Source organism: Crocinitomicaceae bacterium (assembly GCA_016708105.1).
GTDB lineage: Bacteria > Bacteroidota > Bacteroidia > Flavobacteriales_D > Crocinitomicaceae > JADJGJ01.
The window spans coordinates 2,422,205-2,479,875 of the sequence record JADJGJ010000001.1; the positions used below are offsets into that span (position 1 = coordinate 2,422,205).

Here is a 57,671-nt window from a genome sequence, read left to right on the forward strand (position 1 = left end):
TAGCAGTGTATGATGATGCAGCAGGTAATCCCGGTAATTTGTTAACACAAGGATCAGGAACCGTTGTAGCGGGCACCAATATTGTGGATGTTCCGGATGCAGTGTTACCTGCCGGCACCTATTACTTCATGGCGGTATTTGAATCTGTAGCAAGTCTTTCGTATACCGGTGCGTCAACAGCCGGTGTTTGGTATATCTCCCATACGTTCGCTAATCCGTTACCCGCATCATTTGGTGCACCACTTTTTTATACCGGGCAGGATTTTTCATATTATTTTATTGGCAGCACTTCAACTGTAACAGCAACAGATACACAAACTGCATGTAACTCATTGACATGGATTGATGGCAACACGTATACATCTGACAATAATACCGCAACCTTCAATATTGTTGGCGGTTCAGTTGGCGGCTGTGATAGTATAGTTACACTGGATTTAACTATTATAAATTCTTCAACAGGAACTGACGTTCAGACGGCGTGCAACACGTTCACCTGGATTGATGGGAACACCTATACCTCAGACAACAATACGGCAACATTCAATATTATTGGCGGTGCTGCAAATGGTTGCGACAGTCTTGTAACGCTTGATCTTACAATAAATAATGTATCTGATTTAACAACCACTACGGTTGGAACAATTATCATAGCTAACAATACAGCGGCCACTTACCAATGGTTAGATTGCGACAACGCATATGCTATGCTTGCGGGAGAAACGGGATCAACCTACACCGCAACAGTGAGTGGTAACTATGCCGTTCAATTATCTGAAAATGGTTGTGTTGATACAACTGCTTGCATAAACATGGATTTCAGTGGACTTTCTGATGAAGTTTTTGGAAGCCAATTTGATGTTTATCCAAATCCAACAGACGGAAATTTCTTTATCAATCTAGGAGAAAACTTTCAATCAGTAAAAATCTCAGTAACCGATTTGACCGGAAGAATAATTCAATCGTCAGAATTCAGCAATGCAAATATTTTAAACATTAACATTACTGAACCGGCTGGAATATATTTCTTGGTGATTCAATCTGATGAAAACACCGCCGTGGTTCGGTTAGTAAAACAATAAAGGCTTGAATAAAAATCTGCGGATTAAAAAAATTGCGCCTCTTGTAGGCTCAGGTCGCGACCTGAGCCTACGTGAGCGACCTGAGCCTACAAGAGCGACCTGAGCCTACAGGCGCGACCTGAGCCTACTTCAAAAAGATATCAAAACTATATCTGCCAATCATTAAGATTACAATCACCAAAAAAATTATCCGGATAAAACCATTGCCTTTTTTTATGGCCAAGTGGCTGCCGATAAAACTACCTATGATATTGAAAAAACCTACAAGAATAGCTAATTCAAGAATGTAATTTCCTTCACGGATAAAAACAAATAATGCTGAAACATTGGTGGCACAATTTACAATTTTAGTATAGGCAGTTGCCTGAAGAAATTCAAAACCAAGAATCAAAACAAAAGCCAGAACAAAAAAGCTGCCTGTTCCCGGTCCAAAAAAGCCATCATAAAAACCAATCACGCACGCTGCAATTGAACCGTAGATAATTTTTTTATTCCGGGATAGTGATTTAGTAGAGACAGCACCTAAATCTTTTTTAATCAAGGTAAAAACAGCAATAGCAATCAGAATGAATAAGATGATTGGCTTTAGGGCATCAACAGAAATATGGCTGACAATTTTTGCACCAAAATAAGCCGATACAAAAGCAAAAAAAGAAATTACAAACAAGAGTCTGAAATCAAATTTTACTTTGCGCGAATAGGAAACTGCCGCGATGGATGTTCCTGCCAGAGAACCAATTTTATTTGTTCCGAAAATCGCTAGTAAAGGAGTTTGAGGCAGATTGATTAACAGCGCCGGCAACTGAATTAATCCTCCACCTCCAACTATAGAATCAATAAATCCTGCCAAAAAAGAAAACCCGGCCAATAGTAAAATCGTTGCTGCCGAATAATCTGAAAATAAATCTGCAAACTGCATAGACAAAGATAAAATTATCAATACGAACGATCAGGTCCTTCAAAATATTTCTAATTTACCTTAGTGAGAATGCAATGTGTTACTATGTTTTTCATGTTGTACGTTAAGGCGAATGCAATTCGCCCCTGCATCATTTTATTTTTACCTATGCCCTATGCCCCAAAACCTATTCCCTACCCCCCATGCCCTAACGCCTAACGCTCTGGAAAAAAAACTACCTTTACAAACATGAAACCAATCATCGTCTTTTTATTCGTCCTTTTTTCAGCAGTCGGCTATACACAGATCACCGGAGACATTATCAGTGACGGTCGTAAAATTGAAACCGGAATAGAATACACCATGAAAGGTACGCAAGCCGGTATCATGGTATTCTCCATTTCAGTAAACATGGACGGAAAAGTCTCTGCATGCACCTTGATCAAAGAAGAATCAACCATTATCAGCACGCCCAGTATGATAAAAGCCAAGAACAGAATTCTTACCGGATTGACTTTTGAAAAAGGATATCATTTCCCTGAATTCCATGAAGGGAAGGTGACTATTGAGTTTGTGTTGTAGGTATTTTCATTTGTAATTTTTCAAAAACCCAGGTGAAAGAATTACTGAGAGATTCAATGGCAACTATACTTTTGAAATAATAGAAATTCTTTACCCATTCATTACAGGTTGATTTGAATCTTTTTGGAGAACAACCAAGCATTCAATCCAACTGGATAAATAGATTTTGAATAAAAAGATTATCTTTGATAGTATCAAATGATACTATCATAAATAGCATGAAGCCACCTTATAGGATAAGCGGAAAGATTTTAAAATTAGTTGCTTTAATTTCTGAGAAAATTGGTGAGGTGAACGCTGCACATTTAGCCAAACCACCACTCGAACTCAGGAAGAAAAACAGAATTCTAACTATTCATTCGTCTCTTGAAATTGAAGGAAACACATTAACCATCGAACAGATAACCGCACTAATTGAAAACAAAAAAGTAATTGGTCCTCAGAAAGATATTCAGGAAGTAAAAAATACTATTAGAGTGTATGATAATCTGGACAAATTTAATCCATACAAGTTTGATTCATTCCGCAAAGCTCACGCAATATTGATGAAAGGACTCATTGAATCTGCAGGCAAACTTAGAAGTAAATCGGTTGGTATTGTGAAGGGCTCACATGTTGCACACATTGCCCCCCCTAGTACAATGTTGAAACCATTAATGAATAATTTGTTTAACTATTTAAAAAATGACAATGAAATAATTTTAATTAAAAGTTGTGTATTCCACTATGAAATGGAATTTATTCATCCATTTATTGATGGAAATGGAAGAATGGGGAGATTGTGGCAAACACTGATTTTGAAAGATGTCTATCCTGTTTTTGAATATTTACCCATTGAGGCATTAATAAAAGAGCGGCAAAAAAAGTATTACAAATCACTTGAAAAGGCTGACAACACAGGAGAATCCACTGTATTCGTAGAATTTATACTTGAGATTATTTTTGAATCACTTCAAGACTTATTGAATACTCGGAACATCAGCTTGACAAATATTGATAGGATTAATTTATTCAAATCAATAGTGAAAAATCACTTCTTTACTCGAAAAGAATATTTGAAAAATTTCAGAGAAATCTCATCAGCAACAGCAAGTCGTGATTTGAAGTATGCCACTGAAAATGCATTAATTGAGAAGCATGGAGATAAAAACACGGCAAAATACCGATATATATAAACACCAATTCATTCCACTGCTCGATTATTAACGAATTATGCTATATTTGGTATGTTCTGAAAAGATATCTTTCCAACACAATTATATAGTAAGTGAAAAGATGATCATGATATAGAAAATCCAAAATCCAATAGATGAGAACTACATTTTTTATATTAGTTTTAATAGCTTCTAGAATGGTCTGGGCATCAAATCAACAAGACTCATTGCGTCCAAAATTTGGAATTGAATTGAACAGTTCTGCTTCACTGAGTTCGTTATGTATCACCCCTACATTTACGTACAGTTTTGGTGCAAAAAGTAAAATAACTTTTGGGATTGGTACAGGACTTTGGAATGCTTTCGAGTATAGCGGCGGGAAATTTTCCGGAATTGAATTTCAAGTCAACTACAAGTATTTTCCACACGGTGAAACTAATAGGGTGAATTTTTATTTTCAAGGAATTATGAAACATGCTTCTTTTCCCTATAAGAGCCCGCAAGGCTACAAGGAGATTAATCATGCAAATGAAATATTATTAGGCTATGGATTGGAAGTTCCAATCGGAAAAAAAATCTATATTTTAAATGACTTTGCCATTGGCGAAGTCATTTTTTTTGAGACCTATTCTAGCGGTATAAATTTTGGTGTAATAATTCCCAACATCTACGTTAAGTTCGGCGTTGGGTACAGATTCGGACTACAGTAAACCATTAGTTAAAAGAGCTAACATCTCACCCCCCTGTGCTTGCAGATTTAAAATAAATGTATTCTTATCCCCCCCCCTTTTTTAGCATTCCAACCCTCCCCTAATTTCTTAATAAAAGAAAAGCAACGTAAAATAGAAACTTGCGTCTCTGAAAAAAAATAATCATTCATGCTACGCACATTTTTATCACTGAGTCTTTTTGTTTCAATTGCGGCATCAGCCCAAATCACAAAAAAAGTTTGCTTTATTGGCAATAGTTATACTGCCACCAATGATTTGCCATCCATGGTTTCAAGTTTAGCTAACGCTGACGGAAACACCTTGGTAAAAGATGAGAATGCACCGGGTGGATACACCTTTGAATTGCATAGTACCAACGCTACTTCTCTCTCAAAAATTTCATCCAATACTTGGGATTATGTTGTGTTGCAAGAACAGAGTCAGCTCCCGTCATTTCCTTGGACACAAGTGACAACTGATGTTCTGCCTTTTGCTACAATTCTTTGTGATTCTATACGCAGCGCTAACCCTTGCGCCATTCCGCTGTTCTTTGATACCTGGGGTCGCCAGTTTGGTGACGATCAATGGGATTCCATTGACACGTTTACTGAAATGAATCAACGTCTCTATAACGCATACGAATACATGGCTGATGATAACAGCGGTATGCTTGCGCCTATAGGTATTGCGTTTGAACATATCAATAATGATATTGCGGCTGTGGTGCCATTTGCAAGTTTATATTCCGGTGATGGCAGCCACCCTTCTACCTATGGAACCTATTTAGCTGCTTGCATTTTTTATGAAACTATTTTTGGTGTTGACCCCAATGGCAATACCTATTATCCGGTAAGTATCACCGGTACACAAGCAGCCTATTTGCAAAGTGTAGCTCACCATGTTTTACATGATGTTGACTCCATTTCTCTTGATTTTACCCAACCTCTTGCTGATTTTGATTACACCCTTTCAGGCACTGAAATAAATTTCACCAATTTGAGCGAGCATGCCATGGAATATGCGTGGGATTTTGGTGATGGTAATAATTCCTCTCTTGAAAATCCGGTTCATGATTTTGGTGCATACGGAACTTATACTGTAACGCTGATAGCAACGTACTGTGATCGCGCTGACACCACTGAAATTATGATCACTTTAGACCATCTGCAATTGAACGAAGAACAACAGCAATTTCAGGTATATCCTAATCCGGCGAATAGTAATGGATTTAATTTGAGTGGATATTTGGCAAATGAACCGGTTGAAATTTTCTCAACGGATGGGCGCAAAGTAAAAACGATATTACCTGAAGAAACTACATACCCAATTATTTTACCTGCCGGAACCTATATTCTGAAAACAAAAACGAGCAGTGTGGTACTGCTCGTCTTGGAATGATAGTTTATTTTCTAATCTTCATGATCAGTTGAAAATGCCTCTGTTTGCTCATGCGGCATATAGTAAATTTTAACTTGAGCAGTATCTTTCAGAAAATCAATTTTACCTATTTCTGCACGTTTGATTTTTAGTCCGGTGCGTGCTTGAAGATCATCCAACAAGGCTTGATAATTTTCAGGTTTGATGTTTTCAATTTTTTCATACACGATAGATTTTACCGCCTCTTGTCTCATCAACCACCAATATTCTAAACCAAGCACCACCAGGGTAACTGAGATGTTGATAAATAACAATTCACCTAAACTGATTTGTTTACCGGCCAGCGCATTGATTACAGATAATCCGATAGCAATAAAAAGATACGACATTTCACGGATGCGCACCGTGTCTGTGCGGTATCGTATTATACCAAAAATTGCAAAAAGCCCTAAGCCCATTCCGGTATTGATCTCCAATTTCTTCAACGCAAAACAAATCATGAATGAAACGATGGAGATAGAATAGTAGGTAAACAGATAATCTTTATTTGATGTTTTGCGGTAATAAATATAACGGATGAGGATGGTGATGAACAAGAAGTTGATACCGAATCTGAAAAGTAATTTCAGCATATCTTCTGAATCAAATAATACATCAAATAAATCGCCCGAGGTTTTTGGTTCCATAGTTTATTGGAGTTTGTCAATTAGTAGAAGTTTATCTTTAAAATTATTCGCCTTTAGTTGAGGGTTGAGCGTAATACCGCCTACGCAATATTTACTCATGCTGTTTGGTCTCACGCCGTTATTTTTCATCAGGGTGTAGAACAAACTATTTCTATTTACATTCTCTTGCTTCAATTCGGCCACCACAATATTATCAAATACACGTTTATTATCTTTCCATTCAAAAGTAAGATTCAAATCAAGTGTCAATCGCTCAATTTCTTTTGTATTCACTAAGGTGATACGTTGAAAAGAGTTCCATAGTTTCGGTACCAGACTCACTTCACGTCCAATGACCTTATTGATGTATGCAATAGAATTTTCTGAGAGTTCAAGTTCAAAATCTTTCACCTTAGTTCTTCTCTTATCAGTTCGTCCTTTGAATTTATTTTTTATTTCAAGATAAAAAAGATTGGACTCAACATAATTTCTGATGCGCACTTTAAATCGGTTGCCTCGTCCATTGTGATGATCCAGAAAAAGTTGGAATCTCTCAGTATCATAATATAAGGTACGATAACTGGATAATTTTTTTCCTTCAATTTCTAAAACCCGATATGAATCTGCCAGTTGAGGTAAGATAGAATTAAAAAAGGAGCGACTCAACACAAATTTTGTATCGGTCCGGTTCATGAGTTTAACTGCATCCATTTCTTTGAGAGAAATAGGTTGAAAACCTTGCAGAATGGCTTCTTCATTGTATTTAGCTGGATTACTCACAGATTAACAAATGTAAAAGAAAAATCGGTCATAACATCAATCTTTCTATTCTACGGCAACAAATTAAAGAGGTTCATCGTAGAAGCATCTGCATGAAAACTGAAAAGCAAATTCACATTTCGTATAAAATTTCAGATACCCCTAAAGATTTTTCTGAAGATCAACAAGCAATTATTCAGCTTGCAAAGGACATGGCCGCCAATGCGTATGCGCCTTATTCTAACTTTCATGTTACAGCTATCGCATTACTAAAAAGTGGCAAAGTAGTGAAAGGCACTAATGTTGAGAATGCATCTTACCCTGTTGGAATATGTGCTGAGCGCAATGTACTGTCACATTGCATTTCAAATTATCCTGAAGACAAGATAACCTGCTTAGCTATTTATGCTGATCAGGATTTGGGGCAACCGGTTCCTCCGTGCGGCCTTTGCAGACAAACATTGCTTGAGGCTGAACAGAGACAAAAAAATCCAATTGAATTATTACTCATTGCAAAAAACGGAACCATTTTTCAAATTAATTCTTGCGCTGATTTATTGCCTCTGAATTTTAACTCAGGCTTTTTGAAAAAGTAAATACAAGGAAGGGTACTATTCATCATCATCATCCGAATCATTATCCGGATCAGGCAAATCAGTATCTTTAAAAGATTTAGACAAACTCATCAAAGGCATTTGCACGTTAAAATATAATTCGCGGATAGGTTTTTTCCTGAATTTTCTCTGTCCACGTTTTACAAAAATCAACAAATCACATCCATTCATTAGTTCTTGCTGTTTCACATTTAAGCCCAAGTCACCTACAATCCGATACTCATCATCAACACTGATAACCACGTAGGCAGATTCCTGCGTTAAGCCATCACCACTGGCGTAAATCACATCTAAAAAGGCAAAATAATGTCTGCCATATAATTTAGCAGATGCAGTATCACCTGACTCTAAATAGGCCAAAATCAACTTCAAGGTCACTTCAATGTCTACCGGATTTTCTTGCAGAACTGCCTTGCCCTTCACAATGGCTGAATCATACTGCCCAACTTCATACGTATCTAAAAAATCTTTTTTGGCATGGCTATTTCCGTACGGATGATAAAAATCTTGAAACACACAACCATAATACAAATGTTTGTAATGCTTGTACACCAAGGTGGTATCATGATTTATAACACGTTGTTGCAGGGATGGATAATAATATTCAGACGTTGGATTTTCAATATTTTGTTTGATTTCTGTAAAATTAATTCTGCCGATATGCTGAGCCCGCAGCAAGCCGTCAAAAATCAGGCAAAACAAAGCAATAACAAGATATTTCAATGCGGTTAACATGGGTACAATATAATGACTTTGGCAATCAAAGGTTACGCCAAAAAATAAAAACTATCTCAAATGTTTGTTTTACAAGTGAAACAAGGTGAGGTAGAATACGTAGAAAGCAGTTCAGTACAACAACTGACAAAATATTGAATTATATTTGTACGTCTTAGAGACAGCTAAAGGAATTATGGCAACTAAAACAGCAGACAAGACAGGGAAAACTGCCCGTAAAAGCGGAGCAACCAAGTTTTCAAAAGAGACTTATGTAAAGTGGTATCGTGACATGCAACTCATTCGCAAGTTTGAAGAGCGCTGCTCACAACTTTATATTCAGCAAAAATTTGGTGGATTCCTGCACTTATACATCGGGCAAGAGGCAGTAGCAGTAGGAACAGCCTCTGCATGTAAAACGGGAGATAAACACATAACCGCTTATCGTGATCATGGGCATCCAATTGCCTTAGGTACTGATCCACGCGTATTAGCGGCAGAACTTTACGGAAAAATTACCGGCTGCTCTAAAGGAAAAGGCGGATCCATGCACTTCTTTGACGTGTCTAAAGGATTTTACGGAGGACATGGAATTGTTGGGGCTCAAATACCTATGGGTGCCGGAATTGCCTTTGCAGAAAAATATAACGGAACACAAAATGTATGCTTCTGTTCATTTGGTGATGGCGCGGCAAGACAAGGTGCTTTGCATGAAACTTTCAACATGGCCATGCTCTGGAAACTGCCTGTAATTTTTATCATTGAAAATAATAATTACGCTATGGGCACAGCCGTGGAACGCACCACAAATGTGCTAGACATGTCTAAAATTGGTTTGTCTTACGAAATGCCTTCATTTGCTGTTGATGGCATGAGACCAGAAGCCGTACATGAAGCAATTGAATTGGCGGCAGAACGCGCCCGCAGAGGTGATGGCCCTACGCTACTTGACATTCGCACATACCGCTACAAAGGACATTCCATGTCTGATCCTCAAAAATATCGCTCAAAAGAAGAAGTGGCAGAATGGCAAGAACAAGATCCGATTGAACATTGTTTGCGCATTATTCGTGAAAATAATTTTCTCACAGAAAAAGAAATTGAAGACATTGATGCTTGGGTAAAAAATGAAGTTGATGACTCAATTCGTTTTGCTGAAGAATCACCTCTACCACCGGCAGAAGAATTATACAAAGATGTCTATAAACAGGATGATTATCCTTACGTAAAAGAATATTTAGCTTAACCCTTATCCAAAAAAATTATGGCTGAAATTGTTCGCATGCCAAAACTATCTGATACCATGACCGAGGGAGTTGTTGCGGCATGGCATAAAAAAATTGGTGACCCTGTGAAGTCAGGTGAACTGCTTGCAGAAATTGAAACTGACAAAGCAACCATGGAATTTGAATCATTCTATGATGGTGTGCTGCTTCACATTGGAGTTGAAAAAGGAAAAGCCGCACCGGTAAATAGCGTGCTTGCAATAATTGGAAAAGCAGGAGAAGATTTTGCTGCACTACTTGCTTCTGCAGGTGAATCAGAACCTATTGCCGCATCAACAAAACCAGATCCAAGTCCTGTTAAAACGGAAACTCTTACGCAAACCGTACCTGTGACAGTGACGCAACCTGTTGTCGTTAGTCAGCCGGTTAGTACAATACAATCCGGCAACGGAAGAATTTTTGCATCTCCTCTTGCAAAAAAAATTGCTGAAGAAAAAGGAATTGACCTTGCTCAAGTAAATGGAAGCGGTGAAAATAATCGCATTACAAAAAAAGATATTGAGAATTATAAACCGCAGGCCGGCGGTCATAAAAGTATTCAGCCAATTTACGCTGCTGCAACCGGAACAGAATCTTTTACAGAAGAACCTGTTTCTCAAATGCGCAAAGTGATTGCTCAACGTCTTTCAGAAAGTAAATTCAGCGCACCACATTTTTATCTTACCATGGAAATTGACATGGATAATGCAATTGCGGCGCGCAAACAAATCAATAATGATCAGGTAAAAATTTCATTTAATGACATGGTGATTAAAGCGGTTGCCATGGCTTTGAGACAAAATCCAAAAGTAAATTCATCGTGGTTGGGTGATCGTATTCGCTATAACAATCATATTCATATTGGCGTAGCAGTTGCTGTGCCTGATGGTTTGCTGGTACCTGTTGTACGATTTGCTGATAGCAAAGGACTTGCTCAAATTGGTGATGAAGTGCGTGTGTTTGCTCAAAAAGCAAAAGATAAAAAACTTCAACCGCAAGATTGGGAAGGAAACACGTTTACGATTTCCAATCTCGGTATGTTTGGCATTGAAGAATTTACTGCAATTGTAAATCCACCGGATTCATGCATACTTGCCATTGGCGGAATCAAACAAACACCGGTTGTAAAAAACGGACAGGTTGTTGCCGGCAATGTAATGAAAGTGACCTTGTCTTGTGACCATCGCGTGGTTGATGGAGCAACGGGTTCAGCCTTTTTGCAAACTTTTAAAGAATATCTTGAATCACCCGTTAAAATGTTGGTTTAATAATCCGAATTTTACTACAAGATTATTACCTGTCAACAATGAACACAATTCATTATCTGTGAATGTTTTTCATCATGCGTACTGACATTTATTCTGTCACCATCTCTGCCATTCCTTTGGTCATATAAGTTTCAGTGCGGCCTTTGTCATTGGTAAAAATGAGATACACATCCAACTTGAGGGTGTGATTATTTTCAAGAAAACGAATTGCTTTTTCGGTTCCCATCACCATAAAAGCAGTAGCAAGTGCATCAGCTGTACCACAATCATCAGCCACCACCGTTGCACTCAATAAGGTATGTTGAACCGGATAACCGGTGAATGGATCAATGGTGTGCGAATATTTTATACCATCTTTCTCATAGAATTTTCTGTATGATCCAGAAGTAGCTACGCTGCGATTGTTCACCTGAATAATATCTTGAAATTCTCTGTTTTCTGCTGTGGAATTTTCAATTGGTTTATCAATGGCAACACGCCACAAAACACCATCTGAATTGAGTCCTTTCACTCTGATTTCCCCACCTATCTCTACAAAATAATTTTTTGCACCGCGCCGTTCTAGTTCTTCTGCTATCACATCAACCGCAAGACCTTGCGCTATTGCATTAAAATCTAATTTTGCCCTGCTGTTGTGTTTTATAATTTTTGACAGCGGCAATACATTTCCGGCGGTATCATTTTTTGTCATGAACGTAAAATTCACCCCATCAGAAAAACCTACTAAGGCACGCAGTGAATCAACCGTAGCCGAATCAGGAACAAATTCAACGTTTTTCATGAATCCCCATCCGTCAACCAAAGGATAAACCGTTGGGTCAAAACTGCGTTCTGAAATTTGCCACATTTCTTTTGACAAAAGATAACACCGGTTAAAGTACCCGAACGAATCAACATACGTGAATTCACCTGCAGACGCTTCATTGAGTTGTGTCAAAACAGAATTAGGAATATAGGCACTTAATGCAAGATCAAACTGATGCAGTATTTCCTCAATTTCAGCAGTTGTAATGTCAATTTTATCATTGCAGATGACAGAAAAAGTGGTGCCCTGCGTATTGCCATAGAACTCTAAACGCTGTGTGCTATCTTGCCCGCTGGATGTATTTTTTTGTTCCGCCTGATTTCCGGAACATGACCAGGCCAACAAACCAACAATAAAGTATAAAGAAAAATATTTCATGGTATAACATCTGACCGCGTAAAAAACTGCGGCAGGCAGCAAAGTTACAAGGAATTTGCCAAACGACAATTCCGCCGGCGCGAGCATCTTGCTTGTACTTTTTACCAACCATCCTGCTGGCGCGAGAATTCTACGATACCAAAGACCCGCTGGCGCGAGCATCTTGCTCGTGCCTTACAACCAAGGCAATTAATTTCTATTCAGCGTTGCGGCCTCTGTTTCATCTTGCCATTGGTATTCAGAAATCGGTTGTCCATCGCGAGAATAGGTGATAGTTCCGTAACGGGTTTGTACTTTTTCATAGTTATAACCGGTTCCGTTAATTACTACAATGCGGCGGACGATGTATTTAGACAATAATCCATTTTCATCATTAATGGCAAATACTTCTTCAGTTACCCCTTCAGGATATTTCTCACCCAATTCATTTTTCATAGGTGGATTATCTTTTACAGTCTCTTCGTGTTTTACTTCTTCAATATAATCTTCAGTAACCGCCACCTCTTCATTATTGCCATCAGAGATGGTTTTATTTTCTTCTACAATATCTTCCACTGCATCATTGGTTTCATCAGAATTCATGGTAGCTTTATTATCTGCCTGAGTATCAAAATTAGCTTTTTGATCAGTGAGTGTTTCCGTATTGTCTTTGGTGATGTGGCTATTATCTTCATTCAGTTCTGAAAGATTGTCTTTGTAATCTTGCAATTCAAGATCAATTTCAACCACATTCTCTTCGTAGTCTTGTCGTGGTTGATCATTGCCTGCGTTTTGTTCTTCAATCACAATTTCCAAATCATCTAATTTATCATCTGAAGTGTTCACCACATTATTTTGATCATTGGAATTATCACTGGTATTTTCTTCAATTAGCAATTCGGTATCTTCAACTTTTTCTTCTGTCTCTTGACGAGGGATGTCATTATCCATATTGTTCTGTTCAATATCAATAGACATTTTTTCTTCATAGGTTTTTGACTCAAAGGTTTCATCATACTGATCGTCCGCAATGTTGCGGTCAGAATTTTCTTTATCAACAGTATAATCACTAAGCTCTTCAGCAGACTCTTCTCTAGGAATATCATTATTTACATTTTCAGCAATGCGTTCGTCAATGAGAACTTCAGTATTTTCTTTAACGTCCATTACTTCATCTTCCTGGCTCCAACTGTTTTGATTATTTTCATTGATGAGCACTACGTTCAAATCTTCAACATACACCTCTGTATTTTTTCGCTCAACATCATTGTTCGGATCGTTGGTGATGTTTTCAATTTGCATTACCTCAACGTAATCTGTTCCTTCATGCACTTCATTAGTTTGATCATTGGTATTGCTGCGTTCTTCGTATTCGTTTTCAACTTTTATTCGTTCAACATCAGCGAGGTATTCTTCTCTTGGATGATCATCTTCATCATTGCGCTCTTCAATTTCAATATTCATATTAGTTACGCCCTGATTGGTGAGATGCATATCATTTTCATTGGTTCTTCCCCAATCATATTCTTCTTCTTCCAAGGTGATTTGCATATCAATTACTTCCAGATTAGCCTCGGTTCTGTGTACTTCAGCACTCCATTCCTTTTCTTCCAAATCCTGGTTAATTTTGTTTGCTTCGTTGGTAGTTTCAAATGATTCATTGGTTTGAATATCGGAATTAGCAGTGTTTTCATCTTCAGCAGAAACGCGTTGTTGCTCTACTTTTTGATTCACCATGAATTGTCGCTGATCTTCAGCCTCAAGCAATTGTGCTTCAATATCTACTTCAGTTGTATTTACCGGATCACCATAATCAGGCAGTGGATTAGAATCTTGCACGCAACGTTTTGGATCTATCAGACAAACCAATTCATCTAATTTCACTTTTGGATACGGATCAGACGGCTTCAATGAAAGCGCACGTTCGTATAATGATTTTGCCTTGGTGTAATTTTTTGCAGCAAAATACTCATCTGCTTTTTTGATAATTTTTTGATATTCTGCTTCAATTTCAGTTGTTGATTGTTGCTGCTGATTTTTATCAATGATGGCAATTTGATCACGGCAGTATTTATCATCTTTAATATCGAGCGCTTTTAGGTAATATTCTTTTGCTTCTTTCCATTGAGATTTTTCAAAATACGTATTGGCTTGTAAAACATATTTATCAAATTCACTTTGTGATTTTTGGTTATCCAGCAATTGATTTATTTCTGCAATGCGTTTCTGCACGTAAGTATCACCGGGCTTCATGGTGAGGGCGCGTTTATAATAATCAAGTGCTTTTAGGTAATCACCTTCATCAAATTTCTTTTGAGCTGCGGTAAGAATTTTTTGATATTCCTGTTCAGCTTCATCAACTGATTTTTCTTTTTCTCTGCGTTCCGCCTCTTGAATCTGATTGGTTGCATACGCATCATTTGGCTTTACACCTAATGCTTGCTGATACACCGGAATTGATTCAAGATATTTACCTTGATTGAAGAGTGCATCTGCCTGAGAAATATAATTGTTGTATTCGGTGTCTTGCTGTTGAACCTGATTCTGTTCATTCATTTTTGTATTGATCTCAGAGATGCGTCCTTGTGGATATGGTTCGCCCGGTTTTTTCAATAATGCTTCTTTATATTTTGCCAGTGCTACTGTCCAGTTTTGAGAATTGAATGCAATGTCTGCCTCTTTGATCAGCGCGTTATATTCATTCTCTAATTTCTGTTGCTCTTGTTGCGAGTTTTGTCTTTCTGTTTTGATGCGGTTAATCTCATCAATCATCTGTTTTGGATACGGGTCATATGCTTTAAGATTCAAGGCATTATTATAATAAACGAGTGCTTCATCCAAGCGATCTTCTTTTTTCAAATTGTCTGCTTTCTGAACAATTTTCTGATAATTGGCTTCTACCTCAGCATCAGTTTCAAGCTTCATTTGTTTTTCAATCTCAGTAATCTGATTAGTTGCGTAAGTATCATTTGGCTTAATCATCAACGCTTCACGATATAATTCTCTGGCCGATTCCCATGACTTAGCAGTAAACGCCGCATCAGCCTCTCCAATTTTTGATTTGTATCGTTGCTCTTGCTGTTCTTGTTCACTCTGTTGAGAAATCAATGTATTCAACTGCCCAATTTTTTGTGAAATGGAAGGATCAGGTTTGATCTTAATCGCTTCCTGATAACTTGCCAATGCCTTTTGGTAGTCTTTTGAATTATACGCTGCATCACCGGCAGCAACAAAATCTTTAAACTGCTGTTCTTTCTCTGCCTGTTCTTTCTGCGTTTGCAATTTTTGTTTTATCTCAGAAATTTTTTGTTGCGGATAGGTTTCAGAACTTTTAATTGCGCTTGCCTCTTCATACTTAGCAAGCGCTGCTTCTAAATTCCCGGCTTTATAAAGTGCATCAGCTTCTTTGATTGCGGCATCATATTTTGCTTGCAGTTGTTGCTCATTCTGCGTTTTTGAAATCAGGTCATCAATCTCTTTAATTTTTGTTTGTATGGCAGGGTCTTGTTTTAGCTCATACGCTTTTTGATAGTACATTTTTGCATTGGTATAATCTTTTGCATTGAAGTATTGATCAGCCTTTGCCATGTAATCTTTATACTGCTGTTCAAGCTGCGCCTGTTTTTGCTCTTCTTCCTGAATTTTTTTAATGTCGTTGATTTTTTGCGTAGCCGCCGAATCACCTGGTTTCAACGCCAATGCCTTAGTATACCTGTCAATGGCTGCCGTATAATCTTTGATGTTTTTCAAATCATCTCCTTCTTTCATGAAGGCTTGATAATCTTTTTCAAGTTGCTCAGCTTTCTGCTGATCTGCCAGAATTTTATCAATGGCAATGATTTGATTTTTTGGATCAGCCTGATCAGGTTTCACATCACTGGCTTGCTGATATTTTTGTTTTGCTTCAAGATATTTTTTCTGATCAAAGAGGGCTTTTGCCTCGGTCATGTATCGGTTATATTCTTCATTCTTCTGAGTTTCCAGACTTTGTTTTTCCAATTCTTTATTACAGATATCAATTTTAGCCAATGCGGTTGGATCATTTGGTTTGAGTACCAATGCGGCCTCAAATTTTTGTTTTGCACTGGCCCAATTTTTTTGTGTGATGAAGGTTTCTCCTTCGGTCATTAATTTTTTATAATCTGCTTCTAATTTTTGCGCAGCATCTTTTTCTTCTTGTTGTTTTTTGAGGATTTCATCAATTTTAGCAATTTGTGCAGTTGCTGTAGGATCGCCTTGTTTAACACCTAAAGCTTCAGTATATTTTTGTCTGGCAACAGTATAATTTTGTGTATTGAAAGCAGCATCAGCCTCTTTCATGAGGGTTTGATATTTGGCTTCTAATTCTTTTTCTTTAGCCTCAGCCTGCTCTTTTTCAAGTTTGAGTTTTTTAGCCTGATCTAATTTAGCTTGTACTGCAGGGTCCGCTTTAATTGCGAGTGCTGCAGTATACTTGGTAATTGCATCGTCATACAATTTTGAATTCATGGCGACATCACCTTCAGCCACCAATTTGTTGAATTGATCAGCTTGCTCTTTTTGTTTGTTGAGTTCTTGCTCAATCAGTGCAATCTGACCTTGAACGTAAGTATCGGTTGGTTTAATTGCAAGACATTCTTTATACAAGGCAAGAGCCTCTTCATATTTTTTGCCCGTGTAGGCAATTTTTGCTTGCTCTAATTTTGCCGCATACGCTTTGGCATCCGCATCTGCTTTCTCTTTGTCTGCTTTTTTCTTTTTGGCTTCATCTAATTTTGCTTGTGCTGTTGGATCACCCGGAATTACGCGCAGGGCTGACTCAAATTGCGTGATGGCGATGTCATATTTCTCTGTTGTCATCGCGTCATTCCCTGCCTTCATGTAGGCTGCATAATCTTCTTGACGCTTTTTCTCTTCTGCCTCTTTCTTTTCGTTTTCAAGGCGTTGTTGTTCCATTTGTTTCTTCAGAGCTTCAATTCTCTTGAGCATCTCATTGGAATAGGACGGATCATGATTGACATATCCGGCTTCATCTATGGTAAACTTAGCCATGGGCGTGGTTTCTAAAAAAGCAAAATCAACCCCGTCTACCTTTTTGAAGATAGACACTTCCATATCTCTGTAAAGATCTTTTGGCAAATCTTCAGGGTATTTGTAGGTCGCATCAATGTATACCTGCTTTGTAACAAATCCTTCTTTTTTAATATAAATTGTGTAGGTATGATTGATAGGAAGATCAACAATCGGGCACTTACCATTGGAAGCTGTTGTGGTTGTTTCAAATGCTCTCCCGTCTTGAAGAATTTCAATTGTTGCTCCGGCTAATTTTTTTCCAAGGTCATCATCATTTACAATAGCATAAAAATGAATCATGGGATCCTGCGCCTTCACAAGCCCTGACACCAATAGCAATATAAGCAGTAAAAACCGTTGCATTTAATCTATTATACCTTGTTCAACTAAAAAGGTTCATTTTATTTTTACTCATTACAAATCAACATCTTAACATTGTTGTGTTGCAAAATTTCAATGTCACCAAAGCAATAAGACATTGAATTCTGATACATTCGTTAATTGCAGTGTAATACACAAATATCTGAAAAAAAGCCGGACACTGTTGCGGTATAACACGAAAAGCAAGAAAAGTTAACGAAAATCAATCCCTGATTTCAACATGAAACCACCTGAAAAACGAATTACGGAATCAGAATCATCGTATAAAAATTTAGAAAAACTGAGTATTGGCGAGCTTTTGACCAATATTAACCGAGAAGATAAAACGGTTCCGTTGGCTGTTGAAAAAATATTGCCGGACATAGAACGCTTTGTTGTGATGGCATTACAAAGGATGAAAACCGGAGGACGACTTTTTTATATAGGAGCAGGCACCAGCGGACGCCTTGGAATTGTTGATGCATCTGAATGTCCACCCACATTTGGTGTTCCGCATGGATTGGTTATTGGCATAATTGCCGGCGGAGATCAAGCCATACGCAAAGCCGTTGAATTTGCTGAAGATGACAGGCAACAAGGCTGGAAAGATTTACAGGAACATAAAATTTCAGAAAATGATTGCCTGGTAGGTATTGCGGCTTCAGGCAGCACGCCTTATGTGTGCGGAGCCATTGAAACTGCTCGTGAAAAAGGAATTTTGACCGGTGCCATCACGTGTAATCCGGGCAGTGAATTAAGTCGCGTAGCAGAATATGCCATGGTACCTGTTGTAGGTCCCGAATTTGTCACCGGATCAACTCGCATGAAATCAGGCACCGCACAAAAATTAGTCCTCAACATGATTTCTACCAGCCTGATGATTGGTCTTGGCCGTGTTAAAGGAAACCGCATGGTGGATATGCAACTCAGCAATAATAAATTGGTTGATCGGGGAACACGCATGTTGATGGATGAATTACATATTGACTATGAAACCGCAAACCGTTTATTGCAAACACATGGAAACGTGCGCAAAGCAATTATTGCCTGGGAGAATAAGTTGAAAGGGTGATGAATTGTTTGCGATTTAAATCAAATTTATACCAATGATTTTTTACGTTACGGTTGTCAATGTAGGCGCAGGTCGCGACGTGCGCCTACATTAACAACGGGAGGTTTGAGTATTTTTTCATATATTTAATGTATCAATTTCAATAACCATGGCTACAATCACAATTACCTCAGATCAACTTGACAACAACAGGTTGGATGCCATTAAAGCATTTCTTGGAGCATTAAAAATTAAATACGAAATCTCTAACGATTACGATATTCCACAGGAACATAAAAACCTAGTTCAAGAGCGCATTAAAAAAAACAAAAAGCCGGTGAACTGGAAAGATGTAAAAGACAATTTTGATGGAATTTAAAATTGACCCTGCTGCGTTAGCAGATATACAGCAAGAGATTAATTATTACAATTCAAAACAAAAAGGACTTGGAAAAAAATACCATGCTGAAGTAAAAAAGTTCTTTTCGGCAATTCAGAAAATCCCTTTTACCAGACCCGATATGAAAATGTAAGGTGTCTACCGCTAAAAAAGTTCCCCGCCATGATTCATTTCACAGTTGATGAAAAAGCTGATGTTATAGTTGTGTGGGCTGTTCTTAATACTTACCTTGATCCTAAGAAGAATTGGAAGAAAAAGTGAAATTGATTTTCAAATAGTGACATAAATCAAGAGGCGCAAAGCAATTATTGCCTGGGAGAATAAGTTGAAATGGTGATGAATTGTTTGCGATTTAAATCAAATTTATACCAATGATTTTTTACGTTACGGTTGTTAATGTAGGCGCAGGTCGCGACCTGCGCCTACATTAACAACAAGAAAAACACACCCTTTTTCACCCTGCCACAACCTCTACCATGTGAGCACGGTCAAAATATTTTTTGGCAAGATTCATCAGATCATCTGACGTAATTTTATGAATAGCCTGAATGAAATCATTGTAATACGAAACATTCAGTTCATTGAACCAGATATTTTTAAAGCTGTCCATCATAGCTGCCGCACCGTCTGACTGACGAAGAAATTCACCGAGCATATAATTTTTTACTCGTTCCAATTCATCAGCAGGAATCGGCTCATTTTTCAGTCTATCTAATTCCACATAAATTTCATGAATAGTTGCCTCTGTCACTTCTTTTGCCACTTCAGTTGAAACAAAAAAGTAGGCCTGATCTTCTAATACCGCAACGGCTGAACCAATACCATAGGTGTATCCTTTATCTTCACGAATATTGGCCATGAGCCGTGAACCAAAATATCCACCGAGAATGGTGTCCAGCACCTGCAAACCAAAATAATCTTCATGTTTTTTATTCACTGCAATGCGCCCGATTCGAATAGCTGATTGTATTGCATCTTTCTTCTCAACATAGGTTCTTCCTGTTACTGAGTGTGCAGGTTTTTTTTCATACACGGGTTTTGTTTTTCCCAAATGTGAAGTCCAAGCACGAATTTCATCAATGAATTTTTCATCTACATCACCGACTAAAAACAGTACCGGTTTTGCATTGAGGTAAAACGACGTATAAAAGGCAAGTAAATCTTCTCTTGTCAAGGCATTGAAATCTGATAATTCAGCTGCTTGCCCGTATGGATTATCTGTACCAAAAAGACAAGCATTGAATTTGCGCTGACATAAAAATTTTACTTTTTCAGAATCAATTTTAAATCTTGACAAAGCAATATTTAATTCTTCATCAAACTCTTTTTGCGGGAATTCACAAGACAAAAACGCATCAGAAAAAACACGAAAAATAGCGCTGATATTTTCACGCAAACCATAAATGCTGATAGCTGCATGATCTTTGTCTGCCTCATCTTGAACAAAGCCGCCGTAAAAATCAATTTCTTCTGAAATAGTGCGCGCCGACTTAGTTGCATTACCACTCAGCAATAATTTATTGGTAAAACCTGCTACTAATTTTTTTGTCTGATATTTGGTGCCGGCGTACCACTCAATTTCTAATTTGACTGATTCATCTTTCACCTCTTTCATCCAAAAAAGCGTGACATCATTTTCAAGTTTTATTTCTTGTGGCAATACCAGATCTAACTGTTTTGCCTTTACAATTTCAGGTGCTGTATTACGGTTCATTTTTTGGCTGTAATCATTAAGGTGGATAAATTTTCTTTGCGGAAAACAGATTTACAAAAATGCTGTATTTCATCTGCCGTGATGGCATCATACTTATTCAGCTCATCATTGACCAGTTCTGCCTTGCCAAGTAATTCAAAAAATGCAATATTCATCACGCGGTTCATCAAACTTTGCTCAGAAAATACTTTGCTGGTTTTGAATTTATTTTTCACTTTGATGAGTTCATTTGCTTCTATTTTTTCATCTGCCATCATCATCAACTGATTCCAGATTTCTTCTTTTGCTGTTTCAAAACTTATTCCTTCATTCATATTACCTGAAACAAGGAATAATCCATCTTCCCACCCACCGGAAATATAAGCTGATATAGATGAAAATAATTTTTTCTCTGCAATGAGCGCATGATATAATCTTGATGACTTGCCACGCGATAAAATATCAGAAGCCAAATCACCCAAGTAATGTTCCTTTGTCATGCGATGCCCCATTCTGAACGCCATATAAATTGCTGAAGACGGCACTTCACGTTCAACTCGCAATTCACGCTCTTCATGCTGAGGAGGCTCAGGTGCAAGATTTCTTTTATTGTCACCGCGTGCAGGAATAGAACCAAACCATTTTTGCGCTAATTCTTTTACATGATCTAATGTTGTGTTTCCACCAACAACCAAAATTGCATTATCAGGTCCGTAATATTTAAAGAAGAAAGATTTTACATCTTCCATTACCGCTTGTTCAATATGGCTGATTTCTTTACCAATAGTTGCCCATTGATACGGGTGCTGTTTATAAATAAGCGGACGAAATAATAACCAAACATCGCCGTAAGGCTGATTCAAATAACGCTGTTTAAATTCTTCTATTACCACGTTGCGCTGCACTTCCAAACTTTTATCTGTAAACGCAAGTTCAAGCATCCGATCACTTTCTAACCAAAAAGCAGTTTCCAAATTTTGCACCGGAAGAATATCATAATAATTGGTGATATCATTATTGGTAAACGCATTACATTCACCACCGGCCAACTGCAAAGGATTATCAAAACTTTCAATATTTTTTGACCCGCCAAACATAAGATGCTCGAATAAATGTGCAAACCCGGTGCGATTTGGATCCTCATCTCGCGCACCGACATTGTACAAAATATTCACCACCGCCATAGGGGTTGTTTCATCCCGGTGAAAAATTACTTTCAATCCGTTTTCAAGTGTAAATCTTTCAAATGTGATCATGCAAAACGATAATTAGGTGAGCTGAGTGATTCAAGTGCAAGATGATATTCTGCCATGATATCTTCAATAATTTTTGCGGCCGGTTTAATATCACGAATGATGGATGAAATCTGCCCAATTTCTAATTCACCTTCCGTTAAATCACCTTCAAACATACCTTTCTTAGCACGACCTCTGCCAAGCAAAGCTTTTAATTCATCTATTGAAACACCATCAGCATACGCCTTTTGAACGCGCTGATAAAATTCATTCTTGATTAAACGCACCGGGGTAATTTCTTTTAAAGTCAGATGCGTTCCTCCATCCGGTGTTTGTATCACGGTATTTTTAAAATTTTCATGCGCTGATGATTCTGTTGATGCAACAAACCGGCTTCCCATTTGAACAGCATCTGCCCCTAAAACCATAGCCGCTAACATGCCTCTCCCGGTTGCAATTCCGCCTGCGGCAATCACCGGAATATTTAGAGCCTGACGCACAGCCGGAATCAAAGTTAAGGTAGTTGTTTCATCTGCACCATTATGCCCACCTGCTTCAAAACCTTCTGCTACCACCGCATCTACACCGGCTTCTTGCGCTTTTAATGCAAATTTTACACTGGCAATTACATGCACTACTTTTATGCCTTCAGCTTTTAATTGAGCAGTCCATGTTTTTGGATTTCCTGCAGAAGTAAAAACAATAGGCACCTGATGTTTTTTAATGAGCTCAACATGCCTGTCAATGTCAGGATAAATCATAGGCAAATTCACCGCAAAGGGTTTGTTGGTTGCCGCTTTGCATTTTTGAATATGCTGATCTAAAATTTCAGGATACATTGAACCTGAACCAATGATACCTAACCCACCGGCATTGCTCACAGCTGATGCCAGTTCATGTCCTGAACACCAGATCATGCCACCTTGAATGATTGGGTATTTTATACCTAAGAGTTTTGTTATTGCATTTTGACTCATCGTTGATAATGGTTATTTATTATTCAATTCCCTTTAACTACAAGCATCAGAAAGTTTTTTTACACCTCTGCTGCCTCCCCATCTTAAGGGCTTGCCAAGTTAGTAATAATTCAGGCTGAACCGTTTGTTTTTGGCGAATCACAATTTTTTAGTACTTTAGTGGTTTAGAATAGAAACTACTTAACCTTGATTGTGATAAGATGTTTGTTTTTCAGACGCTAAAAAATTGATCTGAAAGAGAAATGACAAGTCGCAAAAAATATAGAGAAACATGAAAAAATTACTGCTGTTACTTCTCATTGGAATTGCAAGTCAGTTTACCTTTGCGCAGCGCTACAACCTTGGCTTTGGCTGGCGCGCAGGTGTCACCAATTATTTAGGTGATATCGGAGGTGGAGAAGAATCCAGAAACTTTGTGTACAATCTTGAGATGAAAGACACCCGCTGGGCAACCGGACCCTTCATCAACTGGCGTTTTCACCCTATGTATGCTTTACAGGGTGGAATAACCTACGGTCGTTTACGCGGAGAGGATAACGAAGCAGAATGGCGCACCCGCAAAGGACGCAATCTCAATTTCAGAAACGATATTTTTGAACTCAACGCTAAATTTGAAGTATATCCACAATTCCTTGCCCTCTCTGATGTTGGTTACCGCGGACGTTATCGCATAGATTATCAAACCTACTTTTTTGCAGGCGTTGGCGCCGTTTACCATAGCCCAAGAGCCTATCAAATCGGAGATGAAAAAACTTATTACAAACTCCGTCCATTGATGACTGAAGGCGTAAAATATTCTCCAATCGTCATATCCGTTCCATTTGGCGGAGGATTCTTTTTCACGTACAAAAGACAACATCGTTTTGGTTTTGAATTCCAGTGGAGCTGGGTATTTACAGATTATTTAGATGATATTCACGATGTCTATGTTGATCCATCCCTGATGTCATCAGACCCGATGGCACCCATTTTAGCCAACCAATACATTGACCAGCCCGGCGTACCCGGAGCACAAAACTACGGTAACCCCGGCAACCTGCGCGGCGACCCAACAGACCGCGACAACTACATGTTCATGACCGTTTCATACAGCTTCCTGATCAGAACCCGCGGCGGCTTCTACCGCTCAAACTACTCATGGATGTACGGCCGCCACAGAAAGTGGGGAGGGACTAAGGCGAAGTTTTAGTAGGATGTGATTAAGATAAAATTCTTAAAGCCGAAATTCAATTTTCGGCTTTTTTATTTGTAAACAAACCGAGAAACTCAAGCTTGAATTTATTCCGGTGAAATTCTCTTTTTGCAAAGTCACTTATTTTTTTCTTTGTTTCAGTTTCAACACGGCCAAGCATGATATCTGCGTCAATATCTATTACGTACCCAAGTTTATTTTGTTCAACTAATTCAGTGTAATCACCCAGATTCAGTGTAATCAACACGCTCAATCCAGCTGATAAATATTCAGCAAATTTAACAGGCGATGATACTTTGTTCGTGATGATTTGATCGCGAACCAGAATTCCATAGTCACCCAATTTGAGATAAGCTGAAACTTCCTCGGGTTCTACCCATTTAATCACTACTTTGTCTTTAAATTGTTTTTTTAGATTAAGAAATTCGGTTGTTTCTTTAGTCAATAACAGAAGTTTTGTATTTTCTTTTGAAAGTTGCTTTTCAAGAAACTCCATGAGTAATTCTGATGATTGCCACCCACCAGTTCCACCTGAAAAAATCAAGACCACATCATTTTCATTAAAACCAAGGCACTCTCTTGAAACGTCTATGCTATTAATTGCATTATGATCAGATATAAGACAAGGTATCACAATATGATTTGCTTTAGAATACCCAAATTTTTCTCTCCAATAATCAACCAATTTATGTGAAACCGCTATCCTGAATTTTGAATTTAGCACCGCTGCTCTTTCCGCATTTTTTATTTCAACTACTAGATTTTTATCTAGAACCATCTCTGGAAATTCATCTAGTTCAGCACTCACCGCAGCCCTTCCATCATAAATCACCTCATTATTTAACATCAAAGCAATTGAACACGCCAACGGACCTCTTGCAATAATTCTCTCCTTCGTGATCCCAGGAATTAACCTTAATATTATCTTGTATATTTTCCAGTACTTTAATTTTATAGGGAGAGGCAATACTCTAATTCCGGGAAACCAACTTTGTAATATTTTTTTGTTGACGTTAAAATTTCTGACAGGAATTACTGCAATTAATTTGACTTTTTCTTGATTTAAAGTGTTCAGATACTTCACTGTCTCTATTACCTGACTATAATAGACACCACTTGGAGAATCGTTGAAAGTTAAATAGAACATCATTTTTCTTTTAGAATAGAAAAGATTCTTTCTGTAGCTTTTCCATCCCATAAGTCAGGTATGGTAGACTTTTTAAATGTGCCTGTTTCAATTTGGTGAATGAGCGTTGATACAGCTTCAAAGTTAAAATCCGCTAAAACATTAGAACCAATTTCTGTTGTGATGGGTCTTTCGGTAGAAGACCGGAGAGTAATGCAAGGCACCTTTCTGAATGTTGTTTCTTCTTGAATTCCGCCGCTGTCAGTAATGACACATTTAGCATCCTTTACTAGATTCTGAAACTCAAAATATCCCAAGGGACCTGGCGTGATTAGGTTTTTATTAGACTCTAGCACTTCACCAAAACCGTAAAGATGAATATTTTTAATTGTGCGTGGGTGAATGGGAAAGATTATTTGATATTTTACAGAAAGAAAATGAATAAGTTCAAATAACTTGACAAGATTTTCTTTTTTGTCTACATTATTAGGGCGATGCATAGTCATTAAAATATACTCATCTTGAATGCCCAATACATTTTTTATTGTTGAGTTTTCTATTTCTGTTTCAAACTCCACCAGGGTGTCTATCATAGTATTGCCAACAAAATAGCTTTCGCCTGGTTTATTTTCTGCTTTTAGGTTCTCAATTCCACTTTTCTCTGTAACGAAATAATAGTCGGACAACTCATCTGTAACAATACGATTAATTTCTTCTGGCATAAATCTATCAAATGATCTTAACCCTGCCTCTAAGTGTGCCAGCTTGATTCCCATTTTATTTGCAACCAAAGCAACAGCCAACGTTGAGTTCACATCTCCGGGAGTGATTATAATATCAGGTTGAAACTTATCCTTTATAAAACTTTCTAATTTGCTTAAAATATCACCAATTTGAATCAATGGTGAATCAGAACTGATGTGGAGAAAATAATCGGGTTGTAAATTAAACTGTCGAAAAAAAACATCAGACATATCTTCAGAATGGTGCTGACCGGTATGAACAATTTTAATTTCAAATCCACCTACAATTTCTGCTACTTTTTTAAACCGCGTCACCTTTATGAAATTTGGTCGCGTTCCCACGACAATCATGAGTTTTTTTAGCCTAGTTGATTCTTTCATATTGCATTAAAAATGTGATATTACCATGGATAAGATTAATAGCTAACTTATTTTTTCACAAATTCTATCTTAAAAACAGTTGATTATTTCCATATTATAAGATAAAATTAATCTAATTTAGATAAAACTTAACACGGGCATGAAAGAAGGAATACTCATCGTAAGTTACACTTTCCCCCCCAATCCTGCTATTGGGGGAAAGCGATGGTATAAATTTGCTCAAGAATTTTTTAATAAAGGATTTGACGTACATGTAATTTCATCTGAAAAATCTAACGTGCATTTCGCCAAAAATGATTCGGATATTCAAAATTTTAAAATGTATTATTTAAAAGACAATTACCCGGATTGGTTTTTTCAACGTCAAGAAAACTTATTGCAGAGAATCAGGTATAAATTATTTCAGTATTATCTATTAATAAAATCCAAAGGAACAATATTTGATAAGTCATTGTTCCTTCAACATGAAGCTCAACATATCGTACGTCAAGTAATCATCAAAAACAATATTCAGCTTGTAATCGTTACGTCACCCCCGTTTTATTTATCCTCATTCGTTTCTCAATTGAAAAGAGAAATTGATTTTAAGTTGATATGCGACTTAAGGGATCCGTGGACTTGGGGTGAAAGTTACGGCTATAAAAATTTATCAACTCAAAGATTATCACATGATAAAAATTTGGAACAGAATGTAGTTTTTAATTGTGATTACATAATTTCACCATCTCATTCAATTGTTCACCACCTTAAAAATTTTTATCCCGCTCACCAAAATAAAATCTTCCATATTCCGCACGGCGTGGATAATTCAATTGTTTCAAGGTCAGCGAGAAAAAATGACAAATTGAAAACTGGTTTGAAATTTATTTACGCGGGAACCCTATATGCGGAATATGACAAATTTTTAGAAATACTTTGCAAATCCGTCCGTGGTTTTTCAAAAGAGCGGCTTGAGCAATTCAGTTTTGATATCTATGCTTTAAACAGTAATGATCAGTATAAACAAATCGTGGATAAATGGATGTTAAATGAGAAAATTTGTTTTCATGAACCGATTTCCGAAAAACAATTAATCGAAAAGTTCAACGAGTATGACGGTTCTATAATTTTTTTTCCGACGAAATACAAAAACTTCCTGTCCACAAAATTTATTGAGTTGATTGCACTGCGTATCCCAATAGTGTATGTCGGAGAACATGGAGATGTGGCAACTTTTCTTGAATCAAAGAAATTAGGATTTCATCTTGAACTGAATGAATTGGAGACTGAATTGGAGCAAACAATATCGTGCATAATGGATAACTATAATGTCAACTTTGATATCTCCGATTTTCACTTCTCGGCGCTCACTGACAAAATTCTTGAAATGAGTAAAAGAGATATGAACCATGATTTTTAATTCATTAGATTTTGCCCTTTTTCTACCTGTCGTATTCGCGATTTATTGGCTCTTCGGAAGAATATTCAATTCTTCTGCCCAAAACATGGTTATCGTTGTTTCCAGCTATGTCTTTTATGGCTGGTGGGATTGGAGATTTTTAACATTAATTTTTTTCAGCTCAGTAGTAGATTACGTGATTGCCATGTTCATGGACAAAACTGAAAGAATTGCAAGAAGAAAATCACTCTTGATTACCAGTATGGTGATCAATCTTGGTCTTTTGATGTTTTTCAAATACTTTAATTTTTTTATTGATAATCTAAATAGTGCTTTTACTTTTTTCGGTAGTGAAATTCAGGTTGATACACTTAAAATAATATTACCTGTAGGTATCAGTTTCTATACATTTCAAACTATGAGTTATACAATTGACGTGTATAGAAAAAATCTTAAAGCATCAACAGATTTTTTCGCTTTTATTGCTTATGTAAGTTTTTTTCCTCAACTGGTGGCAGGTCCAATTGAAAGGGCAACAAATTTATTACCACAGTTTGAAAATAAACTGAAACGACATTTCAATTACGATTCTGCAAGACAAGGATTGCGTCAAATTTTATGGGGTCTTTTCAAAAAGATGGCAATTGCAGATAATTGCGCAGTTTTTGCCAATGAAATTTTTAATAATTATGACGATTTAAATGGAAGTACGCTGATTATTGGTGGATTATTTTTCACTTTTCAAATTTACGGTGACTTTTCTGGTTACTCTGATATTGCTATAGGAACCTCCAAACTATTTGGTTACAATTTGATGCGAAATTTTGCCTTCCCATACTTTTCGCGAGATATAGCCGAATTTTGGAGAAGATGGCATATTTCGCTTTCAACTTGGTTCAGAGATTATGTTTATATTCCATTGGGAGGTAGCAAAGCAAAACCAATCAGAAATACTTTTATAATTTTTCTCTTGAGTGGCTTTTGGCATGGCGCCAATTGGACTTTCATATTTTGGGGATTGATTAATGCGCTTTTTTTTCTTCCACTTTTATTAAGGGGCAAAAACAGAAAAAACCTGGATATCGTTGGAAAAAACGCACTATATCCCGGGGCAAAAGAAATTGCACTAATACTCAAAACATTTGCGCTAACTGTTATGGCTTGGATAATTTTCAGGGCTGAAAACATGACACAAGTTATTGGTTTTTTCAGTGAAATTTTCTCTCCTTCGACGCTTGAATTACCTCAAATAAAAAATTATATTGGTGCGCTGATCACCTTGGTGATGATTTGTGCTCTAATTTTTGTGGAGTGGATCGGCAGAAATGGAGATTATGCGTTAGATAACCTGCATCTTTCCTTAAATCGTAGAATGAGATGGATCATCTATTCACTAATAATATTCATCATTTCTATGTACGCCGCAACTGAAGAAACACCTTTCATCTATTTCCAATTCTAATATGAAGAAATTTATTCTGGACATATTAAAATTCTCAGTGCTTGCAATGACTGTTTATCTTGGAGGTATTTTTGTATGGGGTAAGTTTATTCCACAAAAATTGAAACCTAATTTACAATACATCCAGGGCGCTTATGGATTTATGAATACTCGGGCTAAAGAGGCTCAGGCTTCAGACCAGGTTGATTTACTAATTTTAGGTTCATCTCATGCATATCGAGGTTTTGATGTTCGTATTTTTGAGTCTTCAGGATACAAATCGTTTAATTTAGGTTCAAGTGCTCAGTCACCAATACAAACGTACCTCTTGCTAAAAAGATATTTGGATTTACTTAAACCAAAATTGGTGATATATGAAATTTATCCGGCAACTTTTTGCACGGACGGAGTGGAATCTGCGATTGACATTATCTCAAATGATAAAAACGACATACATTCACTGGTAATGACCCTGAAAACCAGAAACATTAAGACATTTAATACCTTAATGTATGCTTATATGAATGAGATCACATTAGGTGACGAGGATTTTGTTGAACAGCAAAGTTCAGATGAAGACCAGTACATCACAGGAGGCTACGTTGAGAAAAGGTTAAAATATTATACGCCTAAAAAACAAAAAACTAATACATGGCAAATAAAAAATCATCAACTAAACGCCTTCTATGACATCATAGACCTTTTGAAATCCAGAAATATTCAAACTATCTTAATGATGGCACCAGTTACCAAAGGCTTGTATGAATCGTATGAAAACATGGAGGAATTTGAAGATCTAATGAAAAAAACTGAGTTGGACTATATCAATTTCAATGGTATATTAAATCTGAGTGATTCATTTCATTTCTATGATGCGCATCACTTGAATCAACCTGGCGTAGAAATATTCAATGCAGCTTGTATTGACACACTCAGAAAAAGTGGAAAACTAAATTAAGAGAGCGTTTGCTTCAATCATGTTAAAGAAACTATTTTAAATGATATCCGTAATTGAACTAATGTGGAAAAACAGAACATCAAACGCTACCTGAACGTAACAAGATGAACCGACAAAACAATAAAAAAAATCCAGTCTTAGGTCAGGGAGTACGAAAACTTACTTTGCGTGATCAGGCGCCTGATTGTGAAATCCAAATAAATAAATCTGTATATGATCTTAAAGATATTTGTGCAGGTAAAAAAGTAGTTGACATTGGATGTGGTTACGGTAGGAATAAGGCACTTGTAGAAGCAGTTGGTGGCAAGTGGACAGGAGTAGAACCTTTTGAAGGCGGGGCCCATACAGTTATTGGAGATGCTGAAAATTTACCATTTGAAAGCAATACATTTGATGTAGCAATAATGGATGCCGTATTAGAACATATACCAGATGTTAGTAAAGCCTTTTCAGAAGTGGCAAGAGTATTAAAACCAGACGGGGTTTTTGTAGGGTATTCTGCTTTTATGGAGTGTTTTCATGAAATTTCATATTCTCATCTTTCATTCAAGGCGTTAGAACATTACGCTAAAATCAACGGGATGAAGCTTGAAAAAATAGCCGGTGGTTCAGCTTTTGGAATTGATTATCACATGAACATCATTATATCGCCCATACCGTTTAGACTGATTAGAAAATTCATTGCTTGGAAAATTAGAACTACATTTAAACTAAAATCAAAACTCGCTTATTTCGGATTGAGGTACAAACGAAAGATGAATAAAATCGAAGCAAAAGAGCTGGCACAACTGTATTTTAAAGTGGAGTGCTTGAGGCAGTCTAATGGGTTTTGTTTTGTTATTAGGAAGATCTGAAGAAAAAATGCACGTGAGCAACAAATACATTAAGGGATTTGATGGATTAAGAGGAATCTCAATAATCTTTGTTTTGATCACACATCTGGGATTATTTGAATACCTTGAGCTAAGTCAATATTCAGTCAAAAGGATTGTGCCTCTTGTAAGTGGAGGCACGGGTGTAACTATATTTTTTGTAATCAGTGGATTTCTAATTACAAAAATACTCCTATCAGAAAAAGAACTAAAAGGAAAGATAAGTTTTAGAAATTTCTTTGCACGTAGATTTCTTCGTTTGCTGCCACCTTTAGTTTTATACTTTTGGCGTTATTGATCTTGATGAAATTTGAAATCATTAAACCAAATTTTATCGGCCTTACATTTTCTGCCTTATATCTGTACAATTTTATTCCTAAAATGTACTATACTGGAGAGCTAGGACCAACTTGGTCATTGGCACTGGAAGAGCAATTTTATCTCATCTGGCCCATGGTGGTTTCATTTTTGAAAAAAAATGGGGCACTGATTTTATCAGTAATCCTATTAATAATGAGCGTATTGAGTTATTTTATTTATCCACTTTTTACAATTCAATTTAACAACAAGTTGTATGCACTAACCGATTTTTCACATACCCAAAGATGGTTTATTCCGGCTATATCTTCAATTTTAATTGGCGCATTAACGGCATATTTTTATAATTCAATTTGTACCTTTCCAATTTTTCGGAATAACAGAATATTTGCCTATTCAATTGCGCTGGTTTTAATTCTAAATACTCTTTATTTGCCTGAAAGTTTGTTACAGTTTTATACCTTTTTTTATGCAACCGGAATTTCAATATTATACCATAGCCCAAAAAAATTTTTTTAAAAAAGAAAAAAAAAAAATTTTGGGGAAAAAATTTTTTTTTTTGTGTTTTTGTTTTTTTTTTCCCCCCAAAACGCGGGGGGGGGGTTGTCCGATGGTGGGGTGGGGGTAAAGGTTTGGAAAAACTTTTTTTGGGTGGGCCCCAGTTTTTTGGGGGGGGGGGGGTGGTTTTGGGGGGGGAAAAGGGAAAAAAAAAAATACGGGGGGGAAGGGGGTTGACTCTTGTTAATATCAGACTATTCTATAATAGCTAATGGTATTAGTTGTTTTGCTAGTTACCGGTCAAGATTCATTATTGTCTTCGTTGTTAGAATTTTCTGTATTGCGATATATTGGCAAAATTTCATACGGAATTTACGTATATCACAGCATTTTTGTGAGGACTGCTCCAACCGGAACGGTATGGTTTCAAAAATTCCCAATAAATATCTTGTTAACGATAGCTATTGCTGTGCTATCCTACCACTTTTTTGAGAAAAAGATTTTAAAATATAAGCGAAATTTTGAATAGGATATCACTATTCTAGCTTATTGATGAATTCTGCAGTGTTCTTTTCAACATCAAAATGAACTTGAAAGTAACTATAAACTGCTTGTCTGAAATCATTTGTATTCAATTTTGAATTTCTAAAATTCACAATTCGAACAGCCAGTTCCTCTGGCGAAATATTTAATGGTAATAAAATTCCTGTTGACTCATTAATAATATCTTTAACTCCTCCAACACCACAAGCCATTGCGGGAATTCCGTATCTCTGAGCCTCAATAATAGCCATACACAATCCTTCACTTTCACTCAAGTGGAGAAATAAATTAATCTGATTATTTTCATAATACTGCTCTATTACTTGTTGATCAACGTGACCTGCCAAACGAACTGAAATGTTTTTTGGCAATACGTCAGCAAGCTTTTCTATCTCTTGACGTTGTGGACCATCACCAAAATGAATCCAGTTCAATTCGAAATCAACAAACCTCAACGCTTGTGCAATCAAATGAACTCGCTTTAACGAAATCAATCCTGAACATGAAACACATGTAAAAACATTATTTGATCTCAACAATTGCAAACTCTTGGATATCTTACCACCATAGTTTAAAAACATTTTTTCAACACTGAATCCTTTAGCTTGCATGTATTGGATGGAAAATTTAGAAAGACCTACCAAAAGTGTTGAGTGATCAAAAATAAAACGCCTGAAGAAAACATGACCTGAGGATTGCCGTTCGTCTTGAAAATCGTACCCATTAATTCGAAAGGTATATCCATCTATTATGTTTTCCGTTTTTAAAAAGGCAAGGCTGAGAGCTGAGGTATTTAACCATGTTGAATGAAAATATAGCTGATAATCACAACCAATTTTATTTAACTCCTGCCTAAGATAGTCGGCTCTATGAGAAGCGTACCTAACCATCGCATACAACATCCTTATTTTTTTTACATAAAGCCAAAATTTCTTTTCCCTCAAAATTTCGTAAATTAGAATACGGACGAATCGTTTCAATATACTAAAACTAATTTTTGGAGGATTTCCTTTCTCTGAAAAATAAATTACATTTTCGGGCGGATCAATTTCCAGATCAGTTGTTGGCGGTAACGAGAAAAAAATAACCAAATCAAATTTCTTAGTAAGTTCAAGCAAATGATCCTTCCAAGTTATTTCCTCACCTTTAAAAGGAAAAGAAACGGTTAATACTACCAATGCTCGTTTACCCATATTATCAAAATACCAGTGCTATTTAATTTACCAATAAACTGCAACAATATCTCATTTTTTAAATACGCTCCTAAGTTTCAACTTTACCCTATCAACATATGAAAGTCCTGAAAATGGAATGTAATATTTTTTTTTTCGAGTTCTTGGGTTTTGTATGAAATAATCATCAACCATCCTTTTTACGGTTGGATAAATTTGATATTGATCCAGTATCAACTGTCTTGCCTGTGACAAAGGCTCCAAATGATTCTCCCAATAATCAGAAATTAAAATTTGATTTAATTTATCCAAAGCCACTTCTTTATTTCGAATGTCCAATGAGATAAAAGAACCACGGGGAAAATAATCCTCAAAATTAGGACAGCCGAAGTAAATAGGAATAGTCCAGGAAAGCATGCAATCGATAGCCTTTTCTGTCCAATAATCTTTTGCTATGAAATTCTCAACTGCGATTGAATACTTATATCTGGCTAAACCATCATATTTATCGTCAATGGGCTTAAAGCCCCTCCCGAATAAATCAAATGAAAAATTCTTTTCTTGTAGATATTTAATAAAGTCAATTCTATCTTGATGACCCGCATAAAGATTGATATTACTTGTGATCCAAGAAATTTTATTTTCCTTTTCAATAGAATTATAATGTAATCCTTTTAGCTCATCATAGGTTTTATTGATATGCCACGGAAGGGCAGCCTGCGTTTGAATGTTATTCGGAACATTTTCGAAGCCACTAATGATAGAGTCGGCATATTTAAAATGTGACTTGAAAAATTTATTTCTGTCATATGGCGGTTCTTGAATGATGAGCCATTTACCATGCTTGTTAATTTTAATATTGATATCCTGAGCTGGCTGATTCAATATTAGTAGAAAGTCTGCTTCAGATATGTTCTCTTCAACAATTTGAATATTCTTCCAAATTCCAGTTTGATTAGGTGTTTGTCGTTTAAAATCAGGAAACTCGTAATTTCTACTTAGTCGGATGGTTATCATTGTTTTCTTTTGAGTTTTTTAGCCATTCTGTAACGAATGAATGATGTCTTGAATAATAAACTGTACCACATCAACTCCAACCAACCTATTCTATTTTGATCAATAAGTCGATAAACAACTCCCTTTAGCTTATGCTCGAGTAACTGATTCAATTCTTGCTCAGGAAATATTTTTTTAATTTTATTTTGAGTTTTAAGAAGATTGACATGACTTATATAATTCCTTAATGGAACGGTGAGTTGAACATTTTTAGCAATCTCATAGTGAACCTCAACATCATGTGAATTGGGTTCCATCCCAAGGTCCGATAAAACACGTACATAAAACTGCTTTAATGTCAAAGCCTTCAATTCAACTTGATGCTGATTGCTGTGTCGTTCTTGTACTCGGTAAAAATACAAGAACTCTGGTAATGAAGTGGTTAATGCATTATCCTTAATTCGATAAAACAAATCATAGTCTTCCATTAGCGGGTATTGATCAGAGTACCTAACATTTAACTCACTAAAAACTGAAGTTCTAAAAATTGAAGCTGCGTGACCAATGTTGTGCAAAAAAATGAGATTCGCCTTATTCATTTCTGGATGCTCCCCAGAAATAATTTTTTCAGTAAATGAGCCAAAGGTTTGAATGTTAGAACTGCATACCCCAATTTCAGGGTGTAGATCCATATAATTCACCAGTTTTTCGATTCTTTCAGGATGCATTAAATCATCTCCATCATGCCTAATTATATACTCCGTTTGAACAACATCTAATCCATCATTTAAAGCTGCCACAATGCCTCCATTTATTTTCCTTTCAATTAAAACAATACGTGGATCATTCCATTTTTTAATTATTTCAACACTGTTATCAGACGAAAAATCATCAATAATTATTAAAGAAAATTCCTGAAGTGATTGAGAAAAAATACTGTTTAAACAATCTTCAAGGTACGGCCCATTGTTATAATTGGGCATTAATATGCTGACTCTACTTTTCAAATGAACTAATTGGTTTTATGCGCAATTTCAATTGTTTCAATTCCATCGTAATCTGGATTCTTAAAGACTAATAAACCATCAAATGAATAGGTTTCTTCCATATTTGCTGAACATAATTCTAAGTAACCTTTATTTTTCAGATGGGAGTGACAAGCATTGTGTAATTCATTTGAATGAGTGGAGATAAAAATATAACCCACATTTCTTGAATTAATCAAATTTTCAGCTCCCTTCAACATTTTGAATTCATTTCCCTGAATGTCACTGTGCAGTATGTCAACAAAATTTATCCTTTGATCGTGAATAAAATTGTCTATTGAAATAATCTTTGAACCATCGTGGTGTATACCTGGTTTTTCATCAACGTAATATTGAAAAAAGTTTCCCTTTAATTTGTTGATTTTAAAATTCTTGATACCATGGCTTATTTCCCATGGTTCAATCATGAAATTTTTAGCACCACTTATTTTTTTTTGAAACCACATTGAATAAAAAGACCAGTAGGCTCCAAGTTCAATCATCGTACTACCAGATTTGATGCTTTTCAGTACCTCTTGAAATACGTACTCCTCTTGAGGTTCATGGATTCCCTTATTTTCAAGCAATAATTTTAGCATTGGGTAACCATAATAACTGAGTGGTAAAATTTTTAAACCGTTGTGCATTATCAAATAATCTCCTTCCAGAGTTCCTGCTTCAGGTATGACTTCAATTTTAATAGTATCCGGGCATGTTTTTGCTAATTTTATTCGTTCTGCCCAATCTGATTTTTCAGCATCACTGGCATCAATTAGAAGATTAGTACTTTCAATTCGTCTCTGTATCTCTTTTGTGATTTTTTTTTGATTGATATAATCCAAAAAAGTTTTAACCGTTTGCTTCAACATGAATATCTATTTATTGATTGGAGTAAGAATAAATGTGTCATTTTCACGAATGTAACTTAAAATATTGTCAGAATCTACAATTTGATTTTTAAGAGTAAAGATATTGTAACCAATTTCATTAAATAGACGCAGTAAATCGTCAATCTCAAAAGGATAGTTCTTGATATTCTTATCATTAATTTCAATGTAGATTATTGGTCGAAATTTTTCAATCAGCTGTCGTCCACCTTGAAGAATAAAAAACTCTGCTCCTTCAGTATCAATTTTAATAACATCACACCTAGAAAGGGTACTTTCATGATACCAATTATCTAAGGTGTCAGTCAAAACTTTGACTACTTTAGTTTTGCCGGCGCGTTTGGTGTCAACAAATCCGTCTCCGGATACATGTTCAGTTGAATGGACGTAGAAATCAACTGATCCTTTTGAGTTGCTTAAAGCCAAAGGATTCAAGCTTATTGTATCTGACAAATTATTTTCCTGAATAGTTTTTTGGAACAGGTTAAACTGATGTTTGCCTGGCTCAAATGCATAAATTTTAAGCGATTCAACTTGATTAAGACAATCTAAAGAAATCATCCCGATGTTCGCTCCGATATCAATAAATATTTTTTCACCATCTATTGATTTCAGTGAATGAACTAAATGACTCACAAACTCAGGCTCGTAATGCCCGTCTCGCTTAAAACGTTCCACAATTGAAGTGCCTTCGCTGTAAAAGAGTATATATTTCCCAAATGGTATATTAACAACCGTCTCTGATTTTTTAAAAAACCTACTTAATTTCATAGTTATTTTTTTACTTCTTTCCATTCAGGATTCAGAAATATTACTCCGCTTCTTTGCGGCAAACTTCTTTTCACAATGTTGGAGCCATCCTCTACAGAAAAATTAGCACAAAATCTTAATAAATCAATATGTTGTGAAGAAAGGGCATCTCCAATCCACAATCCTACTTTATATTCACCAGGATAAAAACGAATATCTCTAAAAGTTACTGATAACTTTTTCTTTCCAACAAAAGGAATTATTTCAAAATCACTATCCATATTTTCAATATTGGATAATAACGTTTCATCATACCGATATATATAAATCGCAAAACGAACTTTTTTTAAAATCCTACTTTCTAATTCAATGTTCATTTCCAGATTATCTCCAATCAAAAAGGTATTTTGAGAATTATTAGGATTACAAAATTCAATGGATATAAATTTTAATTCACCAGTACCTTCTCTTTCGGTGAAATTCGTAAGATCGAACTTCGTGTTTTTCTCAAAATTTGTACCTTGAAGATATTTTCCAATGGTATCTTGAATGGTTCCCTTGTAAACTAATTCACCATTTTTCAATAAAATACCAGACTGACAAAGATTAAGCAGTGTACTCAAATTATGACTAACGAATAAAACTGCTCTTCCTCCTTTTGAAATGTCCTGCATTTTGCCTATGCATTTCTTCTGAAACTCTTGATCTCCAACGGCCAAAACTTCATCAACCACTAAAATTTCTGATTCCAGGTGTGCTGCAACGGCAAATCCTAATCTAACAATCATTCCGGAAGAATATCTTTTTACCGGGGTATCTAAGTAATTTGCACAACCTGAAAATGCAACAATTTCGTCCAACTTCATTTGTATTTCAAATCGTTTCATTCCAAGGATAGCACCGTTGAGAAAGATGTTTTCCCTACCGGTCAATTCAGGATGAAATCCGGTGCCCACCTCTAACAATGAAGATATTCTTCCTTTCATTCTGATTGTACCGGTTGTTGGTCCTGTAATTCGCGATAACAATTTCAGTAAGGTAGATTTTCCCGCGCCATTTTTTCCAACTACCCCCATTACCTCACCTTCCTTCAGTTGAAATGAAATATCTTTCACTGCCCAGACATAAGGGTTTACAGATTTTTGTTCTCTTACGTTTGCTTCAGTAACATTTAAATATGGATCCTCTTTACCTCGTAAACGATGCCAATATCGGTTTAAATCATGTGAAATTGTCCCAGTCCCTGATTGACCAAGTCTATACTGTTTGGAAACACCCTCTACATCAAGTATTATTTCGGACATTACGTAAAGTTATAAATTAGATCGTATCCATGAATGACTGCTCTACCCGATTAAATGACCAAACACCAATGAGGCAAATGAATAGAGTAATAAGACTAGTATAAGCCAGATGCAACCAACTGAAAATTGCCACTGTTTCACCAAAAAAACCGTACTTGAAAGTTTCTATTATACTTGTCATTGGATTGGCGAGCAAAATCCATTGATATTTTTCAGGTACAACTTTTAAAGGATAGACAACGGGAGAAGCGTACATTAAAAGTTGAATACCAAACTGAATTAAAAACCTTAAATCACGATATTTAATAGTAAGAGATGCAATAATTAAACCGGTACCTAAGCCCAAACCTGCCATCAATAAAATTAAAAAAGGGAGCAATAAAATTTGCGGAGAAAACTCAATGCTGGAGCCTAAACCCACAAAAATAACGAAGTAGAAATAGAACAAAATGAAGAGTCCGAACTGGATAAAAAACTTAATTTGGTTGGTTAATATTATACTTATTGGAACCACCATTCTGGGAAAATATACCTTTCCAAATAAATTCTGATTAGCAATAAAAGTTTCGGAAGTTTTTGTTACACAATCAGCAAAAAAATTCCAAACCGTCACTCCCGCCATCATGAAAAGAATTGTTGGTGCACCGCTTTCAATTTTGGCGATATAACCAAAGACAATTGTAAGAACAAAAGATGTCAAAAGTGGCTGAAGTACTATCCAAATGGGTCCAAGAATAGTTTGTTTGTATTGCGTAATAAAATCACGTTTAACAAACAGAAAAATTAAATCGCGGTAATAGATTAATTCATTTAGTCTAAGAGTAAATAACTTTTTTTGAGGAGAGATAATTAGATCCCAATGATTGGAACGATTCATGCTCAATTTATTTAAAAAAAAGTTTAATTGTTTCACCGGAATTTGTTGTCAGCAAATATATCCCTGGTAAAAAATCATCCTTAATGTATATCTCGCAGCCATCAAATGATTCTTTTAGTACCAACCGCCCCGAGACATCACAGATCATATATTGTCCAAAACTATTAGTTGAATTTATTTTAGCCACAACTTCACCATTCATAATTACAGATGTGAATACTAGTTCATCAACTACTTCCCCTAAACAATTAACTGCTGTAACATTAATAGAATCAGTTTTTTGACACCCATTCAAAGTAGTTGCAGTCGCATAATAAATTCCTGTACTTGAAATTAATACAGAGTTTTCTTCAGAATTATCAAACCATACAATATTGTCGAAATTGCCTATTGCACTAATCGTAATTAAATCACCAATACAAAAAAGTGTATCTGATGCTTCTAATTCAATTAACGGAAGCGCTAGATCAAAAAGCACATTGACCGAATCCTGATTGAAACATAGTCCAGCATTATTAACTGTAACGGTGTACCAACCTTCCACATCAACGTCAATCGATGGATTAGTAGATAAGTTTGACCAAACTAAATCATCAAATGAACCTGATGCGCTAAGAACTATTGTATCTCCTTCACACGCCTGAAGCGTGTCGCTTCCTAAAGAAACTGAAGGATAAAGTATATCAGCATCGAGAAAGACTGAATCGTAGCTTGGACACAAACTCTGGATCGTACCTTCAACCAGGTACCAACCCGTATTATGTGCATAGAAACTGTTGCTAGTTTGTCCTGTGCTCCAGAGAATATCGTCGAATGTCCCGGATACTGATACAAGCGCTGAATCTCCCGCACAAATAGTAATGCTATCCAAAGAAATAACCACCTCAGCATTACTTATGAATTCAATATAGCCGATTAAGACACTATCTGATTCAGCATCATTTGAAACTTTCATATTAATTTCATATACCCCCGGTATATTTGATGTAAATACTGCTGAGTCATTGTCTTCAAAAAGAACTGATAACCCATCTGAATTCCACTCAACAGAATCAACCAATCCAATACTCTCATTATAAACTATTATGGGGGATCCTGCACATAAAATTGAATCGATGTGGAATTCTTTGGCCTCGATAGGAGGATAAACAAGCCCCATAATTCCATCGTAAGTATTTACCATCGTCGTATAAGAAATACTTGGAAAATCAATGTGATTTTTGATGCTTCCACCAATTGCAATTGAATGATCTTGAAAAACGTCAATACTTCTCAATTGATCGTAGGATGTACCTCCTTGATACGATGACCAAATTAAATTGAGCGAAGTATCCAAACAATAAAGTGCCAGATCATAGTATCCATTTCCGATTATAGTGTCTCCATCAATGAACAGCGAATCAGAAAAATACGCTGCAGCATAGAGTTTGCCTTCAACAACGTGAACGCTTTCAACCTTCCCATACGACGTGCAGGGAAAAGAATATGAGTCCAAAACTGTTCCAGACGTGTCAAGCTTTACAATCATACCATTATCGAGGTATGTTGCCGGGCTCGAAAATATTTCAGTTTGATATGTTGCAGTGCCTTTGTACAATCCACCCAGGTAAATCACATTGTTCGCATCAATATCAATAGAAGATATATTATCAGAATAATTGCCCCCAAATCCTTCAACCCATACAAAATCTCCGTCTGAATTAATTTTCATGAGGCTAGACTGCCAAAAACTTGAATTCATAATGAGAGTATTACCAGGTGCAAACTCGCACACTCCATTATAATAACTCGTAACATAAATAAAATCATCCCTGCTAATGATGTCGGTATGACTGATATCCCTAGTTGACTGTTGTTTGAGTGCCCAAATCACCTGACAGGCTGTATCCAATTTAACAATATATGAAGACTTTGTATTGGGATACGTCAAACTATTAATTGTGTTGACTAGATTGATCCCGTCGAAATTAATAGAATCTTCAAACTCTCCAACAAAAAATAAATTTCCGTCATCATCAATTTCTGTTGCAAGAATTTGGTCATTACCTAACCCACCAAAAGACTTCAACCAAATAATATTACCATTTTTATCAAATTTAGAGATAAGCAAATCTTGTTCGCCTTTTGAGACTATCGTATCAGAACCAACAACCACCGTGTCCATAAAGTAGCCCATCAGATAGATATGGTCTCCATAAATCTCTATTGATGTTCCATACTCTGTATAATAACTCCCAAATCTTCGCACCCAAAGTAAATTGCCTTCCTTATCATGCTTTGTGAGAAAGGCATCCCTATCTCCAAATTCAGGTGGGGATTGGGGGCTAGAAATTTCACCAAAGGTACCAGTTGACTTCACCCTTCCGGTAGAATAAATAGTCTCTTCCGTTGTGTCCACTTTAACTGTAAACACATAATTATTTCCTGGTCCACTGACTCTATCAACCCAGTCCCATGTCTGAGATAAAACGCTTGATCTTATTAATATATAAAAAAACAAACTGAATCCAACTCTCATTTTCATAGGCAAGATTTTCTTATACCCGAATACGTAAAGTTATTAAATATAGACATTTCTCAACTATTTAAACGAAATTTGATGAAAGTAATTATTCGATTAAACTTGATAAACTTGGCGCTATAATTTCTTTAAATTTATCAGGTCATTACCAAACTAATTAGAAATCATTCTGTATTAACCTGGAATTAAAGAATTTAAATTTTTGAATATATTTCATTATAGAGCTTATCCTCAGACGGGTAATTAATCAACACCGCTTTGTGCGGTCCATTATAAACAAATAAATTTCCAGCTGCAACCGCCGATGCTCCGGCTTCTACGACGGCCAATCTAAAATCACTTAGACCCGAAGCGCCTCCAAGTGCAATACAAGGGATGTTCACTGCACTTGTAATACTTTCTATCAAATCAAAATCAAACCCTTTGGATGTACCTTCTCGATCAATGTTATGAATAATCAATTCACCTGCCCCATTCTCTTCCATTGATCTAGCAAAATTGACCGGTGACATTTTTTCGTTTTTTGTTCCAGATCTTGAGTAAACAGAATATTTGCCAAAAATATTCTTTCTAATATCCACGGAGATAACAAGACTCTGTGATCCGAAGGTATTTGCAATCCTAATCAAAGTCTCCCTACTTTTAAATGCCAATGAATTAACAATTATCTTTTCTACACCCGATTTTAATATTTCGGCAGCAGCATCAAAATCCTGAATTCCACCTCCATAGCTAAAAGGCATAAAAGCTTCTGACGATATATCTCGAATTAATGAAAAATTTGGTTGCTGCCCCTGTAGGCCAGCAGAAATATCAATCAGAGCTATTTCATCTACACCCTTTTCATTGAATATTTTTACAGTATTAATGGGATCACCAATATACCGAGGATTTGAAAAGTTAGTAGTCTTAACCAGTCGCCCTTCTTTTACCAGTAATATTGGAATAACCCTAATCCTCCGCATGCTTATAATGAGGTAAATTGTTTAAGAAGTTCTTGACCAAATTTATGACTTTTTTCCGGGTGAAACTGAACAGCGAACAAATTGTCTTTTGCCAGACCACAAGCGAATTCATTTCCATAATTTGCTGTTAAAATTACGTCGCTTTGATTATTTGCTCTAACAAAATATGAATGAACAAAGTAGAATCTTTGACCTGTAAGGTGATAATCGACCAATTCGTTTTGATGTTTGACCTTTACCTCGGCCCATCCCATGTGTGGTATTTTGAGTGGCAATGGAATATCTTGTTTGGTAAACTTGATTGTCTGAGCATCAAACCATGAAAGACCAGATTTAATCCCTTCTTCACTACCCTTTGTCATTAATTGCATTCCAAGACAAATTCCTAGAAAAGGCACCTTGTCAATAAATGCTTTTTTTTTCAGGATTTCTATTAAATTCCTTTCCTCAAGGTTTTGCATTCCATAATCAAAGGCTCCTACTCCTGGCAATATTAGCCTTTCAGCTTGGTCGATAATTTTTTGATCACTTGTAACGATTGCTTGCTTACCAATACGCTTCAACATGTTCACGATTGAACCCGAATTACCTGCGCCATAGTCAATAATAACAACCATTTATTTTTTTCTAATAAGCTTGTATAACGGTTTTAATACACGTAAAATTAATGGTTGCTTTTTCCATGTCGTTTTTACGTAAGAGGCAAATTCTAGATGAGATCTCGCAGGTGCATTGAGATAGTCAGAAAATTCCTTTTCTGTAAACCCTAATTTCTTTAAAACAAACTCTTTATCTTCCTCGATTTTTTTCACATCATAATCACTAGAAGACAATTCCTTCAATGCATTTTCTCTCGTAATTTGCCCACTACAAATCAGCGATGATAAATGCGCTTTTCTTTTGTCTATACCAAATTTAGTTGGGAGAATAAAACCCTGATAAAACCTAGTAAAGATAGATTCGTAGTGTTTTCCCCCGTAATCCCTCCATCCTAATTCGCGCTGAATAATTTCCTTAGCCTCGTTCTTAGAATAATTGAGGTAATTTAACGGTGAAACAGAATTTATTTTGTAAATGTGAGTAAAATAAAGGAATCTATAGTGGCTGAGGTATGGGAAAGTCCTTAGCTTCTTCTGTCCATATTGTTTATGAATGTCCTTAATATTCAACCAATCAGTCTTACGATGTACCCAATGCGATGGAAGAATAGCTTCAGTGGTAATGTTGGTTCCACTAAGTATAAAATGTATTTGATTTTTCTTCGCAACATTATAAAGGGTTGCAAGAATGGCATGATCGGTTATCGCTTCAATATCCACGACATTTGCTTTAAAATATGCTAATTGAATATCCTTGAATTCATCCCAATCGACAACGTAAGTTATTAAATCAAAACCTAAATTGGTTACAATGTTTTCAATATTTTGGACTGCCAACTCGGAATTCCATCCATTATCAAAATGAACTAAAAGTGGGTTCAGTCCATGCTTTTTTGCGATCCAAGCAACATAAGTACTATCAACGCCTCCGCTTACGCCGAGAATGGAATCATATTTTCCTCTTCTCGCTGTTTTAATTCTTTTAAATATCAAATCCAGCTTTTCCTGGGCTTCAACTCCACCTATCAATCCAATTCTTGCCTTTTCATAGTACTCATGACAGTGATTGCAAATCCCATTAGAATCAATATAAATATCCGGATCATCTCTCTGATCAAGAATGCACTTTCTGCAAGATTTAAATTGAACTGTGTCCATATTTTATATCTGTCAACGTTGATAACTTAGTCATGAAGAAAAGTTATTAATCATAGCGCTGACCATGAATTAGTCAAAGGTAGTAATTTTGTCAACTTCCTTCATTAAATTTAGAATCAATTACAAGTCTTTTGGTTATACCTTACACGCTTATTTTATTGCCGTAATCGCAAAAACATTTACCTAATTTTCACAATTAAAGTTTACAAAGTGACCTATGATGTCTGATTTATTTAGCTCTCAGTTGAATCGTGATAAGTACTTCCATAGCCATACCCATATCCATATGAATATCCATAGTTGTACTTATATATGTATTTTGAATAGTAGTAATTCAACCTACGTTGTTTGACACCATTCAGAACAATACCCTTTTCTTTTATGTTTAATTTTTCCAATATCTCCTCAATTAAACTGACTCCTTTTTTTCGTAATACTTTTGTATTAGCTACAACCATGAATATATCTGCATGTACAGAAAGGGTTAACGCATCATTCAATAATCCAAATGGAGGTGTGTCGATGATAACAAAATCGTATTCACTCTTAACTCGTTCAAATAATTGATCGATTTGCAATTTAAGTACTAATTCAGAAGGGTTTGGAGCAATTGGACCTGCAGAGATTATATCCAAATTCTGTATTCCCGGATTTCTAATTATTTCATTGAAACCTGATTTTCCAATAAGGCACGACGTTACCCCTATTTCGTTGGATATTTGAAACATTTTATGAATCTTAGGCTTATGTAAATCAAAATCCAGCAGAAGAACTTTCTTGTCAGACCTGGCTAATATCGTCGCAAGATTGACTGATGTAAAAGTTTTGCCTTCTCCTGGAAAAAAAGAAGAAATGAGTATCGTTTTTGATTTCTGCACATCGGCAGCCAAAAAAGACAGATTCGTTCTGATAGTCCTAAAACTTTCAGTAAGTTGGGACTTAGGGTTACTATCTACAGAGATTGAATAAGGCTGCATTTGTGACACATGAGGTACCCCTCCGATGAGGCTAAGATTTGTTATTTCGGACAACTCCTTGACCGTTTCAATTTTATCAAAGAAAAATGTACGCAAAAAGGCTATTACAAGCGCAAGAATTAATCCAGCGAGCAATGCCGTTGTTTTAATCTTTGTTTTATCCGGTCTAACAACTCCCAGGGATCTGGTTTCTTCAATGATTCTCACTTGCGGAATAATACCTGCTCTGGTGATTAAGGTATTCGTTTTCTTTTCTAAAAGATATAAATACATTTTGTTATTCACATCCAGCTCACGCTGGATATTCATGATATCTTGTGCAGATTTTGGGAGTTCGACAATTTTACCTCTATAATTACTCAACTCTTCATTTAAAAGTTCAATTTTTGAGATTATAGCAACCCGAAGATTCGAGAGGTAGAGTTTCACATCTCCTTTAAGTATTTGTATTTCTTTTCTCAAATTTTTATATCCAGTATTGTCCTCAGAGATTTGAGTCCTAAGAGTTTCCAATTTACTTTGCTTCATTCTCAATTCTGTTAACAAATCTGCAAGATTATTATCTGCCTTTTCTATATAGAAATACGGAGGTATTGTCCGGTCTTCATTTTCAGAACTCAAATACTTTTCAAGCAATGCAATAGAAGCTCTTTGTTCTTCAAATTCTCGAATTGCTTTATTAATTTCAAAGTATTCAACGAAGTACTGGCTGCTCTCCCGATCAATATCAAGTATAGCGTTGTTTTCTTTATAGTTTAAAATACTTGCTTCTTTTTCTTCAATAAATTGACGAACTGTATCAATTTGCTTTTGAATATTGTCAAGGGTATTCTGATTGACTTCAAGTTGAATTCTTTTGGAGTAGTCAACGTAAGTATTGCAAAGTGTATCGAGAAAGGCCGTTCCGCGGTTTGCAATTTCATCCGTTACTGACACATTCAAAATACTTGTAAATTCAATATTTTCTACTTGAATATTAGACTGGTATTTGGCAATCAAGTAATCTCTTGTGTGGACAACAATTTCATACTTTGACTTTTTAATAATATCAAGTCCATCATCATCAAACCCATAAAGTTTGTTAAGTGTAACGTGAAAGTGATCAGTCTTCAATTGTCTTTCAAACTCACCGGTATACTCTTCCTGGTTTCCATCCAATTCATAGATTAACTCATACCGATTCTCATCTAGAATTTCAATGCTAATCGGAATTTCAAATATTTTAGGATCCGAGACCACTACGTCACAATTAAACGGGAGAGTAAAATACACCTCTTGACGTCGTAATCTACCCACAATGAATTGTGAAACTTCAAGATCCATTTTATCAATCACCTCTCCTATTAGTCCTCTTGATTGGAGTATTCGTATCTGATTTTGTATGTCGGTATAAGTTGAGTAGGCTCCCAATCCTTGGTATATCTGATCTTGATAATCATATGTTTCGTTTGACTTCAACAACAGTTGTGCCTCTGCTCCATAAATATCAGTGAGACGATAAGTATATATATAGCCAATTATATAGGCAGTAAGTGGAATTAAAAAGATTATTGTCAAGTTCTTGATGAAAATTCTGCCTATCATCATCAAATCCTTGGTTTCGATAAGAGTATTTTTATGCTTCTGATTAATATTCATTTATATTGCGGAGACTTTTTGGTGGATTTACGTTCGAGTGCCGAAAATGTTACGTTGGGAAAAAAAGTTTTGCACTGTCCCAATTTTACCATTATATTTACTCACACGAGTTAAACATATACTTATTATGAGATTTATTTACAACCGCCAGTTACTTTGTCAAATGCTAGTTACTACTTGTTTGACTTGTATTATTGTTATTAGTACTACTGGCTATTCTCAAACTGGGGCAGGAGGAGTTGGAAATTCCTCGACACTTCCTCTATGGTTCGACGCAAATGAACTTAACCTTTCAACCGGTAGTCAAGTGTATCAATTCGATGACATATCTGGAAATAGCAACCATCTAACGCAGACGACTTCAACTCGTCGCCCCATCTTCAATGAAACCGGGTTAAATGGGTTGCCTGTTGTAACTTTTGATGGAGTTAACGATTATCTTACCAGAGGAGCAACTTCAGGTCTTGATGGCTCCAACCTAACTTATTTCGTTGTTTTTCAAAGAACATTAAACACTAACAGTTGTTTAATTGATGTTGGCTATACAGGTTACTTGTCAAAATGGAGTACTTATTCGTTATCAAACAATCGTCTTGTTAGTATCCATCGAAGCCCAGACAAGTTTGTTTATCACATTGATGGTGGGTCTCCAACATTTATTTCTGCTCATATAACACCAACCAACCTCAAACAATATCGTCAAGGTACTCTCCAACAGAGTTTAAATGCCACATATACGGCTGGTGTTGGACATAATTTGATAAGAGTAGGTGCATACAACTACAACTTGTCACCAGGGTATTATTTAAACGGCTTCATTGCCGAAATCATTGTGTTTAACACTGCTCTGAATAACTTGGAAAGAGTTATTGTTGAAAATTATCTAGGTACTAAATATGGTATGGCAGTTCCGTCAGATTTTTACGCTTACGAATCAACACACAATATCGGTTTGATAGGCATAGGCGACAATGGTCCTAATACACAAACTACAGCTCAGGGCTACGGAATACTAGGCCTTTCAGGAGCAACTGGAATGTCAGATAATGAATACTTAATGATTGCGCACACAAATGATGATTTGACTGACTTCACGACAACAGGTCTACCGCCTAGTTTACCCGGATATCAGTATTTTACCAGAACTTGGAGAGTCGGTGAAACTGGTGATGTTGGAAACGTGACTTTAACGTTTGACTTGAGTGGTGGAAATAATTTTGGAAATTCTTCCAGCTATAACTTATTGGTTGATAGTGATGACGATTTTACCAATGCAACAATTATAGCCGGTACGTACAATGGACTTAATCAAACTGTGTCGTTTACAGTCGATTTAAACGACGGTGAGTATTTTACGTTGTGTGGCCTTGAGGAAATTTTAGAAATTCACTCAATTACTTCTGATGTGTGGAGTAACCCTGCTACTTGGGATTGCGGCTGTATACCCGGGCCAAACGATCTTGTATATATTGACCCTTTTAATACTGTGACTGTGGACATTGATGCAGAAACTGACTATTTATCAGTAGAACCCAACGCCACATTAGAGATGTTATCACCAGTTACTCTAAGTATCCGCGGAGATTGGGATATAGTAGGTAGTATCAATTTTACGGATGGAGAAGTGGCGATGGTCGGAAGTACTGATCAATACGTTGATGCAGGTGGAAATAATGTAGCATTCCATGATATTGAAATCAACAATTCAGGCAGCGCCACTGTGACCTTTTACTTCAGTGAGTACACACTCAATGGTACTTTAACCTTGACGGAAGGGACACTAGATTTAACCGATCCTGGAACATCATTTATTATCAATTCCACTTCTGCCTCTGATGGAGGAAGAATTGGTGCTATTTTGGGTTCTTCATCTATTAATGGTGAGGTAAGCGTTCGTAGATTTATCCCAGCCGGTGCTGCCGACTGGAGAGATATTTGCTCGCCAGTTATTGGGTCAACATTTGTAGACTGGGATCCTGATCTAGCCATGAGTGGTCCTTCATTCCCTGATGGATGCGCTAGCGGAGGAGGTGATCCTTGTTACAAATCTGTTCGCTACACTATTAATGGGACAGAAAATTATGTATTGAATGTGAATGATCCAATTACAAATAGTAAGGGCTATTATTTATTTATGGGTGATGACCTCACGTCTTTCAGTGGAACGACATTAACAAGCACAGGAACAATTAATGGTCAATCTGATGTCGTAAAAGCTCTTACAACTGGGTGGTACTCTTTAGGTAATCCATTCGTTTCGCAAATTCTATTTTCGGCAGCGACTCGAACAAGTAACGTGGGGAATTATTTCTATGTCTATGACCACACCATTGGTGACTATCAATACTATGATGGCAGTACCGGTTTAGGCAGTATTCCTGAATTCGATAATGGGTTATTAGCTACAGGACAAGGATTTTGGGTCTATTTAAGTGGCGCTGGTACTCTTACCTTTCACCAATCTGACAAAACATCTCAAACCGCCACCTACATCCGCAGCTCTGAACTGGAAGCAGCTGACCATTCATTGTATGTTATATTGAAACAAGAAGGAACCACCTATCAAACCAGCGTGATGTTTGAAGCTTCTGATTTTAGTTCTGATGGGGCTGATAGTTTAGTTGACATGATGTATTTAGAAACTGGACATGAGAAGGCGCCGAGAATGTATGTGGAGTATCCGCAATACCAAATCCGCAAAAACTTTATTCAGAATGATCAACGTAACAAGTCGTTTGACTTGATGAATAAAATTAAAGCAGAAGGGTATTATACTTTATCATTGAATAATGTAGAAAATTTTGCTGATTATCGCTCTGTGCTGGTATATGATAAAATGACCGGTGAATTTATTGACCTCACGAAAGAACAACAATACGTATTCTACAGCGAGGTATATGAAGGATCAAGATTCACCATCATCTTCACTAACCTTGAACTTGTTCAGGCGTCATCAGTAGAGTCGTTAACTATCAATGAGTCAGGTGACGATCAAAATGAAAGTATCAGTATTTCTCAAATGGGACATGTGTTCGACCTAAATGTGAGTGAAGCATTATCACAATCATCCACCGTTCAATTCGTGAACTTGCTTGGTGAAACGGTATATTATGAAGAACAAATTCAGTTGGTACAAGGTAGCAATATATTCACCTTGCCTGCAGAATTAGTTGGAGTACACATTTTGGTAGTACGTACCGGAGATTCGGTTATTACCAGAAAAGTAGTACTCTAGAATAGAGTTAAAAAGTAAATGAAGAGCAATAATAAAAAACTTGTCTTAACAGGCGTTTGCCTGTTAGCCATGACAGCGCTCTACGCTATGCCCGGTCCCGGAGGAGGTCCTCCCGGTGGTGGCGGCCCTCCAGGCGGAGGCGGTCCCCCTTGCTGGCAGCCCCCTTGCATTCCGATTGACGGAGGAATTGGGGTGTTGATCGCGATGGGTGCAGCGTTGGGTGTGCGGAAATTGTACAACGGAATTAAATAATTGATTTTTAATTATTTAATTCTTGCTGGCGAACCGCCTGTTTTTTTATGTCCTCATTTTGGTATATGATTCGAATCATTGTTTTTTAGCTTTTTTTTACTCTCAAATGTATTTCGTATAGCAATTCATTGTATTTTCGTTGGCGTAATTGCTGATTGAAAAGACATGTCTGGCTTAAAAAAAATATTTATTGCTTTAATTTTCACCGGATTTGGACTACTGGTAAATGCGATGCCCGGACCCGCCACTAGCGGGCCTCCGGGTGGAGCCGCTCCAGCCGGGTCACCTGCCGGTGGTGGACCGCCATGCTGGAGTCCTCCGTGTATACCCATTGACGGGGGCATTGGAATTCTGCTAGCCGCAGGCGCAGTCATTGGAGCAAGAAAATTATATAAAGGAATGCACTAAGCGTTCCTTTTTTTATTTTTCAAAACCCGAACCGAAAAAGGAATAGACGAAAAGGTTTTTCTGTAAAGCATCGGTCACAATAAAAATTGATTTATTTCAATTTTGTTCTAACAGGTAGTTAATCAAGCGTGTGAAATCTCCAAAATAATCCAAAAGCACTTAATCCCGAAGGGAAGAAATATTACTACCCCTGTGTAATTTAAAAAGCCAGAATCCCGAAGGGATGACATAATACCCCGCCTTGATTTGTTTCGCGCTAATCCATCATCACATCAAATTGAAATCATCGTCACAAAGTTTTTTCTATATCCCAATCCCGAAGGGATGAAATATTACTACCCCTGTGTAATCTAAAAAGCCAGAATCCCGTAGGGATGACATAATACCCCGCCCTGATTTGTTTCGCGCTAATCCATCATCACATCAAATTGAAATCATCGTCACAAAGTTTTTTCCATATCCCAATCCCTAAGGGATGAAATATTACTACCCCTGTGTAATCTAAAAAGCCAGAATCCCGTAGGGATGACATAATACCCCGCCCTGATTTGTTTCGCGCTAATCCATCATCACATCAAATTGAAATCATCGTCACAAAGTTTTTTCCATATCCCAATTCCGAAGGGATGAAATATTACTACCCCTGTGTAATCTAAAAAGCCAGAATCCCGAAGGGATGACATTATACTACAACAACCTAATCTTTTTTGTACTTTTGAAGATTGGTAAACACGGTTCCGTCCATAGTTGATTTGCAATTTTTTTTTTTGCAAATTAATTTTCAAGATGGAAAGAAGATGGCACGGCACCATGTCAGCATAAGACAATGAGATCAATGAGTATAGATTTTAAGTATATAACCGGACAGCAATTTTATGGAATCATTCATTAAAAATCCGGTCGTTCGTTTTCTTTTCTGGGCATCGGTCGGATACCTGATCTGGCTGATGATTTATTACCTCTATATTAAAACACATACCAATTGGGATTATTATCTTGACTACAGCATTGTCTATCTCTCTCAATCCTTGTTTGATCTTTTGGGTATTGCCACTACTATTGAAATTGAAAGTGATCACGTGATTCTTCTCATGGACGGAGTAGTTAACACGGGCGTATGGGTGGGTGATGAATGTAACGGATTCAAATTATTTTCCATTTTCACCATTTTTATTTTGGCCTATCCCGGAAATTGGAAAACCAAAGCATGGTACATTCCTGTGGGCATTTTATTGATTCATTTTGCCAATATTATTCGTGTGATGGCATTGTTGGCTATTTATGAAAAGTGGCCTGAGTTTTTAGATTTCAATCATAATTACACCTTCACCATTTTTGTATACTCCATCATATTTATTTTGTGGATCAGATGGGCAAAAAAACACGGCAATGTCAAAAAAGCTTAGTCTGATATTGCTTGTTATACTCATTGTACTGCTTGGTTTTCTGAGAGATTATCTCTTTTTAAATATCAACTGGATTTATTTGAATCTAACCACAGGTCGCCCCAACCAAGCACTGCCTGAATTTCATTTTCTACTCCAATGGGAGGTGGCGTCTATAGAAAAATTAAAGTGGTTACTCACGGTGTTATTCACCCTTTTATTCTTACTCAACACGTGGCTGGTTATCCATTTGGCTTTTAGAAAAAAACTTTTCAACCTCATCACATTGGGGCTTTTTGCCTTGTTGTTTGCAGTATCCGGGGCACTTTATGTGGTGGCGTATTTCAGTGATTCAATGCGAGATTTATACGGTATAATCCGCACCTTAATGGGCATGGCGCAATCGTTCATGCCGCTCATGATTTTATTTGTACTGTTTAAATTTTTACCGGGCCAGAATCCGAAAAACACATAGAACCTTTTATTTTTGACTAAAACAATATACCACCATGGCAACACAAAAAGACAATGCAATTTTTGATTTGATTCAAAAAGAAAAAGAAAGACAACTGCACGGGATAGAATTAATTGCGTCAGAAAATTTTGTTAGTCAGCAAGTGCTGGATGCCATGGGTTCTATTCTGACCAATAAATATGCTGAAGGATTACCACATAAAAGATATTACGGAGGTTGTCAAGTTGTTGATTTGGTTGAAGACCTAGCCATTGATCGCTTGAAAAAACTCTTTGGAGCCACATGGGCAAACGTGCAGCCTCACTCAGGTTCGCAGGCCAATGCAGCGGTTATGCTGGCTTGTCTAAATGCCGGAGATAAAATTTTAGGATTTGATCTTTCACACGGCGGACATCTTACCCATGGTTCGCCTGTTAATTTTTCAGGCAAATTATATCAGACATCATTCTATGGGGTCAGCAAAGAAACCGGGCGTGTTGATTATGACGCCATGGAAAAAGTAGCCCTGCAAGAAAAACCAAAACTTATTATTTGTGGTGCATCAGCCTATTCACGTGATTGGGATTATGCTCGCATTCGTCAAATTGCAAATCAAGTTGGCGCTTTGGTATTAGCAGATATTTCACATCCGGCAGGTATGATTGCAACCAAATTATTGAACGACCCGTTGGATCACTGCCACATAGTAACAACAACTACGCACAAGACCTTGCGCGGACCACGAGGAGGAGTTATTATGCTGCGTCATGATTTTGAAAATCCATGGGGACACAAGACGCCAAAAGGTGAAATTAAATTAATGTCTACCCTGCTTGATGCTGCTGTATTTCCGGGAAGTCAAGGTGGACCATTAGAACATGTCATTGCAGCAAAAGCAGTTGCCTTTGGTGAAGCACTTGATCCGTCTTTTACAACTTACAATAAACAAGTTCAAACCAATGCCCGCGCCATGGCTGCTGAATTTGTAAATCGCGGTTATCATATTGTTTCAGGCGGAACAGATAATCACTGCATGCTTATTGATTTGCGCTCAAAAAACATCACAGGTAAAGATGCTGAGAATGCCTTGGTGAAAGCTGATATCACCGTGAATAAAAACATGGTGCCCTTTGATGATAAATCACCATTTGTTACTTCAGGCTTCCGTGTAGGTACGGCTGCAATCACAACACGTGGTATAAAAGAAGATAGCATTGCTGCAATCGTGAACCTCATTGATGCTGCTTTGATGAATAAAGACAATGATACCCGCTTGGCTGAAATTAAAAAAGATGTTCAGTACTTGGTGGGTAATCTTCCGTTATTTGCTTGGTAGAAACCTTTAGAGACAGGTCGTGACCTGTCCACAACAGTAAGGTTTTACAGCTAGACAGTTCACGTTTTCGTTCGGACAGGTCACGACCTGTCCCTACGGGCAATCACAATCATGCCCGCAGCTTTTATTGTTTTTCTTCTTTCTCATGGCAAGCCAAATCAAGTAAGCAATCGCCAGTAAAAAAAGACCATATACCAAAACGTGTTGTGTCATTTATGCTAAAGTTTGGTAGGCAATAAAGGCAACCAGATAAGCCAATGCTGTCATGTAAAAAAACTGAATCAAGGTCCATTTCAATGATCGGGTCTCTTTATAAGTAACCGCAATAGTACTAAAACATTGAAGTGAGAAGGCATAAAACGCCAAGAGAGAAATGCAGGTTGCCAAGGTAAAAATTGGCAAGCCTGATGCCTGATTTTTTTCCAACTTCAATCGCTCAGTCACCTTTAATTCTTCATCACTACCAATTGAATAAATAGTTGAAATTGTACCAACAAACACCTCACGGGCTGACAGAGATGATATAATGGCAATACCAATTTTCCAATCATATCCCAGCGGCGCAATACCCGGCTCAATTGCCTTTCCAATCATTCCTAAAAATGAGGTTTCTAATTGTCGTGCGGCGGTTAACGTTTCTTTTTCATCATCACTCAGGTTGGTATAATTTTCAGTCACAAAATCTTCAGCCGTATTAAAGTCATTCAAACCATTAGTTGCTAACACAAATAGTATGATTGAGGTAGCAACAATAATTTTTCCGGCATTCCATAAAAATGCTTTTACACTATTCCACACCGTAATCAACACATCTTTTAAACCCGGCATCAAATATTCAGGCATTTCAAGTATCAAGTAACTTTTAAATTCATTCTTCAGTATTTTATTAAACACCCAGGCGGCAAGCATGGCCATTAGCGTACCCGCCAAATACAAAGCCATCATGGCAATACCACGGGCATTAAAAATTCCTATCATTTCATCAGGCACCACCACGGCAATAATCACCACGTAAACCGGAATGCGGGCAGAGCATGTCAACAGCGGCGTTACCAAAATAGTAATTAGTCTTTCTTTTTTATTCTCAATCGTGCGGGCTGACATCAAGGCGGGTACTGCACAGGCAAAACCTGAAATCAGCGGCACAATGCTCTTTCCACTCATTCCAAATTTTTGCATCAAGCGGTCCATCAGGTAAACAATGCGCGGCATGTAGCCTGACTCTTCTAATACTGAAAACATGAAAAACAAAATAGCAATCTGCGGCACAAAAATTACAACACCACCTATACCCGGCACAATACCTTCAGTAACCAACCTCGCCAAATAGCCATCAGGCAGTGCATTCTCTATAGCGCCTGACAAGGTTGCAAATCCACTATCAATCCAGTCCATCGGGTATGATGCAAGCCAGAAGACTGATTGAAAAATAGTAAACAAAATCAATGCAAATAATACGTATCCCCACACCGGGTGCAGCAATAATTTATCTGCGCGCGTGGTAAAATCAACTGCTTTTTCTTTATTTGCTTCAACACAATTTTTAATTACCTGGTTAATGAATTTATAGCGCAGAATTGATTCATTCACTTTCCATTTTCTGGCCGGTAAGTCATTCTCTGCAATAAACTTTTTTTTCAGTGCATTGGTTTTCTCATCACCATGTCCTTCATCATCTTGCGCAATGAGTAAAAAAGCACGGTATTCATTTTTTACATGCACAATTTTTGCAAATTGGTGCAGCAAATCACGGTATTCAGTTTCAATGAAATGGTCGTTAGGGTAATGTGGGTTTTGGTTTTGCGCAATTAAATTTTTCAGGGTGTCAATACCTTCTTCCGTGCGGGCTGAAATTTTTACCACAGGCACCTTAAGTTCGGCTGAAAGTTTGTCTGCATCAATTTTAATTCCGCGCTTCTCAGCCAAGTCATGCATATTAATAGCAAGTATCATGGGTATACCCAAATCAAATACCTGATCAAACACGTACAAGGTGCGTTTCAAATTCACGGCAGATACAACCAATATAATTTTTTCAGGAAAATCAGCTGACTTGTTGTTGAGCAAATAATCCACCACCAATTCTTCATCTTTTGAATTAGGGTACAGGCTACTTATGCCGGGCAAATCAATCACCTCAAATTCATCACCGCCGGCATTTAGTTTGCCGCGTTTTTTATCAATAGTAACACCGGGGTAATTGCCTGTTTTTTGATTTAAACCACACAGTTTATTAAACAAGCTGGTTTTGCCAATATTCGCATTTCCAACCAGCGCCACTCGCCTTGTGCTGCCTGCCGGTTCAATTTCCATGTCTAAAAAATTCAGAAATTACTCAACATTGATAGCCACCGCCTCTGAGCGTCTAAGCGCAATGCGGTTCTCCCCTACCTGAATAAAAATAGGTCCGTTGAATGAAGCCTTGTTTACAATAAAAAAACTAGCTCCCGGCAAAATGCCATACTCCATTAACTTGGTCGCCACCGGGTTGTCTGTAATGCCCGTAATGCGTCCTTTTTTATTGATATCAAAATCAGTTAATCTCACAGCTGCATTCTTATTTAGAACAAATATAAATATTAAATACCTCTTAAAAAATGAAATTCATCAGGCACCTTGGTCAAATACCCTATTTGCGGTATTCTTTGTAGGCGCGTTATCCGGCTTTACATTTCAATAAGTCTCTGGTAAAAAAAGCCTTAGTCACATTTAATAGAGCTTCCGCCGGTCGCTTAATAAATGTGCAAAGGCAAAAATATTTTTTACCATTCGGCTTATTTTCATTTCAATCCGGCGCGTGGGTTAGCAAAAAAAAAAAGAGGCGTATTGCTACTCCTCTTTGTCCATTTTATTACACCGATTGTAGGTGCGTTTTTTCAATTTATTATTCGTAATACTGAATAATCAAATAACTACCATCCTCGTAATAATGAATCATGCTCATAAAATCATCAAAAAGCATAATGGTAATTTTCGCACCGTCACCATCGGTTATCTCCATTTCCTGGTAAGTATCACCGCTGTCGTTGGTACCTTCAGTAATTTCTGATGATTGCTGATACACATCACGGGTACCGTTAGCATTGTAAATTACAACATCGTTTTCATCGCCATAATTCAAAATAACGCGGTTGCTGGCGTCAGACATTTCACTCCATTCATTGGCCTCAAGGCCATATTCCGGAATGTCAACTGAGCAATACATGCGCACCTGTGAATAATTGCGTTCAAACTGATCAGGGTCTTGAGCATAAGCATTTGACC

The 57,671-nt window shown here is 36.8% G+C and carries 51 protein-coding genes (2 of these 51 running past the window's edge); 24 read left to right on the forward strand and 27 right to left on the reverse strand.

The window, feature by feature from the left end:
* Positions 1 to 1,082 carry the 3' portion of a T9SS type A sorting domain-containing protein gene (locus IPH66_10640; protein ID MBK7129805.1) on the forward strand. It extends 211 nt beyond the left edge of the window, so only the last 1,082 of its 1,293 coding nucleotides appear in the window; its start codon lies beyond the left edge, outside the window; its stop codon occupies positions 1,080 to 1,082.
* A gap of 124 nt (positions 1,083 to 1,206) precedes the next feature.
* On the opposite strand, the gene IPH66_10645 is transcribed toward IPH66_10640, so the two are convergent.
* The gene (locus IPH66_10645; GenBank protein ID MBK7129806.1) at positions 1,207 to 2,001 is read right to left on the reverse strand and encodes a TSUP family transporter; all 795 of its coding nucleotides are present in this window, start codon (positions 1,999 to 2,001) and stop codon (positions 1,207 to 1,209) included.
* 228 nt (positions 2,002 to 2,229) lie between these two features.
* Between IPH66_10645 and IPH66_10650 the strand changes: the two genes are divergently transcribed.
* From IPH66_10650 to IPH66_10665, 4 genes are all read left to right on the forward strand, one after another.
* Entirely contained in the window at positions 2,230 to 2,562 is a 333-nt protein-coding gene (locus IPH66_10650; protein ID MBK7129807.1) for a hypothetical protein, read from the forward strand.
* Positions 2,563 to 2,780: 218 nt separating this feature from the next.
* Positions 2,781 to 3,737: a Fic family protein gene (locus IPH66_10655; GenBank protein MBK7129808.1), complete on the forward strand. Its 957-nt coding sequence runs from the start codon at positions 2,781 to 2,783 to the stop codon at positions 3,735 to 3,737.
* 134 nt (positions 3,738 to 3,871) lie between these two features.
* Complete coding sequence (locus tag IPH66_10660) at positions 3,872 to 4,426, forward strand: hypothetical protein (protein ID MBK7129809.1); 555 nt, start codon at positions 3,872 to 3,874, stop codon at positions 4,424 to 4,426.
* A gap of 168 nt (positions 4,427 to 4,594) precedes the next feature.
* Positions 4,595 to 5,824 carry a T9SS type A sorting domain-containing protein gene (locus IPH66_10665; protein ID MBK7129810.1) on the forward strand — a complete coding sequence of 410 codons (1,230 nt, stop codon included), beginning with the start codon at positions 4,595 to 4,597 and terminating at the stop codon, positions 5,822 to 5,824.
* Between the two features lie 11 nt (positions 5,825 to 5,835).
* On the opposite strand, the gene IPH66_10670 is transcribed toward IPH66_10665, so the two are convergent.
* Together IPH66_10670 and IPH66_10675 are read right to left on the reverse strand one after the other, a co-directional pair.
* Entirely contained in the window at positions 5,836 to 6,489 is a 654-nt protein-coding gene (locus tag IPH66_10670; GenBank protein ID MBK7129811.1) for a DUF4956 domain-containing protein, read from the reverse strand.
* A 3-nt stretch (positions 6,490 to 6,492) separates the two neighbouring features.
* Positions 6,493 to 7,248 carry a polyphosphate polymerase domain-containing protein gene (locus IPH66_10675; GenBank protein ID MBK7129812.1) on the reverse strand — a complete coding sequence of 252 codons (756 nt, stop codon included), beginning with the start codon at positions 7,246 to 7,248 and terminating at the stop codon, positions 6,493 to 6,495.
* 92 nt (positions 7,249 to 7,340) lie between these two features.
* On the opposite strand from IPH66_10675, the gene IPH66_10680 reads away from it, so the two are divergent.
* Positions 7,341 to 7,823, forward strand: a complete 483-nt coding sequence (locus IPH66_10680) for a cytidine deaminase (protein ID MBK7129813.1) — start codon at positions 7,341 to 7,343, stop codon at positions 7,821 to 7,823.
* A 15-nt stretch (positions 7,824 to 7,838) separates the two neighbouring features.
* On the opposite strand, the gene IPH66_10685 is transcribed toward IPH66_10680, so the two are convergent.
* Positions 7,839 to 8,576: a DUF4919 domain-containing protein gene (locus IPH66_10685; GenBank protein ID MBK7129814.1), complete on the reverse strand. Its 738-nt coding sequence runs from the start codon at positions 8,574 to 8,576 to the stop codon at positions 7,839 to 7,841.
* A 175-nt stretch (positions 8,577 to 8,751) separates the two neighbouring features.
* On the opposite strand from IPH66_10685, the gene pdhA reads away from it, so the two are divergent.
* Both pdhA and IPH66_10695 read left to right on the forward strand, forming a co-directional pair.
* Positions 8,752 to 9,801 carry a pyruvate dehydrogenase (acetyl-transferring) E1 component subunit alpha gene (gene pdhA, locus IPH66_10690; GenBank protein ID MBK7129815.1) on the forward strand — a complete coding sequence of 350 codons (1,050 nt, stop codon included), beginning with the start codon at positions 8,752 to 8,754 and terminating at the stop codon, positions 9,799 to 9,801.
* An 18-nt stretch (positions 9,802 to 9,819) separates the two neighbouring features.
* Positions 9,820 to 11,088, forward strand: a complete 1,269-nt coding sequence (locus tag IPH66_10695) for a pyruvate dehydrogenase complex dihydrolipoamide acetyltransferase (GenBank protein ID MBK7129816.1) — start codon at positions 9,820 to 9,822, stop codon at positions 11,086 to 11,088.
* 88 nt (positions 11,089 to 11,176) lie between these two features.
* Here IPH66_10695 and IPH66_10700 read toward each other — a convergent pair whose 3' ends face one another.
* Both IPH66_10700 and IPH66_10705 read right to left on the reverse strand, forming a co-directional pair.
* Positions 11,177 to 12,271, reverse strand: coding sequence for an FAD:protein FMN transferase (locus IPH66_10700; protein MBK7129817.1), 1,095 nt, complete (start codon positions 12,269 to 12,271; stop codon positions 11,177 to 11,179).
* A gap of 189 nt (positions 12,272 to 12,460) precedes the next feature.
* Entirely contained in the window at positions 12,461 to 17,665 is a 5,205-nt protein-coding gene (locus IPH66_10705) for a tetratricopeptide repeat protein (GenBank protein MBK7129818.1), read from the reverse strand.
* A gap of 238 nt (positions 17,666 to 17,903) precedes the next feature.
* Between IPH66_10705 and murQ the strand changes: the two genes are divergently transcribed.
* The 3 genes from murQ (at position 17,904) to IPH66_10720 (ending at position 19,246) form a co-directional block, all read left to right on the forward strand.
* On the forward strand, positions 17,904 to 18,734 hold the full coding sequence (murQ, locus tag IPH66_10710) for an N-acetylmuramic acid 6-phosphate etherase (GenBank protein ID MBK7129819.1): 831 nt from the start codon (positions 17,904 to 17,906) through the stop codon (positions 18,732 to 18,734).
* 148 nt (positions 18,735 to 18,882) lie between these two features.
* Positions 18,883 to 19,092, forward strand: coding sequence for a hypothetical protein (locus IPH66_10715; protein ID MBK7129820.1), 210 nt, complete (start codon positions 18,883 to 18,885; stop codon positions 19,090 to 19,092).
* Positions 19,082 to 19,246, forward strand: a complete 165-nt coding sequence (locus IPH66_10720) for a hypothetical protein (GenBank protein MBK7129821.1) — start codon at positions 19,082 to 19,084, stop codon at positions 19,244 to 19,246. Before IPH66_10715 ends, IPH66_10720 begins: the two co-directional genes overlap by 11 nt.
* Before the next feature lie 321 nt (positions 19,247 to 19,567).
* Here IPH66_10720 and IPH66_10725 read toward each other — a convergent pair whose 3' ends face one another.
* The 3 genes from IPH66_10725 to IPH66_10735 are packed head-to-tail and all read right to left on the reverse strand — an operon-like array spanning position 19,568 to position 23,018.
* A complete protein-coding gene (locus IPH66_10725) occupies positions 19,568 to 20,827 on the reverse strand; it encodes an insulinase family protein (GenBank protein MBK7129822.1) in 1,260 nt (419 codons plus the stop codon).
* Positions 20,824 to 22,062, reverse strand: coding sequence for an insulinase family protein (locus IPH66_10730; GenBank protein ID MBK7129823.1), 1,239 nt, complete (start codon positions 22,060 to 22,062; stop codon positions 20,824 to 20,826). The genes IPH66_10725 and IPH66_10730 overlap by 4 nt, the downstream gene beginning before the upstream one ends.
* Positions 22,059 to 23,018 carry a nitronate monooxygenase gene (locus IPH66_10735; protein MBK7129824.1) on the reverse strand — a complete coding sequence of 320 codons (960 nt, stop codon included), beginning with the start codon at positions 23,016 to 23,018 and terminating at the stop codon, positions 22,059 to 22,061. The genes IPH66_10730 and IPH66_10735 overlap by 4 nt, the downstream gene beginning before the upstream one ends.
* A 271-nt stretch (positions 23,019 to 23,289) precedes the next feature.
* Between IPH66_10735 and IPH66_10740 the strand changes: the two genes are divergently transcribed.
* Positions 23,290 to 24,207 (forward strand): hypothetical protein, encoded by a 918-nt coding sequence (locus IPH66_10740; GenBank protein MBK7129825.1) that lies wholly within the window; start codon positions 23,290 to 23,292, stop codon positions 24,205 to 24,207.
* Positions 24,208 to 24,244: 37 nt separating this feature from the next.
* Here the strand turns inward: IPH66_10740 and IPH66_10745 are convergent, their stop codons facing one another.
* Both IPH66_10745 and wecB read right to left on the reverse strand, forming a co-directional pair.
* Positions 24,245 to 25,057 carry a hypothetical protein gene (locus IPH66_10745; protein ID MBK7129826.1) on the reverse strand — a complete coding sequence of 271 codons (813 nt, stop codon included), beginning with the start codon at positions 25,055 to 25,057 and terminating at the stop codon, positions 24,245 to 24,247.
* A gap of 299 nt (positions 25,058 to 25,356) precedes the next feature.
* Positions 25,357 to 26,460: a UDP-N-acetylglucosamine 2-epimerase (non-hydrolyzing) gene (gene wecB / locus IPH66_10750; GenBank protein ID MBK7129827.1), complete on the reverse strand. Its 1,104-nt coding sequence runs from the start codon at positions 26,458 to 26,460 to the stop codon at positions 25,357 to 25,359.
* Between the two features lie 139 nt (positions 26,461 to 26,599).
* Here wecB and IPH66_10755 point away from each other — a divergent pair, with 139 nt between their 5' ends.
* From IPH66_10755 to IPH66_10780, 6 genes are all read left to right on the forward strand, one after another.
* Positions 26,600 to 27,859 carry a glycosyltransferase gene (locus IPH66_10755; GenBank protein ID MBK7129828.1) on the forward strand — a complete coding sequence of 420 codons (1,260 nt, stop codon included), beginning with the start codon at positions 26,600 to 26,602 and terminating at the stop codon, positions 27,857 to 27,859.
* Positions 27,849 to 29,300 (forward strand): MBOAT family protein, encoded by a 1,452-nt coding sequence (locus IPH66_10760; GenBank protein ID MBK7129829.1) that lies wholly within the window; start codon positions 27,849 to 27,851, stop codon positions 29,298 to 29,300. Before IPH66_10755 ends, IPH66_10760 begins: the two co-directional genes overlap by 11 nt.
* Before the next feature lies 1 nt (position 29,301).
* Positions 29,302 to 30,237, forward strand: coding sequence for a hypothetical protein (locus tag IPH66_10765; GenBank protein MBK7129830.1), 936 nt, complete (start codon positions 29,302 to 29,304; stop codon positions 30,235 to 30,237).
* 104 nt (positions 30,238 to 30,341) lie between these two features.
* The gene (locus IPH66_10770; GenBank protein MBK7129831.1) at positions 30,342 to 31,091 is read left to right on the forward strand and encodes a class I SAM-dependent methyltransferase; all 750 of its coding nucleotides are present in this window, start codon (positions 30,342 to 30,344) and stop codon (positions 31,089 to 31,091) included.
* A gap of 13 nt (positions 31,092 to 31,104) precedes the next feature.
* Positions 31,105 to 31,407: an acyltransferase gene (locus tag IPH66_10775; protein ID MBK7129832.1), complete on the forward strand. Its 303-nt coding sequence runs from the start codon at positions 31,105 to 31,107 to the stop codon at positions 31,405 to 31,407.
* Between the two features lie 5 nt (positions 31,408 to 31,412).
* Positions 31,413 to 31,946 carry a hypothetical protein gene (locus IPH66_10780; GenBank protein ID MBK7129833.1) on the forward strand — a complete coding sequence of 178 codons (534 nt, stop codon included), beginning with the start codon at positions 31,413 to 31,415 and terminating at the stop codon, positions 31,944 to 31,946.
* 515 nt (positions 31,947 to 32,461) lie between these two features.
* Here the strand turns inward: IPH66_10780 and IPH66_10785 are convergent.
* From IPH66_10785 to IPH66_10840, 12 genes are all read right to left on the reverse strand, one after another.
* Positions 32,462 to 33,661 (reverse strand): glycosyltransferase, encoded by a 1,200-nt coding sequence (locus tag IPH66_10785; protein ID MBK7129834.1) that lies wholly within the window; start codon positions 33,659 to 33,661, stop codon positions 32,462 to 32,464.
* Between the two features lie 51 nt (positions 33,662 to 33,712).
* Positions 33,713 to 34,657: a hypothetical protein gene (locus IPH66_10790; protein ID MBK7129835.1), complete on the reverse strand. Its 945-nt coding sequence runs from the start codon at positions 34,655 to 34,657 to the stop codon at positions 33,713 to 33,715.
* Positions 34,654 to 35,643 (reverse strand): glycosyltransferase family 2 protein, encoded by a 990-nt coding sequence (locus IPH66_10795; protein ID MBK7129836.1) that lies wholly within the window; start codon positions 35,641 to 35,643, stop codon positions 34,654 to 34,656. The genes IPH66_10790 and IPH66_10795 overlap by 4 nt, the downstream gene beginning before the upstream one ends.
* Positions 35,644 to 35,648: 5 nt before the next feature.
* Positions 35,649 to 36,530 carry an FkbM family methyltransferase gene (locus tag IPH66_10800; GenBank protein ID MBK7129837.1) on the reverse strand — a complete coding sequence of 294 codons (882 nt, stop codon included), beginning with the start codon at positions 36,528 to 36,530 and terminating at the stop codon, positions 35,649 to 35,651.
* Positions 36,531 to 36,536: 6 nt separating this feature from the next.
* Positions 36,537 to 37,343 (reverse strand): FkbM family methyltransferase, encoded by an 807-nt coding sequence (locus tag IPH66_10805; GenBank protein ID MBK7129838.1) that lies wholly within the window; start codon positions 37,341 to 37,343, stop codon positions 36,537 to 36,539.
* Complete coding sequence (locus tag IPH66_10810) at positions 37,322 to 38,602, reverse strand: ABC transporter ATP-binding protein (protein MBK7129839.1); 1,281 nt, start codon at positions 38,600 to 38,602, stop codon at positions 37,322 to 37,324. The genes IPH66_10805 and IPH66_10810 overlap by 22 nt, the downstream gene beginning before the upstream one ends.
* A 16-nt stretch (positions 38,603 to 38,618) precedes the next feature.
* Positions 38,619 to 39,479 carry an ABC transporter permease gene (locus IPH66_10815; protein ID MBK7129840.1) on the reverse strand — a complete coding sequence of 287 codons (861 nt, stop codon included), beginning with the start codon at positions 39,477 to 39,479 and terminating at the stop codon, positions 38,619 to 38,621.
* A gap of 7 nt (positions 39,480 to 39,486) precedes the next feature.
* On the reverse strand, positions 39,487 to 42,003 hold the full coding sequence (locus tag IPH66_10820; protein MBK7129841.1) for a hypothetical protein: 2,517 nt from the start codon (positions 42,001 to 42,003) through the stop codon (positions 39,487 to 39,489).
* A 191-nt stretch (positions 42,004 to 42,194) separates the two neighbouring features.
* Positions 42,195 to 42,965 (reverse strand): imidazole glycerol phosphate synthase subunit HisF, encoded by a 771-nt coding sequence (gene hisF, locus IPH66_10825; GenBank protein ID MBK7129842.1) that lies wholly within the window; start codon positions 42,963 to 42,965, stop codon positions 42,195 to 42,197.
* A 2-nt stretch (positions 42,966 to 42,967) separates the two neighbouring features.
* Positions 42,968 to 43,582 carry an imidazole glycerol phosphate synthase subunit HisH gene (hisH, locus tag IPH66_10830; protein ID MBK7129843.1) on the reverse strand — a complete coding sequence of 205 codons (615 nt, stop codon included), beginning with the start codon at positions 43,580 to 43,582 and terminating at the stop codon, positions 42,968 to 42,970.
* On the reverse strand, positions 43,583 to 44,722 hold the full coding sequence (locus tag IPH66_10835) for an N-acetyl sugar amidotransferase (protein ID MBK7129844.1): 1,140 nt from the start codon (positions 44,720 to 44,722) through the stop codon (positions 43,583 to 43,585).
* A 233-nt stretch (positions 44,723 to 44,955) separates the two neighbouring features.
* Positions 44,956 to 47,337 carry a polysaccharide biosynthesis tyrosine autokinase gene (locus IPH66_10840; protein ID MBK7129845.1) on the reverse strand — a complete coding sequence of 794 codons (2,382 nt, stop codon included), beginning with the start codon at positions 47,335 to 47,337 and terminating at the stop codon, positions 44,956 to 44,958.
* Between the two features lie 127 nt (positions 47,338 to 47,464).
* Between IPH66_10840 and IPH66_10845 the strand changes: the two genes are divergently transcribed.
* From IPH66_10845 to IPH66_10870, 6 genes are all read left to right on the forward strand, one after another.
* Complete coding sequence (locus tag IPH66_10845; protein MBK7129846.1) at positions 47,465 to 50,572, forward strand: T9SS type A sorting domain-containing protein; 3,108 nt, start codon at positions 47,465 to 47,467, stop codon at positions 50,570 to 50,572.
* A gap of 18 nt (positions 50,573 to 50,590) precedes the next feature.
* A complete protein-coding gene (locus tag IPH66_10850; GenBank protein MBK7129847.1) occupies positions 50,591 to 50,824 on the forward strand; it encodes a hypothetical protein in 234 nt (77 codons plus the stop codon).
* A gap of 165 nt (positions 50,825 to 50,989) precedes the next feature.
* Positions 50,990 to 51,232: a hypothetical protein gene (locus tag IPH66_10855; protein ID MBK7129848.1), complete on the forward strand. Its 243-nt coding sequence runs from the start codon at positions 50,990 to 50,992 to the stop codon at positions 51,230 to 51,232.
* An 875-nt stretch (positions 51,233 to 52,107) separates the two neighbouring features.
* The gene (locus IPH66_10860; protein MBK7129849.1) at positions 52,108 to 52,638 is read left to right on the forward strand and encodes an archaeosortase/exosortase family protein; all 531 of its coding nucleotides are present in this window, start codon (positions 52,108 to 52,110) and stop codon (positions 52,636 to 52,638) included.
* Positions 52,622 to 53,092 (forward strand): hypothetical protein, encoded by a 471-nt coding sequence (locus IPH66_10865; GenBank protein ID MBK7129850.1) that lies wholly within the window; start codon positions 52,622 to 52,624, stop codon positions 53,090 to 53,092. Before IPH66_10860 ends, IPH66_10865 begins: the two co-directional genes overlap by 17 nt.
* 34 nt (positions 53,093 to 53,126) lie before the next feature.
* Complete coding sequence (locus IPH66_10870; protein MBK7129851.1) at positions 53,127 to 54,407, forward strand: serine hydroxymethyltransferase; 1,281 nt, start codon at positions 53,127 to 53,129, stop codon at positions 54,405 to 54,407.
* A gap of 93 nt (positions 54,408 to 54,500) precedes the next feature.
* Here IPH66_10870 and IPH66_10875 read toward each other — a convergent pair whose 3' ends face one another.
* The 4 genes from IPH66_10875 to IPH66_10890 all read right to left on the reverse strand — a co-directional run.
* On the reverse strand, positions 54,501 to 54,620 hold the full coding sequence (locus IPH66_10875) for a FeoB-associated Cys-rich membrane protein (GenBank protein ID MBK7129852.1): 120 nt from the start codon (positions 54,618 to 54,620) through the stop codon (positions 54,501 to 54,503).
* Positions 54,621 to 56,720, reverse strand: a complete 2,100-nt coding sequence (feoB, locus tag IPH66_10880) for a ferrous iron transport protein B (GenBank protein MBK7129853.1) — start codon at positions 56,718 to 56,720, stop codon at positions 54,621 to 54,623. It lies immediately after the preceding gene.
* Positions 56,721 to 56,738: 18 nt separating this feature from the next.
* Positions 56,739 to 56,954 carry a ferrous iron transport protein A gene (locus IPH66_10885; GenBank protein ID MBK7129854.1) on the reverse strand — a complete coding sequence of 72 codons (216 nt, stop codon included), beginning with the start codon at positions 56,952 to 56,954 and terminating at the stop codon, positions 56,739 to 56,741.
* A 337-nt stretch (positions 56,955 to 57,291) separates the two neighbouring features.
* On the reverse strand, positions 57,292 to 57,671 hold the 3' portion of the coding sequence (locus IPH66_10890; GenBank protein ID MBK7129855.1) for a hypothetical protein. 46 nt of this gene lie beyond the right edge of the window; the window shows 380 of its 426 coding nt (coding positions 47–426); its start codon lies off the right edge, out of view; its stop codon occupies positions 57,292 to 57,294.

Coding starts and splice junctions, on each gene's coding strand:
- IPH66_10645 (MBK7129806.1), bottom strand. CDS start 2,001: ATGCAGTTTGCAGATTTATTTTCAGATTATTCGGCAGCAACGATTTTA.
- IPH66_10650 (MBK7129807.1), top strand. CDS start 2,230: ATGAAACCAATCATCGTCTTTTTATTCGTCCTTTTTTCAGCAGTCGGC.
- IPH66_10655 (MBK7129808.1), top strand. CDS start 2,781: ATGAAGCCACCTTATAGGATAAGCGGAAAGATTTTAAAATTAGTTGCT.
- IPH66_10660 (MBK7129809.1), top strand. CDS start 3,872: ATGAGAACTACATTTTTTATATTAGTTTTAATAGCTTCTAGAATGGTC.
- IPH66_10665 (MBK7129810.1), top strand. CDS start 4,595: ATGCTACGCACATTTTTATCACTGAGTCTTTTTGTTTCAATTGCGGCA.
- IPH66_10670 (MBK7129811.1), bottom strand. CDS start 6,489: ATGGAACCAAAAACCTCGGGCGATTTATTTGATGTATTATTTGATTCA.
- IPH66_10680 (MBK7129813.1), top strand. CDS start 7,341: ATGAAAACTGAAAAGCAAATTCACATTTCGTATAAAATTTCAGATACC.
- IPH66_10685 (MBK7129814.1), bottom strand. CDS start 8,576: ATGTTAACCGCATTGAAATATCTTGTTATTGCTTTGTTTTGCCTGATT.
- pdhA (MBK7129815.1), top strand. CDS start 8,752: ATGGCAACTAAAACAGCAGACAAGACAGGGAAAACTGCCCGTAAAAGC.
- IPH66_10695 (MBK7129816.1), top strand. CDS start 9,820: ATGGCTGAAATTGTTCGCATGCCAAAACTATCTGATACCATGACCGAG.
- IPH66_10700 (MBK7129817.1), bottom strand. CDS start 12,271: ATGAAATATTTTTCTTTATACTTTATTGTTGGTTTGTTGGCCTGGTCA.
- IPH66_10705 (MBK7129818.1), bottom strand. CDS start 17,665: ATGCAACGGTTTTTACTGCTTATATTGCTATTGGTGTCAGGGCTTGTG.
- murQ (MBK7129819.1), top strand. CDS start 17,904: ATGAAACCACCTGAAAAACGAATTACGGAATCAGAATCATCGTATAAA.
- IPH66_10715 (MBK7129820.1), top strand. CDS start 18,883: ATGGCTACAATCACAATTACCTCAGATCAACTTGACAACAACAGGTTG.
- IPH66_10720 (MBK7129821.1), top strand. CDS start 19,082: ATGGAATTTAAAATTGACCCTGCTGCGTTAGCAGATATACAGCAAGAG.
- IPH66_10725 (MBK7129822.1), bottom strand. CDS start 20,827: ATGAACCGTAATACAGCACCTGAAATTGTAAAGGCAAAACAGTTAGAT.
- IPH66_10730 (MBK7129823.1), bottom strand. CDS start 22,062: ATGATCACATTTGAAAGATTTACACTTGAAAACGGATTGAAAGTAATT.
- IPH66_10735 (MBK7129824.1), bottom strand. CDS start 23,018: ATGAGTCAAAATGCAATAACAAAACTCTTAGGTATAAAATACCCAATC.
- IPH66_10740 (MBK7129825.1), top strand. CDS start 23,290: ATGAAAAAATTACTGCTGTTACTTCTCATTGGAATTGCAAGTCAGTTT.
- IPH66_10745 (MBK7129826.1), bottom strand. CDS start 25,057: ATGTTAAATAATGAGGTGATTTATGATGGAAGGGCTGCGGTGAGTGCT.
- wecB (MBK7129827.1), bottom strand. CDS start 26,460: ATGAAAGAATCAACTAGGCTAAAAAAACTCATGATTGTCGTGGGAACG.
- IPH66_10755 (MBK7129828.1), top strand. CDS start 26,600: ATGAAAGAAGGAATACTCATCGTAAGTTACACTTTCCCCCCCAATCCT.
- IPH66_10760 (MBK7129829.1), top strand. CDS start 27,849: ATGATTTTTAATTCATTAGATTTTGCCCTTTTTCTACCTGTCGTATTC.
- IPH66_10765 (MBK7129830.1), top strand. CDS start 29,302: ATGAAGAAATTTATTCTGGACATATTAAAATTCTCAGTGCTTGCAATG.
- IPH66_10770 (MBK7129831.1), top strand. CDS start 30,342: ATGAACCGACAAAACAATAAAAAAAATCCAGTCTTAGGTCAGGGAGTA.
- IPH66_10780 (MBK7129833.1), top strand. CDS start 31,413: ATGAAATTTGAAATCATTAAACCAAATTTTATCGGCCTTACATTTTCT.
- IPH66_10785 (MBK7129834.1), bottom strand. CDS start 33,661: ATGGGTAAACGAGCATTGGTAGTATTAACCGTTTCTTTTCCTTTTAAA.
- IPH66_10790 (MBK7129835.1), bottom strand. CDS start 34,657: ATGATAACCATCCGACTAAGTAGAAATTACGAGTTTCCTGATTTTAAA.
- IPH66_10800 (MBK7129837.1), bottom strand. CDS start 36,530: ATGTTGAAGCAAACGGTTAAAACTTTTTTGGATTATATCAATCAAAAA.
- IPH66_10805 (MBK7129838.1), bottom strand. CDS start 37,343: ATGGAAAGAAGTAAAAAAATAACTATGAAATTAAGTAGGTTTTTTAAA.
- IPH66_10810 (MBK7129839.1), bottom strand. CDS start 38,602: ATGTCCGAAATAATACTTGATGTAGAGGGTGTTTCCAAACAGTATAGA.
- IPH66_10815 (MBK7129840.1), bottom strand. CDS start 39,479: ATGAATCGTTCCAATCATTGGGATCTAATTATCTCTCCTCAAAAAAAG.
- IPH66_10820 (MBK7129841.1), bottom strand. CDS start 42,003: ATGAAAATGAGAGTTGGATTCAGTTTGTTTTTTTATATATTAATAAGA.
- hisF (MBK7129842.1), bottom strand. CDS start 42,965: ATGCGGAGGATTAGGGTTATTCCAATATTACTGGTAAAAGAAGGGCGA.
- hisH (MBK7129843.1), bottom strand. CDS start 43,582: ATGGTTGTTATTATTGACTATGGCGCAGGTAATTCGGGTTCAATCGTG.
- IPH66_10835 (MBK7129844.1), bottom strand. CDS start 44,722: ATGGACACAGTTCAATTTAAATCTTGCAGAAAGTGCATTCTTGATCAG.
- IPH66_10840 (MBK7129845.1), bottom strand. CDS start 47,337: ATGAATATTAATCAGAAGCATAAAAATACTCTTATCGAAACCAAGGAT.
- IPH66_10845 (MBK7129846.1), top strand. CDS start 47,465: ATGAGATTTATTTACAACCGCCAGTTACTTTGTCAAATGCTAGTTACT.
- IPH66_10850 (MBK7129847.1), top strand. CDS start 50,591: ATGAAGAGCAATAATAAAAAACTTGTCTTAACAGGCGTTTGCCTGTTA.
- IPH66_10855 (MBK7129848.1), top strand. CDS start 50,990: ATGTCTGGCTTAAAAAAAATATTTATTGCTTTAATTTTCACCGGATTT.
- IPH66_10860 (MBK7129849.1), top strand. CDS start 52,108: ATGGAATCATTCATTAAAAATCCGGTCGTTCGTTTTCTTTTCTGGGCA.
- IPH66_10865 (MBK7129850.1), top strand. CDS start 52,622: ATGTCAAAAAAGCTTAGTCTGATATTGCTTGTTATACTCATTGTACTG.
- IPH66_10870 (MBK7129851.1), top strand. CDS start 53,127: ATGGCAACACAAAAAGACAATGCAATTTTTGATTTGATTCAAAAAGAA.
- IPH66_10875 (MBK7129852.1), bottom strand. CDS start 54,620: ATGACACAACACGTTTTGGTATATGGTCTTTTTTTACTGGCGATTGCT.
- feoB (MBK7129853.1), bottom strand. CDS start 56,720: ATGGAAATTGAACCGGCAGGCAGCACAAGGCGAGTGGCGCTGGTTGGA.